The sequence below is a fragment of the Roseivirga seohaensis subsp. aquiponti genome, assembly GCF_001267955.1.
Classification (GTDB): domain Bacteria; phylum Bacteroidota; class Bacteroidia; order Cytophagales; family Cyclobacteriaceae; genus Roseivirga; species Roseivirga seohaensis.
Map to the genome: position 1 here is coordinate 115343 of NZ_JSVA01000010.1, position 57671 is coordinate 173013.

At 39.3% G+C, this 57671-nt stretch carries 49 protein-coding genes (1 of these 49 cut by a window edge); 33 read left to right on the top strand and 16 right to left on the bottom strand.

Annotated features, from left to right (window positions below):
- The 5 genes from OB69_RS10045 to OB69_RS10065 all read right to left on the bottom strand — a co-directional run.
- Positions 1 to 617 carry the 5' portion of a KilA-N domain-containing protein gene (locus OB69_RS10045; RefSeq protein WP_053223595.1) on the bottom strand. Its footprint begins 208 nt before the window's first position, so 617 of the gene's 825 nt are visible here — the first part of the coding sequence; its start codon is at positions 615 to 617; the stop codon falls past the left edge of the window.
- A 122-nt stretch (positions 618 to 739) separates the two neighbouring features.
- Entirely contained in the window at positions 740 to 2941 is a 2202-nt protein-coding gene (locus tag OB69_RS10050) for a PepSY domain-containing protein (RefSeq protein ID WP_053223596.1), read from the bottom strand.
- A gap of 15 nt (positions 2942 to 2956) precedes the next feature.
- Positions 2957 to 3451 (bottom strand): DUF2271 domain-containing protein, encoded by a 495-nt coding sequence (locus tag OB69_RS10055; protein ID WP_053223597.1) that lies wholly within the window; start codon positions 3449 to 3451, stop codon positions 2957 to 2959.
- Position 3452: 1 nt separating this feature from the next.
- Positions 3453 to 4958 carry an ankyrin repeat domain-containing protein gene (locus tag OB69_RS10060; protein WP_053223598.1) on the bottom strand — a complete coding sequence of 502 codons (1506 nt, stop codon included), beginning with the start codon at positions 4956 to 4958 and terminating at the stop codon, positions 3453 to 3455.
- A gap of 174 nt (positions 4959 to 5132) precedes the next feature.
- Positions 5133 to 6020, bottom strand: coding sequence for a LysR family transcriptional regulator (locus OB69_RS10065; protein WP_053223599.1), 888 nt, complete (start codon positions 6018 to 6020; stop codon positions 5133 to 5135).
- A 171-nt stretch (positions 6021 to 6191) separates the two neighbouring features.
- On the opposite strand from OB69_RS10065, the gene hutH reads away from it, so the two are divergent.
- The 5 genes from hutH to hutG are packed head-to-tail and all read left to right on the top strand — an operon-like array spanning position 6192 to position 11966.
- A complete protein-coding gene (gene hutH, locus OB69_RS10070) occupies positions 6192 to 7760 on the top strand; it encodes a histidine ammonia-lyase (RefSeq protein ID WP_053223600.1) in 1569 nt (522 codons plus the stop codon).
- Complete coding sequence (gene hutU / locus OB69_RS10075; RefSeq protein ID WP_053223601.1) at positions 7738 to 9408, top strand: urocanate hydratase; 1671 nt, start codon at positions 7738 to 7740, stop codon at positions 9406 to 9408. The genes hutH and hutU overlap by 23 nt, the downstream gene beginning before the upstream one ends.
- A 19-nt stretch (positions 9409 to 9427) precedes the next feature.
- Positions 9428 to 9703, top strand: a complete 276-nt coding sequence (locus tag OB69_RS10080; RefSeq protein ID WP_053223602.1) for a DUF7660 family protein — start codon at positions 9428 to 9430, stop codon at positions 9701 to 9703.
- Positions 9704 to 9751: 48 nt separating this feature from the next.
- Entirely contained in the window at positions 9752 to 10993 is a 1242-nt protein-coding gene (gene hutI / locus OB69_RS10085; protein ID WP_053223603.1) for an imidazolonepropionase, read from the top strand.
- 4 nt (positions 10994 to 10997) lie between these two features.
- Positions 10998 to 11966 (top strand): formimidoylglutamase, encoded by a 969-nt coding sequence (gene hutG / locus OB69_RS10090; protein WP_053223604.1) that lies wholly within the window; start codon positions 10998 to 11000, stop codon positions 11964 to 11966.
- Between the two features lie 3 nt (positions 11967 to 11969).
- Here the strand turns inward: hutG and OB69_RS10095 are convergent, their stop codons facing one another.
- A complete protein-coding gene (locus OB69_RS10095; protein WP_053223605.1) occupies positions 11970 to 13355 on the bottom strand; it encodes an HTTM domain-containing protein in 1386 nt (461 codons plus the stop codon).
- Between the two features lie 148 nt (positions 13356 to 13503).
- Here OB69_RS10095 and OB69_RS10100 point away from each other — a divergent pair, with 148 nt between their 5' ends.
- Positions 13504 to 14418 carry a YihY/virulence factor BrkB family protein gene (locus OB69_RS10100; protein WP_053223606.1) on the top strand — a complete coding sequence of 305 codons (915 nt, stop codon included), beginning with the start codon at positions 13504 to 13506 and terminating at the stop codon, positions 14416 to 14418.
- 4 nt (positions 14419 to 14422) lie between these two features.
- Here OB69_RS10100 and OB69_RS10105 read toward each other — a convergent pair whose 3' ends face one another.
- The gene (locus OB69_RS10105) at positions 14423 to 15196 is read right to left on the bottom strand and encodes an alpha/beta fold hydrolase (RefSeq protein WP_053223607.1); all 774 of its coding nucleotides are present in this window, start codon (positions 15194 to 15196) and stop codon (positions 14423 to 14425) included.
- Positions 15183 to 17120, bottom strand: coding sequence for a 1-deoxy-D-xylulose-5-phosphate synthase (gene dxs / locus OB69_RS10110; RefSeq protein ID WP_053223608.1), 1938 nt, complete (start codon positions 17118 to 17120; stop codon positions 15183 to 15185). Before dxs ends, OB69_RS10105 begins: the two co-directional genes overlap by 14 nt.
- Before the next feature lie 150 nt (positions 17121 to 17270).
- Between dxs and OB69_RS10115 the strand changes: the two genes are divergently transcribed.
- Together OB69_RS10115 and OB69_RS10120 are read left to right on the top strand one after the other, a co-directional pair.
- Entirely contained in the window at positions 17271 to 18023 is a 753-nt protein-coding gene (locus OB69_RS10115; RefSeq protein WP_053223847.1) for a segregation and condensation protein A, read from the top strand.
- A complete protein-coding gene (locus OB69_RS10120; RefSeq protein ID WP_053223609.1) occupies positions 18023 to 19072 on the top strand; it encodes a lysylphosphatidylglycerol synthase transmembrane domain-containing protein in 1050 nt (349 codons plus the stop codon). The genes OB69_RS10115 and OB69_RS10120 overlap by 1 nt, the downstream gene beginning before the upstream one ends.
- Before the next feature lie 49 nt (positions 19073 to 19121).
- Here the strand turns inward: OB69_RS10120 and OB69_RS10125 are convergent, their stop codons facing one another.
- Positions 19122 to 19541: a nucleoside-diphosphate kinase gene (locus tag OB69_RS10125; RefSeq protein ID WP_053223610.1), complete on the bottom strand. Its 420-nt coding sequence runs from the start codon at positions 19539 to 19541 to the stop codon at positions 19122 to 19124.
- A gap of 194 nt (positions 19542 to 19735) precedes the next feature.
- Between OB69_RS10125 and OB69_RS10130 the strand changes: the two genes are divergently transcribed.
- Genes OB69_RS10130 through OB69_RS10140 form a run of 3 tightly spaced genes read left to right on the top strand, consistent with a single transcriptional unit; the run spans position 19736 to position 22208 of the window.
- Entirely contained in the window at positions 19736 to 20758 is a 1023-nt protein-coding gene (locus tag OB69_RS10130; RefSeq protein WP_053223611.1) for a DHH family phosphoesterase, read from the top strand.
- Positions 20759 to 20805: 47 nt separating this feature from the next.
- Positions 20806 to 21705: an FKBP-type peptidyl-prolyl cis-trans isomerase gene (locus OB69_RS10135; protein WP_053223612.1), complete on the top strand. Its 900-nt coding sequence runs from the start codon at positions 20806 to 20808 to the stop codon at positions 21703 to 21705.
- 11 nt (positions 21706 to 21716) lie between these two features.
- A complete protein-coding gene (locus OB69_RS10140; protein ID WP_053223613.1) occupies positions 21717 to 22208 on the top strand; it encodes an FKBP-type peptidyl-prolyl cis-trans isomerase in 492 nt (163 codons plus the stop codon).
- A 71-nt stretch (positions 22209 to 22279) separates the two neighbouring features.
- Here OB69_RS10140 and OB69_RS10145 read toward each other — a convergent pair whose 3' ends face one another.
- Positions 22280 to 23026, bottom strand: coding sequence for a hypothetical protein (locus OB69_RS10145; RefSeq protein WP_053223614.1), 747 nt, complete (start codon positions 23024 to 23026; stop codon positions 22280 to 22282).
- Positions 23027 to 23137: 111 nt separating this feature from the next.
- Between OB69_RS10145 and OB69_RS10150 the strand changes: the two genes are divergently transcribed.
- Positions 23138 to 24790, top strand: coding sequence for a M28 family metallopeptidase (locus OB69_RS10150; RefSeq protein WP_053223615.1), 1653 nt, complete (start codon positions 23138 to 23140; stop codon positions 24788 to 24790).
- A 60-nt stretch (positions 24791 to 24850) separates the two neighbouring features.
- On the opposite strand, the gene OB69_RS10155 is transcribed toward OB69_RS10150, so the two are convergent.
- Together OB69_RS10155 and OB69_RS10160 are read right to left on the bottom strand one after the other, a co-directional pair.
- On the bottom strand, positions 24851 to 25381 hold the full coding sequence (locus OB69_RS10155; protein ID WP_053223616.1) for an FKBP-type peptidyl-prolyl cis-trans isomerase: 531 nt from the start codon (positions 25379 to 25381) through the stop codon (positions 24851 to 24853).
- Between the two features lie 141 nt (positions 25382 to 25522).
- Complete coding sequence (locus tag OB69_RS10160; RefSeq protein WP_053223617.1) at positions 25523 to 28642, bottom strand: efflux RND transporter permease subunit; 3120 nt, start codon at positions 28640 to 28642, stop codon at positions 25523 to 25525.
- A 237-nt stretch (positions 28643 to 28879) separates the two neighbouring features.
- Here OB69_RS10160 and OB69_RS10165 point away from each other — a divergent pair, with 237 nt between their 5' ends.
- From OB69_RS10165 to OB69_RS10210, 10 genes are all read left to right on the top strand, one after another.
- Entirely contained in the window at positions 28880 to 29953 is a 1074-nt protein-coding gene (locus OB69_RS10165; protein WP_185096896.1) for a 6-bladed beta-propeller, read from the top strand.
- The gene (locus OB69_RS10170) at positions 29953 to 30399 is read left to right on the top strand and encodes a hypothetical protein (protein WP_053223619.1); all 447 of its coding nucleotides are present in this window, start codon (positions 29953 to 29955) and stop codon (positions 30397 to 30399) included. The genes OB69_RS10165 and OB69_RS10170 overlap by 1 nt, the downstream gene beginning before the upstream one ends.
- Positions 30400 to 30549: 150 nt before the next feature.
- Positions 30550 to 31614 carry an efflux RND transporter periplasmic adaptor subunit gene (locus OB69_RS10175; protein WP_071387059.1) on the top strand — a complete coding sequence of 355 codons (1065 nt, stop codon included), beginning with the start codon at positions 30550 to 30552 and terminating at the stop codon, positions 31612 to 31614.
- A gap of 3 nt (positions 31615 to 31617) precedes the next feature.
- Positions 31618 to 34665, top strand: a complete 3048-nt coding sequence (locus tag OB69_RS10180) for an efflux RND transporter permease subunit (protein WP_053223621.1) — start codon at positions 31618 to 31620, stop codon at positions 34663 to 34665.
- 462 nt (positions 34666 to 35127) lie between these two features.
- On the top strand, positions 35128 to 35832 hold the full coding sequence (locus tag OB69_RS10185) for a hypothetical protein (protein ID WP_053223622.1): 705 nt from the start codon (positions 35128 to 35130) through the stop codon (positions 35830 to 35832).
- A complete protein-coding gene (locus OB69_RS10190; protein ID WP_053223623.1) occupies positions 35829 to 38621 on the top strand; it encodes a carboxypeptidase-like regulatory domain-containing protein in 2793 nt (930 codons plus the stop codon). The genes OB69_RS10185 and OB69_RS10190 overlap by 4 nt, the downstream gene beginning before the upstream one ends.
- Positions 38622 to 38626: 5 nt before the next feature.
- A complete protein-coding gene (locus OB69_RS10195) occupies positions 38627 to 40849 on the top strand; it encodes a hypothetical protein (RefSeq protein WP_157608541.1) in 2223 nt (740 codons plus the stop codon).
- On the top strand, positions 40836 to 42086 hold the full coding sequence (locus OB69_RS10200) for a DUF4249 domain-containing protein (protein ID WP_053223625.1): 1251 nt from the start codon (positions 40836 to 40838) through the stop codon (positions 42084 to 42086). The genes OB69_RS10195 and OB69_RS10200 overlap by 14 nt, the downstream gene beginning before the upstream one ends.
- Positions 42087 to 42183: 97 nt before the next feature.
- Entirely contained in the window at positions 42184 to 43428 is a 1245-nt protein-coding gene (locus OB69_RS10205) for a DUF4249 domain-containing protein (RefSeq protein WP_185096897.1), read from the top strand.
- A gap of 26 nt (positions 43429 to 43454) precedes the next feature.
- A complete protein-coding gene (locus tag OB69_RS10210; protein ID WP_053223627.1) occupies positions 43455 to 44696 on the top strand; it encodes a DUF4249 domain-containing protein in 1242 nt (413 codons plus the stop codon).
- 17 nt (positions 44697 to 44713) lie between these two features.
- Here the strand turns inward: OB69_RS10210 and OB69_RS10215 are convergent, their stop codons facing one another.
- A complete protein-coding gene (locus OB69_RS10215; RefSeq protein ID WP_053223628.1) occupies positions 44714 to 45214 on the bottom strand; it encodes a DUF4293 domain-containing protein in 501 nt (166 codons plus the stop codon).
- Between the two features lie 190 nt (positions 45215 to 45404).
- Between OB69_RS10215 and OB69_RS10220 the strand changes: the two genes are divergently transcribed.
- The 4 genes from OB69_RS10220 to OB69_RS10235 are packed head-to-tail and all read left to right on the top strand — an operon-like array spanning position 45405 to position 49703.
- Positions 45405 to 46604: an acetyl-CoA C-acyltransferase gene (locus OB69_RS10220; protein WP_053223629.1), complete on the top strand. Its 1200-nt coding sequence runs from the start codon at positions 45405 to 45407 to the stop codon at positions 46602 to 46604.
- A 42-nt stretch (positions 46605 to 46646) separates the two neighbouring features.
- Positions 46647 to 47393, top strand: coding sequence for a tRNA pseudouridine(38-40) synthase TruA (gene truA / locus OB69_RS10225; protein ID WP_053223630.1), 747 nt, complete (start codon positions 46647 to 46649; stop codon positions 47391 to 47393).
- A 4-nt stretch (positions 47394 to 47397) separates the two neighbouring features.
- A complete protein-coding gene (locus tag OB69_RS10230; RefSeq protein WP_053223631.1) occupies positions 47398 to 49170 on the top strand; it encodes an ABC transporter ATP-binding protein in 1773 nt (590 codons plus the stop codon).
- 2 nt (positions 49171 to 49172) lie between these two features.
- Positions 49173 to 49703, top strand: a complete 531-nt coding sequence (locus tag OB69_RS10235) for a hypothetical protein (protein ID WP_157608542.1) — start codon at positions 49173 to 49175, stop codon at positions 49701 to 49703.
- A 14-nt stretch (positions 49704 to 49717) separates the two neighbouring features.
- Here OB69_RS10235 and OB69_RS10240 read toward each other — a convergent pair whose 3' ends face one another.
- Complete coding sequence (locus OB69_RS10240) at positions 49718 to 51502, bottom strand: ABC transporter ATP-binding protein (protein WP_053223633.1); 1785 nt, start codon at positions 51500 to 51502, stop codon at positions 49718 to 49720.
- A 152-nt stretch (positions 51503 to 51654) separates the two neighbouring features.
- On the opposite strand from OB69_RS10240, the gene OB69_RS10245 reads away from it, so the two are divergent.
- From OB69_RS10245 to coaE, 7 genes are all read left to right on the top strand, one after another.
- Positions 51655 to 52758, top strand: a complete 1104-nt coding sequence (locus OB69_RS10245) for a Glu/Leu/Phe/Val dehydrogenase dimerization domain-containing protein (protein WP_053223848.1) — start codon at positions 51655 to 51657, stop codon at positions 52756 to 52758.
- 67 nt (positions 52759 to 52825) lie between these two features.
- Complete coding sequence (nusB, locus tag OB69_RS10250) at positions 52826 to 54004, top strand: transcription antitermination factor NusB (protein ID WP_071387060.1); 1179 nt, start codon at positions 52826 to 52828, stop codon at positions 54002 to 54004.
- A gap of 6 nt (positions 54005 to 54010) precedes the next feature.
- Entirely contained in the window at positions 54011 to 54316 is a 306-nt protein-coding gene (locus tag OB69_RS10255; protein WP_053223635.1) for a YtxH domain-containing protein, read from the top strand.
- A gap of 10 nt (positions 54317 to 54326) precedes the next feature.
- On the top strand, positions 54327 to 54848 hold the full coding sequence (locus OB69_RS10260) for a DUF1573 domain-containing protein (RefSeq protein WP_062300692.1): 522 nt from the start codon (positions 54327 to 54329) through the stop codon (positions 54846 to 54848).
- Between the two features lie 15 nt (positions 54849 to 54863).
- The gene (gene yajC / locus OB69_RS10265; protein WP_053223637.1) at positions 54864 to 55184 is read left to right on the top strand and encodes a preprotein translocase subunit YajC; all 321 of its coding nucleotides are present in this window, start codon (positions 54864 to 54866) and stop codon (positions 55182 to 55184) included.
- A gap of 6 nt (positions 55185 to 55190) precedes the next feature.
- On the top strand, positions 55191 to 56168 hold the full coding sequence (locus OB69_RS10270; RefSeq protein ID WP_053223638.1) for a YbbR-like domain-containing protein: 978 nt from the start codon (positions 55191 to 55193) through the stop codon (positions 56166 to 56168).
- A complete protein-coding gene (gene coaE / locus OB69_RS10275) occupies positions 56161 to 56763 on the top strand; it encodes a dephospho-CoA kinase (RefSeq protein WP_053223639.1) in 603 nt (200 codons plus the stop codon). The genes OB69_RS10270 and coaE overlap by 8 nt, the downstream gene beginning before the upstream one ends.
- On the opposite strand, the gene OB69_RS10280 is transcribed toward coaE, so the two are convergent.
- The gene (locus OB69_RS10280) at positions 56753 to 57013 is read right to left on the bottom strand and encodes a hypothetical protein (protein ID WP_053223640.1); all 261 of its coding nucleotides are present in this window, start codon (positions 57011 to 57013) and stop codon (positions 56753 to 56755) included. The genes coaE and OB69_RS10280 overlap by 11 nt on opposite strands.
- Positions 57014 to 57049: 36 nt before the next feature.
- On the bottom strand, positions 57050 to 57424 hold the full coding sequence (locus OB69_RS10285) for a hypothetical protein (RefSeq protein WP_053223641.1): 375 nt from the start codon (positions 57422 to 57424) through the stop codon (positions 57050 to 57052).
- Between the last annotated feature and the right edge of the window lie 247 nt (positions 57425 to 57671).

Here is a 57671-nt window from a genome sequence, read left to right on the forward strand (position 1 = left end):
TCGGTTCGCCACTGCTTAGCTGTTTTGCCGAAGAGTGCCATGTTTAAAATATCGGCTTCATTGGCATACACCAAGCTAATTTGGGTTTTGGTTAACTCTGTTGGTAATAAGTTCGCCTTTATCGCATCGGTATGAATTACATAATTAATCTTGGCTAAGGTGCGCTGTAAGTTCCAATCAAGCTTTAGTAGGTTATTTTCATCGGCCTTTAAGCGTTGAAACTCTTTTATTAAGTATATCTTGAATTCTGCAGAAATCCACATTCCAAATTCAAAAGCAATATCTGAATGTGCAAATGAGCCACCATATCTTCCAGCAGTTGCCTTTAAGCCAATTGCATTGGTTTTTTCAACCCATTCTTTTACGCTTAATCTATAGCTATTTAAACCTGCTTTACTTTTAATTATGTCGAATTCGCCATAATTAAAATTGGGGTTGTAAACACTCTCCCAAACGCCTAAAAATTCTATCGTATTTCTGTTTCGTAGCCAGTCGGAAATAAAGTAATCCCCATCCTTGGCTTTTAACATGTCTGTGAGCGAAATGTATTTATGACCATTCTGGTCTAATATATTGATTGCTATCCCCTTTACTTCTAGAGTTCTTTTCTTGCTCATCTCTCCTTATTGGTTTTATGAATACCAGTATAAGTTAAATAGACTTCAAGTTTAATTCAATTCCTCCTCTGTGTTTCTAAAGGTAAATAGAAGGCTTAGGTTTTCGTCAGAGCGAAGTGAAACTAATAACAATCTAACTTAATCTGCTTTCGGTTTTGGTAAAAGCTTAGGCTTTGGTTATTATGCTTTTGGCAAATTTGATCAAGTACTTGTGTCACTCCTTTTTGCATGGTAATGGAGCCGCAAATCATAATTGTACCATTTTCTTTCAACGTTTCGGTAATAAATGGAGCATCTTTTTCTATGAGGCTTTGCACGTAAATTTTATCACAGCAACGGGAGTAAGCAGGCTTGAATGTTGTCAACTGATTGTCGGCCAAGGCGCCTTCAATGGTTTCTTTATAAATGTCGAATGAGTTGCCTGTTCGCCCACCCCAATACAGGTGAATTTCGTGTGCTCTGCCGTTACGGTTGATCATGCCCAAGAAAGGTGCAATGCCAGTTCCATTACTGATCATAATGGTGCGTTTTGCTTTTTTAGGGAAATGAAAAGCTTTATTCTCAAGCAGAAAACCTTCGAGTGAATCGCCAATTTTTAATTCGTGCAAAAGTGTAGAGCATAAACCGAGTTCATGCTTTTTTACACTGAGTAGGAGATTACCGTCTTTTGATTTTCCCAATGAATACAGACGCTCACGAGTACTGTTTTCAGGGTAAATGGCCAATAGATCTCCTGACTCAAATTTCTTATTTCCTTCTTGCTTTAGCTCTATAAGTGCAGTGTTATCTTCCACATTAGAAGAAATGGCACGGTTGACGACTGTGAATTTCTGTGTCTTTTTTCGGGCAATAAGGTTGTCTGGTTTGGGCAATTCAATGGTTAGCCCTACTTTTTCGGCCCAAGGATTCACCCATTCACTAAAAGCTTCAAAGGACTGATTATTGACCGTATGTACTTCCAGCAATTGAGTGCTTAAAGGGTGTTTTCTTAGCAAATCATCAGTATCAAAAGCAAATTTGCAAAACTCTGGGTAGGCCAATGACCCAAAACCCACTACGGAAAAAGTGAAGTCATTTTTTGGTCTAAAATCTTTAATAAAAAGTTTCTTGAACTTATCCGCATTGCTTGGTGCTTCGCCTTGGCCATAAGTTGCTGTAATCACCACCAAATGCTCCATTTTCTTGAAATGGCTCAGTTTGTTCATGTCGGTGAGGTAAGAAGTTTGTTTGGCAGCTAGTAGTTGATCGTGCAGTAACTTGGCATACTTGCGCGTGGTCCCTCCTTCGGAACCTACTAGAATTACATACTTACACTGATCTTTGGGATAAGGGTTTTTGATTTTGGCGGCCCTTCTTTTTAGGGTAATGGCAAAGCCAGAATAAATAAAGAATGGCAATGTTAAGCTAGCCAAACCAAGAACAACAGACCATAGAATTGTTCCTTGACCAGTGTGAAGCATCATTGCCAATTCAGAAAACAAGGCCACAAAAGGGTAGGGCTGCTCACTTAACGCTTCACCCGTGAATTGATTTACAATGACTTCTTTTTTCTTCAGCTTTAAGAGGAAGTAATCTTCAACATCATCACTAAACGGAAATTCAATTGACCTGAAATTCTCTAAGGTGTTTTGATTGAAAACCTTAAAGTCGGCTGTGCTAATTTTTGGGCTGGCTTCAATGGCGTCATAATCTACAGCATGACTAATGTTTTCTTCGGGAATAATAGAAAACCTAAGCAGCGAAAGGTAAGTGCCCGAAAGCGAAATAACGATTAATGGAATAAGCGCCAGCCTACCTAAAATTGTATGATAATCATGGAGAAAACTGGTTTTTACCAGCTTGTTAAAGAACTGTTTAATTCCGCCTTGGCGTCTTAAAATTAGGGCTACGCCTGAGGTGGCCATTAAGAATAATAGAAAAGAAGCTAGTCCAATAAAAAACCTACCAATGGTACCTAGAAAAAGCGAACGGTGTAGGCTGGTAGCAAAGTTGAAAATGGCTGCTTTTTCCTTTAGCTCACCAATTTTTTCTCCGGTAAAAGGGTCGATGTAGAAATTCTCACTTCCGTTTTTACCAATCACAGAGGCTGTGATAAAACCATTTTTATCTGACGAAATGCTGAGCACTTCTTCGTATTTCCCATCTATATTACTGAGCAATTCGGCAATAGTAAGCTCAGAAGCCCCGCTGGGTTGGTAAGGTTGCGCCTTTTCAATAATGGGTTCGAAGGCCAAAATTACCCCGGTAATGGAAGCGATAAGAAGGAATAAAGATGAAGATATAGCCAAAACAAGGTGGCTATATCTCCAAAAAGAAATGGTCATAAAGACTTGTGGATATTAATTTGGGATGATACGTACGTAACGGATGTACCCTTTTCCCTCGATTTTACTGTTTACGCTTTCTGCATTTAAGCTCAGTTCTGCATCGGTGACATGATAATCCTGGTTTTCCACAGCCGACTCAAACCTGATTTTATAGCCTGCATCAATTTTTGTTTCGTCAATTTCGAAAGCCAAAACTTGACGCTCTCCATTGCCAATACTGGCGCCAGTAATGCCGTCTAGCTTTTCGTTTTTCCCTGAAGAAAAAGCCCACCAGTTTTTAATGTCGCTGTACCATTCGCTATCATCGCCTTGAACGTATAAAGTGCGTTCGTACTCGCCTTCTGGGTTCATTAATGAAATCGCTACATAAGCGTCTTCTCCAGTGTAGTTAATCATTTGAACCAAGCATTTGTATTTCACGCTGCCAATGTCAGAGGTGAAAGCCATAGCTAAAACTGACCCTGCAATCAATAATATCTTTGTTCCGAATTGCTGTATGTTCAACATCTTATTTCGCTTTTAAGAATTCTAAATCCACCTTGTTGTTGGCTAGCTTTTCGTTTTCCTGAGCTAAATCAAAAGCTGTTTCTTCAAACTCGGTAGTGCTGCTTTTGTCTGCTCCGATTGAGATTAGGTATTTCAAAATTTCATCGTCAGCAGCTTTCATTGCAGCAAGGTGTAAAACAGTTGCTCCTTCGTTGTTTTTAGCGTTGACATCGATTTTCAAAGCATGTACCTTTTTCAGTAAAGCCAAGTCGTTTTTGTCAATCGCTAAATGGAAAAGTGTGCTTTTATCGCCTTGCTTTTTGCTAAGGTCAAGTCCCTTTGCTTGAAGTGATTTCAATTTTTTGTCGAAGTCAGCACTGTTGTTTTTGCTGTATGCACCAATCAAGTATTGGCCTAAGCTGTTGCCTTTCTCATCGGTTACTTTCACATCAGCACCATTAGCAAGTAGGTAATCTACCACTTCAGCATTATTGCGCATTACCGCCATTGTCAAAGCTGATTGACCTTCTTTATTCACATGGTTAATGTCTTTAGTTTTTTCTGCCAAGAAAGTTACCATTTCTAAGCTGTTTCTGCCTGCCGCGTTGATTAAAGGCGTGTTTCCGTTTGAGTCAGCATCATTCACGTTCAAACCTTTACTTAAGAAGTAATTGTAAACGTCTAGGTTGGTATTTAAAGCAGCGATTCTGTGTAAAGCAGAAACGCCTTCGTTTGTTTTTACTGCGGGGTTTAAGCCTAAGCTTTCAAGGTATTTGTAGTATTCCACCGTGTTTTCTCGGTTACTGCTCGCTATCAAAATGGCGTTTTCGCCTGTCACTTTGTTCTCACCGTATTTTACACCACGATCAACCAATTCTTCCAATAAATCGATGTTTCCGCTACGGGCTGCATAGTTGAACAAGCCGTTTCCATTTTTATCTAGCTCGTTCAGATCAAAACCTCTCAATTGGAAATAATCCAACATACCATAGTTGGTCAAACGAGGGATAAGAATGTGAAGGATGTTCTTTCCTTCGGCTGTCTTCTGGTTTTTTAAATCCACTCCATTGGCCTCAAAGAAATCGTAGATTTCTGGTGACTGCTGGCCCCCCGCAGCAGCAAACTGAGCTACAGTGTAATCATGTGAATCTCGAAGGTCGGTTTTTGCACCTTGGCTCATCAGGTATTCCATTACCTCGATGTTGGCGCGAGAAGCTGCCCAGAAAATGTAGGTTCTTGAATCGTGCGTTCTCTTGTTTACGGAGTTGCCTTGCTCCACCAAAAACTGCACTGTTGAAAGTGGGTTGTTGTTCAGAATAGCATAAGTGGTGGCATCAAAACCACCGCTATTGGCTTGAAGTACGGAGTGACCTTTGGCCATATCAGCTTTAATGGCTTCTATGCTTGGTTTGGCCGCCCAGTATTTCGATTGAATAAATGGATTGTCGCCTTGCGCAGCGGCAAAGTTTAAACTTACCATAAACAGCATGGCTAAGGCAAAGGCTTTTGTTTTATTAAGGATTCTCATGGGGCTATTATATGTTGTAGTAGAAGAAAGCGGGCTTTCTCCTCTCAGTTCTTATTTAGACTTATTACAAATAGAATGCAAATATAGAGTCCAGAGTTTATGAACCAAGGGGGAAATGCAGCATAATTAAAATTTCACTAGTACTAGTGATTGAAGGTGTTGAGTCTTAAGAAATCACTCCCCAAACCACAATTCCTTCGCTTTCCACATGGCGGGGTTGCGGTTTTCCTTTTTCCAGATTACGGACAGCGTAGTGCGTTGCGGAATGTTCTTCAACTCTATAAACTTTACATTTAAATCGAAGCCATATTGTAATGAAGTAGGTATTATAGCCACACCAAGCCCACGTTCTACCAATTTAAAAATGGTTTGGGCATGCACTGATTTATGCGATACGGTAGGAGTAAAACCTTGATCTTCGCAAATACTCATAATCATATCATAATAAAGCGGACTGTATTCGCTGGAGAAAAGAATGAAATGCTCGTCTGCCAATTGAGCTACATTCTTAAATTGCTTTTCGTTCATAAGGTGTTTTTTGGGCAGTACGATAGAAAAAGTATCTTCTAAAACGGGGTGCATATGAAACTCTTCAGGCACTCTGGAGAGCCGTACAAAACCGAAATCAAGTTCACCCTTTTCCAGTTTTTCTACCTGAAGCTTATTCGACATTTCTTCCAAATTCACCTTTACTTCAGGCAATTGGGCATTCATTTTCACCATTAAGTCGGGCACTAAGTTCTGCATGGCCGAGCCAATAAATCCGATTCTAATTTCGCCTTGTTCGCCTGAATCAATTTGCTTTAACTCCTTTTTAACCCGTGCTAAATGGTTGTTTATAAATAGAGTTTCGTTCATTAAATGTTCGCCAGCAGTGGTTAAGCTAACCTTTCGTTTTGTGCGTTCAAATAACTTCACACCCAAAACTTTTTCCATTTGGCTAATCTGCCTGCTCAAACCGGGCTGAGAGATGAACAGTCTTTCTGCCGCCTTTCTGTAATTAAGCTCTTCGGCTACCGCCATAAAATACTTAAGGTGCCTAAATTCCAACTGATAATTCATAGTTATTAAGTGTTGATAAAATTGGTATTTATAATTATTAAAAGTAAGACTTACTTTCGTATTAGAAAACAGGTTTCTGATACGCCCCTAAGGATCTCCTATTTTACATTGCTCTAAACTACTAGCTGTGTAGATTCCTTAGCGGGTTTTTTTGTTTAACACACATCATTCATGGAAAGAGGAATATTTTTATACGGTAAAGAACACTTGACCGTAGGCAAGGCGCTTGCCATTTGTGCTGGAGAAATTGCTGGAGATTTGAGTGCAGAAACCAGGGCCAAGGTGGTAAAAAGTCAGCAGACCGTTGAAGAAATTGTAGCCAAGGGAAAGGCCGTTTATGGAATCAATACTGGGTTTGGCCCGCTTTGTACCACCCTTATTTCCGAAGAGAAAACAAGGTTGTTGCAAGAAAATATTCTCAAAAGCCACAGTGTGGGCGTTGGCGAATCGGTGCCAGATGACATCTCAAAACTGATGCTCATTCTTAAAATGAATTCCCTAGCACAAGGTTATTCTGGTATAGCCGAAACTACCTTGGATCGCATCAAATGGCATATCGATAATGATATTATTCCTGTAGTGCCTAGCCAAGGTTCTGTAGGAGCTTCTGGAGATTTGGCTCCATTGTCTCACCTCTTCCTTCCCTTAATTGGTTTGGGGGAAGTTATGGAGAACGGAAAAAAGTATGATACACTTAGTGTATTGCAAAAGCACGGTTTAGCACCATTAGAATTGGGTCCGAAAGAAGGTTTGGCACTGATTAATGGCACGCAATTTATTTTGGCCTATGCGGTGAAAGTCGTAGACAGACTTCATAATTGTCTTGACCATGCCGATTTGATTGGCGCCATGATGGTAGAAGCGCTGCTTGGTTCTTCGAAACCATTCAGGCCAGAATTGCATGAGTTACGTCCGTTTAGAGGAAACCAACATGTGGCCGCTCGAATGACTGCTTTGCTTAGCGATTCCGAAGTAATGACTTCACACGCTAACTGCTCCAGGGTGCAAGACCCTTATTCTTTGCGCTGTATTCCACAGGTACATGGGGCTTCGCGAAATGCTTGGTTGCATTTGAAAGAGTTAGTTGAAATAGAACTCAATTCTGTTACCGACAACCCCGTAATTTTAGATGCAGATTTGACAATCAGTGGAGGTAATTTCCACGGTCAGCCTTTGGCCATGGCTTTAGATTACGCCTGTTTGGCCGCTTCGGAAATCGGTAATATTTCCGACCGAAGGATTTACCTTTCCCTTGAAGGGACAGTAGATAATGTGCCGAAATTGCTGATGAAGGAAACAGGAATCAATTCAGGTTTTATGATTCCGCAGTACACCACAGCCGCTTTGGCGAGTGAAAACAAAGGCTTGTGTTTCCCTGCCAGTGCTGATAGTATTCCAACTTCTTTGGGTCAAGAAGATCATGTCAGTATGGGGTCTATTGGAGGAAGAAAGGCTTATCGGGTAATCGAAAATGTAGAAAAAATATTGGGCATCGAATTGCTTTGTGCAGCACAAGCACTTGACTTTCATCGTCCGCTAAAATCAAGTAAAATTATTGGCGAAATGCACAGCTTGGTAAGAAAGCAAGTAACGCATGCCACAGTAGACAGGGTTTTCGCTCTAGACATAGAAAAAACCATCAACATAGTGAAAGAGGGAGCATTACTTTCTGTCGTTCGCCAAGAAGAAAATTATAGTACACTCAAAACTAACCATCATGAATTATTCGAAGTTTATTGAGCAATACGCCAACCATCCGCATTATAAAGCACCAACTGGCAATCAGCTTCATGCTAAATCGTGGCAAACTGAAGCGCCATTGCGTATGCTTTTGAATAACTTAGATGCTGATGTGGCTGAAGACCCTTCAAAATTGGTGGTCTATGGTGGAAATGGCCAAGCAGCAAGAAATCCAGAAGCACTTAAGAAAATTATTGAATGCCTTTTGAAACTAGAAGACGACCAAAGTCTTTTGGTGCAGTCGGGAAAGGCGGTTGGAATTATTCCAACCCATCCTCAAGCGCCTCGCGTGCTGATTGCAAACAGTAATTTGGTTCCAGAATGGGCCAATTGGGAGCATTTCAATGAATTGAAAGAACGCGGCCTGATGATGTATGGTCAAATGACGGCCGGAAGCTGGATTTATATCGGTAGCCAAGGAATTCTTCAAGGAACCTATGAAACATTTGTGGCTTGCGGGCAAAAGCATTTTCAAGGCGACTTGAAACATAAACTGGTGGTGACTGGTGGTCTAGGTGGAATGGGAGGCGCTCAGCCTTTGGCGGCTACTTTGGCCGGAGCCACTTTCTTGGGGGTTGACAAAGACCCTGTTCGAATCAAGAAACGTTTGGATACACGCTACATCGATAAAATGACCTATTCCTATGAAGAAGCCAGAGATTGGGCTTTGGATGCTAAGGAAAAAGGAGAAGCGATTTCCATCGGTTTGGTAGGCGATATTGGCGATGTGCTCGAAAAGCTTTTGGCTGATAATGTGATTCCTGAGATTCTTACGGATCAAACATCTGCTCACGACCCAATCAACGGTTATGTTCCGAATGGTTATAGCTTGGAAGAAGCGGATCAGCTAAGAGTTGAAGATTCTAAAACCTACAAAGCCAAGTCGCTGAAGAGTATGGCAAGGCATGTTGGGTTTATGCTTGAAATGCAGAAACGAGGCTCAATTACCTTTGATTACGGCAACAATTTGCGGGAATTTGCCCGTCAGGGTGGAGAGGCCAATGCCTTCGATTTCCCGGGTTTTGTCCCAGCTTATATTCGTCCTTTGTTCTGTGAAGGAAAAGGCCCTTTCCGTTGGGCTGCGCTTTCTGGCGACCCGGAAGATATTTATACCACCGACCAAGCGTTGATGGAAGCATTTCCAGAAAATCATCATTTGATCAATTGGTTGAAGCAAGCTAGAGAACGAGTAGCCTTCCAAGGTTTGCCATGCAGAATTTGCTGGTTGGGCTTGGGCGAGCGTAAAAAAGCAGGACTTATTTTCAATGAATTGGTAAGAACAGGAAAAGTAAAAGCGCCAATCGTTATAGGTCGCGATCACTTGGATTGTGGCTCTGTGGCTTCGCCTAACCGTGAAACCGAAGGCATGTTAGATGGTAGTGATGCAGTATCGGATTGGACATTGTTGAACCTGATGGGCAACACCAGTGGAGGTGCTACTTGGGTATCTTTCCATCATGGTGGAGGCGTTGGAATGGGCTATTCGCAACATGCGGGTATGGTAGTTTTGGCCGATGGCACCGAGCGTGCAGAGAAATGTTTGGAGCGCGTGCTTCACATTGATCCAGCAATGGGCGTTATTCGTCATGCAGATGCTGGCTATAATCTCGCTCAAGAAAAAAGCGATGAGTTTGGTTTGACACTTTGATCCCTTCAACTTGGAAACTATGGATTTATATGACTTATTGGAAAAGGTCGATTCGAAAGAATCTTTTCTTCAATTCTTAAAAGCCTTGAAGGAGGATAAAATGGATGAGGATAAAAAGGAAGTTGAGCAACCATCTCCACCTTATGGGTCTGGAGCGAATGGGTGGGAGAATGGAAGTATAGTGAATTTTTTGGATGCTATAGAAGCTTTTGGTGTTTCAAGTAAATTGATTCCACAAGAGCCAAGTTGGAAGAACTTTGCTCTATTAATATATGCGGGAAAATTTTATGAATAGCAGCTTGGGCCTGTATTCATTACCCAAAATTCTTACTAAAATAAACATATGAACACCTACAAACTAATCGGTCCATTTAAGCAGGTTTTGCCCATGACGGGCTTGCCATTGAATGGTGCTTTAAAAGACGAACAACTCAATGTTTTAGAAGGTAAGGTGGGAATTCTTCTGCAAGGAGAAACCATTGCCAAAACAGGAGATTTTGATACGCTTTTAAACGAATCCAAAATTATTGGTGCCGAAGTGGTGGAACTCGATGGTGATTTTGTGGCCTTGCCGGGCTTTATCGATTCGCATACCCACATCTGCTCTTCGGGCAGCCGAGCACGTGATTATGCTTTTCGAAACTCAGGAAAAACCTATTTAGAAATGGCCGAGCTTGGTGGTGGAATTTGGTACACCGTAACCCAAACGCGAAATGCTTCGCAAAAAGAATTGGAGGCTGGAATTGCCGAACGAGCCAGTCGCCATTTGTCGGAAGGAGTTACCACCATTGAAACCAAAAGCGGCTATGGACTTACTGTGGATGAAGAGCTGAAAATGCTTCGCGCTATTCAAGCTGTCAATGAAAAGCACGCTGCCGATTTAGTATCTACATGCTTGGCGGCCCATATGCATCCGAAGGGTTTTGAAGGGTCTAAAGCAGAATATTTAGAACAGATTGGTTCTAAATTATTTCCAATTCTCAAGGAAGAAAACTTGGCGAGCCGCATTGATATCTTTGTGGAATCGGGCGCTTTTTCGCCCCAAGAAGCAAAACCTTATTTAGAAAAAGCCAAAGCAATGGGCTTTTCGATCACCATTCATGCCGATCAGTTTTCAACGGGTGGAAGCCAATTGGCGGTAGAAGTAGGGGCAGTAAGTGCTGATCATTTAGAGGCCAGTACAGATAAAGAAGTTGAAATATTAGCCAAGAGCAACACGATTGCCACCGCACTTCCTGGTGCTACTTTGGGTTTGGGTTGTGCCTATACGCCTGCCCGTAAATTATTGAATGCCGGTGCCTGTTTAGCCATTGCCAGCGATTGGAACCCCGGTTCGGCTCCTATGGGCGATCTGCTTATGCAAGCTGCGGTATTGGGTTCAGCAGAAAAACTATCCAATGCTGAAGTGTTGGCAGGTATTACTGTTCGCGCGGCAGCGGCTTTAGAATTAACTGATCGAGGAACTTTAGCGGAAGGAGCTTTGGCTGATTTGGCGATTTTTCCTTGTAATAATTATCAAGAAATTCTTTACCAACAAGGCAAGCTAAAACCTGCAATGGTTTATAAAAAAGGTCAAAAAATCTGAACCCATGAACGCACTGAAGCCCGCAGACCTGTCGCTTTGGAAAGGCCGAAAAGATGAAAATCTTGGACGACCTAACTATTGGTATGAAATGGTGAAAGCGTCCGCGTTGGAGAAGTTAAAACCTTCTGCCAATAAGCAATTGGCCATTTTAGGCTATGCGGTAGATGAAGGGGTAAAACGGAATCAGGGAAGGGTTGGAGCGATAGATGGGCCTGATGCCATCCGTAAAATGCTTGCCATTCTTCCAAACCATTTTCAAAGCCAAACTGAGATTCTAGACTTCGGAAATGTAATCTGTGTTGATGAAGATTTGGACGCAACTCACAGCAACTTTAGTAAGACCGTAAGTCAGTTGTTGAGCCAAGGTGTATTTTCAATTTTATTGGGCGGGGGCCATGATATTGCTTATGCGCATTATACCGGAATTCGTCAGTTTTTAGATGGGCAGGAGAAGAGCCAAACCATCGGAATTATAAATCTCGATGCACATTTCGACCTAAGAAATAATAAAAACGGCAATACTTCTGGAACGCCCTTTTTTCAAATCTCACAAGATTGTAAGACCAAAAATCAGGCATTCGAATATTGCTGTTTAGGTATTCAGCGGTCTGCGAATACGCAAACGCTTTTCAATACGGCAGATGAATTGGGAGTTACCTATTTAGAGAATACAGAATACACCATCGAACATTGGGCTGAAGTAAAAAACTGCTTGAATAGCTTTCTTCAAAAGGTAGATAAGGTCTATTTGACAATCGACTTGGATGGTTTTTCATCGGCTTATGCGCCCGGAGTAAGTGCCCCTTCACCAATGGGCTTTGCGCCCGATATTGTACTGAAAACACTCGATGTATTGATTGAATCTCAAAAACTGATCAGTGTAGATTTAGCCGAATTGAGTCCAAAGTATGACCAAGATAACGCAACTGCAAGATTGGCAGCTAGGTTGGTGCATTATTTGGTTTCTCGTTGAGACTTAACGCTGATTTTCTAAAGGAATCTCCAAGGGTAAAATCCATTTAGCGTTACCGAAAAATGGTTTTTCCTGCGCTGCTAAATCTACATTCGGATCGATAATGTACTGGTATGCTCTTCCGTTAAGCGAAGCCAAAGCTTGTGCGTAAACCTCAACATCTACACCCATTCGGCCATACTCTTCTTTCAAAAACTTAGCAAACTTCCAGATCATTTGTGGGTTTCCGTCCATTTTTCGTTCCTGCCAATCTTGTAGGTAACCTCCAACATTGACTTCAATGAGCTCATCAGTGGCTTTGTTTTTTACCATAAACTCGGTACTCCCTTCTTTACTTCTCAATTTCATGTGCCAAGCATATTTATGGCCTTCTTCCGTCCAATGTACATTTCCCTTAATAAGCAAATGGCGCATGGGTAGAAAAACCTGAATAGCGAAGAAAATTCCCAACCCATATAAAATTACCTTCGGGTATTTTGGGTTAGGTTTGAAGTCATTGGTTTCCTGAGTTTTATCGCCTTTGAACCCGATTTTCTGAACAAGCTTTCTTGGCCAATTGGGGCTAAAGTATAAGCTTGTAGCGGCAATCATAAACCAAGGAAAAATACCAATTTCGAATAGTTCTACATTCATTAAATGGAAGAGGCAAATGGCAATAAAGCCAATTAATCGGGTGCGTTTAAATAGTAGAACAGGTACAACTGCTAAGTCTAGTAACAAGCCAGAGTACGACATAATCATGACCATCCAATGTTCTGTAAAATATTGGCCAATGATGGGGAAATTGAGATCACCTAAAAGCCAATCTTTGAGGGGGTAGCCTCTGAGCCAGTCAGCGTTAATCTTGGCAATACCACCAAAAAAGTACGGAATACCTACCGTAAGTCGGATCAACCATAAATTCCAGCTAGAGTTGTAAGGACTTTTTACGCTTTTGAATATTTTAGAATCAATAGAAAAGCTACGGTGGGCAGGAATAAAAATGAGAATAAAACTGACGATAATAACTAAATAGAAATGGTTGAGGTAACGTGCCTGCTCTAAAAGAAAAGTATAAGTGAAGAGCAAGAAGAACAGAACGGTGCTGATTCTATACAGAAAGCCTATGGTGATGAAAATGGCCAATGCACCCAAAACATACCAAAGTATATACATTCCATTTTCAGACAATGGACTTAGGTTGAATGGTGTGTAAGCGAAATTGAAATAAGGAGTGACCCAATAGCGTTCAATCCAATTGTACTTGAAATAACGAGTTACCTCCCAAAACATAATGCCTCCAAACATTATTCTGAAAAGCACAATCGAAGCATTGTCAATGGGCGAGAAAAGGTTTTTTAATTTCCCTTTCCCAAGTATTTCAGATATTTCTCCTTTACAAATTTGCATTGAATAAGATTGGATTGTACTCGCAGAGCAAATCCTAGCATATGTTTTGGGACTCTAAAATACAGAAGCTTTTCTAATTCACCCATTTAACCATCGCTTTCTAACATTATGGACTGAAACGTGTTTCTATTACATTATCTGATTTTTTATGATGGGAATAAAAACATGGTGGAAATTACTGAAGCAGGCATTTAAAGGCTGGAACGAGGACGAAGCTTTTCGTCAAAGTGCAATTGTGGCTTACTACTCAATTTTTTCTCTGCCGGGGCTCCTGATATTGCTAATCTCCATTGGAGGTGCTGTGTATGGTCAGGAGGCTGTTCAGGGCCGTTTGGTGAATGAAATTTCTGGAATGATTGGTTATGAAGCTGCACAGAGCATTGAAAATATGGTCGTCAGTTCTTACAGGAGCGACTCAGGTTTTATTATGCGAGCTGTGGGAATTGGTATTTTACTATTTGGTGCTACTACGGTTTTCTTTCAATTACAAAAGTCGCTCAATAATATTTGGCGTGTTGAACAAAAGCCTGGGAGTGGAATTAAGAGGCTTATTTTCGATCGTGCCTATTCCTTAGGACTTATTTTGGCCATTGGTTTCTTACTGTTAATATCGCTAGTGATCTCTGCTGTATTGGCTGCCATTAGCGAATGGATGAGCCGTCAATTTCCGGAATACTTACTTGTGTTGGTGAAAGTGACAGACTTTGCCATTACACTGGGGATGGCCACCATACTTTTTGCCTTGGTGTTTAAGGTATTGCCTGATGTGAGTGTGAACTGGAAAAGTGTTTGGTCTGGTGCGTTTTTTACGGCCATATTATTCATTATTGGTAAGTTTGTTTTGAGCTTTTATTTTGGTCAGGCCGAACCAGCCTCATCTTATGGAGCAGCAGGGAGTGTCGTTCTTATCATGCTTTGGATTAACTATACTTGCTTAATTATGTTTTTTGGAGCCGAGTTTACTCAAGCTTTTGCCGAGCACAAAGGTTATAGGTTTAAACCTGCAGAGCATGCCAGATGGAAAGCGCGGTACGAGAAAGATAAAGAGAAGTCTGGCGATTAAAAGTTTAGACCACTTTTAATAAGTAGTCCTGAATCATTTGGAGCGTTTCCGTTTTACGCTCATGCATAGCCATATGAGCGGTTTCTGGTAAAATGTAACCATCAACATTCGCTCGTTCTTCAATATGCTTTTCGGCTATTTTTAAAGGAACACGATCATCGTTGGCCCCACCAATAAATAAAGTTTGAAACGGAAGGCTATTCCAAAGCTCAAACCTGTCTTTTCGGATTTTCATGGCTTCGGTGTAAGCGATAATGGTGTCTAAGGAACTTTGTAGACCGATTGAGGTGGCTAGATCGATTTCTTCCTTTAGCTCTTCTTTTCTTTTTGAATAAAAAAGTGACGGAATAAAGGGGCCAATGAATTTTGAAACCGGATGTTTTTTTAGAAATAAAATCGATTTATTTCTTCTGTGCTTCGCTTCTTCATCATCGGCCAGAGCGGTTGAGTTGAACAAGCCTAGTCCTTGAATAAGGTTAGGATGTCTTTCAGCCATAGCCAAGGCCACATATCCACCCAATGAATGACCAATAACTACGCATTTCTCCACCTTGATTTCAGATAGAAAACCAGCTAATTCATCAGCGACTTCCTCTAAAGTAATGTCTTTGTTCGGTAATGGAGATTCTCCAAAACCGGGTAAATCGGGGCAAATGATTTGAAAGTGTTCTGTTAGCTTATTGGCATAAGGAAACCACATGGATTTGTTTTCACAAAAACCATGAATGAGAATAACCGGAAAACCTTCGCCTTGAATTGTTGCCTTAATTGCTGGCATGAACTGTTTTAGCAAGCTTAACACCCATCATTTCGCGCACAGCATTGGCAATTCCTGCCTCATCAAAATCACATTCGGCATGTAATTGCTCTTGAGTTCCATGTTCTACTATGGCATCTGGAATACCCAAACGCTTAATTTGAGCACTGTAGTTATTGTCGGCCATAAACTCTAAAATGGCACTGCCAAAACCACCAACCAAACAACCATCTTCTACAGTCACTACTTTCTTGAAGTTTCTGAAAATGTCGTGAAGTAATTCTTCGTCTAAAGGTTTTACAAAACGCATGTCGTAATGTGCTGGGTCTAAACCTTCTTTGCACAACATTTCTCTTACCTTATATACGTAGTTGCCAATGTGGCCAATTGTAAGTATCGCTATATCTTTGCCATCGGCTATTTTTCTGCCTGTACCAATGGTGATTTTCTCCATTTTGGTACGCCATTCAGGCATTACGCCTTGGCCTCGCGGATAACGAATAGTAAAAGCTTCACCTTCTCTAGGAAGTTGAGAAGTGTACATTAAGTTTCTTAATTCTGCCTCATTCATTGGGGCAGCCACAATCATATTCGGAATGCAGCGCATGTAGGCGATGTCATAAGCGCCATGGTGAGTTGGGCCATCGGCACCCGCAAAACCAGCCCTGTCTAGAAAGAAATTTACAGGCAAGTTCTGAATACAAACATCATGGATTACCTGATCGTAAGCGCGCTGCATAAACGAGCTGTAAATATTACAGAAAGGAATAAGCCCTTGAGTGGCTAGCCCTGCTGAAAAAGTAACCGCATGTTGCTCTGCAATTCCTACATCAAAAGCCCTGTCTGGCATGGCTTTCATCATAATATTCATCGAAGAACCAGAAGGCATGGCAGGCGTAATGCCCATGATTTTGTCGTTCTTTTCAGCGAGTTCTACCAAAGTATGACCGAAAACATCTTGATATTTAGGTGCTTCGGGCTTATCGCTAACTTTTTTGAAAACTTCGCCTGTTACTTTGTCAAACTTGCCCGGTGCATGCCAGGTAGTTGCATTACCTTCTTCGGCAGGCTTGTAGCCTTTTCCTTTTACGGTTACACAATGTAAAATTTTTGGACCTGGAATTTTCATCAGGTCGGTCATAACACTGGTTAGGTGATGAACATCGTGGCCATCTACTGGGCCAAAATATCTGAGGTTGAGCGACTCAAAAAGATTACTTTGCTTTAAAAGCATGCTCTTCATGGAGTTTTCAACCTTAGAAATAATCTCTTGTGCACTTTTTCCGAATTTGGAGAACTTACTTAGTAGCCTCCAAACGTCATCTTTTACCTTATTATAAGTTTGAGAAGTCGTTACATCCGTCAAGTAATCTTTTAAAGCCCCAACATTTGGGTCTATAGACATGCAGTTATCATTGAGGATAATAAGCAGGTTGCTATTAGAAACCCCAGCGTGGTTCATGGCTTCAAAGGCAAGGCCTCCTGTCATGGCGCCATCGCCAATTACAGCAATATGATGACGGTTATCTTTTTTGTATTGGTTGGCCATGGCCATACCCAAAGCGGCAGAAATAGAAGTAGAAGAGTGGCCTACTCCAAAAGCATCATACTCACTTTCTTTTCTTTTTGGGAAGCCCGAAAGGCCTTTATAAATTCGGTTTGATTGGAAAGAATCTCTTCTTCCAGTTAATATTTTATGTCCGTATGCTTGGTGCCCAACATCCCAAATGAGCTGGTCTGTAGGCGTGTTAAACACATAATGAAGTGCTACTGTTAGCTCTACTACACCCAATGAAGCACCAAAATGGCCTCCGTAAACAGATACGTTGTCAATAATAAATTGTCTTAATTCATCACAAACCTGAACAAGGTCAGCTTGATCTAATTTTTTAAGATCATCAGGTGAATCAATTTTACTAAGCAGCTTTCCCGGTTGTATCAGCATTTGATTTTGGACTAAATGAATTGAGAACTTAAATACGCACGAATTGTTTGAGCCGGATTTTTTTGAAGGAACAAAATTAGAAAATATTTTGAGTTAGTCGGCTTCATTCTCCTAATCCTTATATATTTGGTTCATAACAATTCAGAATCTTTGAGTTTCGAAATCAAACTACCGCTTTTTGAGGGTCCATTCGATCTTTTACTCTTCTTTATTCAGAGGGATGAGTTGGATATTAATGACATCCCGATCAACAAGATAACCAAAGATTTTTTGGATTACCTCCATCACTTAGAACAATTGAATGTGGAGGTGGCGAGCGAGTTTATTTTAGTGGCGGCTACTTTAATGCGTATTAAAGTGAAAATGCTTTTACCACGCCCTGTATTAGATGAAGAAGGGAATGAGGTTGACCCTAGAGATGAATTGGTTCGGCATTTACTTGAGTACAAAAAGTATAAGTCTGTGGTGGAAAGTCTGGCCCAAATGGAGAATGACCGCATGCAGATGGAATCGCGAGGTAATGTTTTGCGTGAGCTCAAAAAGTTATCGGAAGGCAATAATGTTGAATCCGAAATGCAAGACTTGGACCTCTATAAACTACTTAAGGTTTTCCAGAAAGTAGTGAGCCGCTATGAGGTAGAGCAAAACAAACCAAAGCATGAGGTAATTCAATATCCATATACCATTTCATCGCAGCGAGACTTTATCATGGCTAAGCTTAGCGAAACTCCTCGAATTTCATTTGTCGAACTCATTCAGCTAGAACCTAACAAAATCGCAGTAATTTTTAACTTCCTCTCCATCTTAGATCTACTCCAAATGAGAGAAATCACTATGCATTTGGGTGAAGGCTTCAACAATTTTTGGATTGAAAAGGTTGAAGAAGAGTTGGTAGAAAAATAATGGAAGTAGACTCAAAAAAAGCGCTTCGTACTTTAAATCCTAAAAATGTCTGGCTTCCAGTAATTATAGGTTTGGCTATTGTGGTTTTTATCGCACTGCGCGATGATAAACTCAATGACGAATCTTTGCAGTCCATGTTAAGAATATCTGTTTTGGCCATTGTTTTGGCTTTTCTTTTTCTAATTTCTAAAGACCTTTTAAATACAGCCCGAGTAAAGCTAGTAGGGGGAGAATCGTTTACAGCAAAGGATGCACTTCGTATTGTTTTTCTCTGGGAATTTGCCGTGGCAGTTGTTCCTCCACTTATCGGGCCCATTGCTGTGGTGGTTTATATCATTCATAAACATGGTGTAGATGTAGGTAGAGCTTTGGCTTTTGCCTTGCTCTTGGCTATGATGGATAACGTCTTTTTTCTTACCGCTTCTCCTATTGCCTTACTCTTAACCAATGGTGCTGCCTTGCCGCAATCCGAATTGATTCAAAATGAATTGGGCGGAAGTCTGTCGTATTTCTTTTACCTAAGTTATGGCCTCATTGCTTTTTATATTTCGTTTAAAATTTCGGCTTTGCTTCTATTTCCTTCGGTAGTAAAAAATCTTTTACAGCGAATTTCCAGGTGGTCATTTTTAAAAAAGTGGGGGGAACGCTTATCGAATAGAGCCGATGAGCTTTATGAAGTATCAAAGGAATTAAGGGGTAAGTCTGTTGCCTTTTGGCTAAAATTAATTGGACTCACTTATGCCATTTGGATTGTTAAGTTTGGAGTATTAAATATGCTTGTAGTCGGCTTTGTTCCTATTAGTATAGATGAACATCTTATGCTTCTGAGCCGACATCTGATCATGTGGTTGGTGATGCTTGTTTCGCCAACGCCTGGCAGCGCAGGAACAGCCGAATACATTTTCCCTGCTTTTTTCGAGGATTTTTTAGGTGAATACACCTTTGTGGCTAGCTTGATTTGGCGCCTGATCAGTTTTTATCCTTATCTAATTATTGGTGCTTTGATTTTGCCTGGCTGGATTAAGAAGTTGGTGGTAAAAACGAAATAAAAAAAGCGGCCATTAGCCGCTTTCTTATTCTTTATAAGGAAGGTAATCCTTAGAATCTTTCGAATTGAGAGAAGAAGAAGCTTCCTTCAATTGCTGCGTTTTCATCAGAGTCTGAACCGTGTACTGCGTTAGCAGAAATTGATGTTGCATATTTTTTTCTGATAGTACCCTCTTCTGCATCGGCAGGGTTGGTTGCGCCTATTAGCTTTCTGAAATCGGCAACAGCATTGTCTTTTTCAAGAATAGCAGCTACGATTGGCCCAGAAGACATGTATTCGCAAAGCTCACCATAGAAAGGTCTTTCACTGTGTACTTCGTAAAATTTACCAGCGATTTCAGCGCTTAATTTTACATATTTCATTGCTACGATTTTGAAGCCAGCTTCTTCAATCATATTCAAAATTCCACCAATGTTACCTGCTTCTACAGCGTCAGGCTTAACCATTGTAAACGTTCTGTTTGTTGCCATTCTAATTATGTGCTTGTTGTATTTTCTTAATTTGGCTGCAAAAATAGAAGATTAATTCGGATGCTCTAACCTGATTCTTAATATTTTAACTTATTTAACAATAGGTTAATCACTGTTAAATCATTGTTTTAGAAGCTTATTCTTATCAACTTTGCCGGCTGACTGATATACTGCTTTGGCAGTATTTGTTGTTAATGGGAGATATAAATTCTTTAATCAAACAGCTGAATACCCCGAATAAAATTGTGATTACTACACATCACAAGCCTGATGCCGATGCTTTAGGTTCTTCTTTGGGGATGGCTAACTACCTTATTAAAAAGGGACACAACGTTAAGGTGATCACGCCAAGTGACTACCCGGGATTCTTGAATTGGATGAAAGGGAACGATAACGTTTTGGTTTATTCTGATGAGAATTCAGAGCAAGTTCAACGCTTTATTAACGAGGCTGATACTATAATCACACTCGATTTTTCTGTTTTACACAGAATTAACGAAATGGGTGAAATGGTGAGGAATGCTAAAGCCTTTAAAGTAAACGTAGATCACCACCTAGAGCCAGAAGATTTTGCAGACTACAGACTGTGGAACACTAAAGCGGCTTCGACCTGCGAACTTTGTTTTGAGTTAATTGTGATGTTGGGCGATAAGGCCTTGATTGATAAGGATATTGCAGAGTGTCTTTATGCGGGAATAATGACTGATACTGGCGGTTTTCGTCACCCAAATACCACGCAAAATGTTCATGAAGTGGTGGCTGAATTGATAGGCATTGGAGCCGATAACGCCAAAATTGCTAAAGAAATTTATGACACCAACTCTCTTAACAGACTTAAATTTTTAGGTTTCGCACTAAGTCAAAAACTTGAGATTCTCCCTGAATTTCATACGGCCTACTTTGCCATTACAAATGATGAACTCAACCGGTTTGAATCGAAAACTGGAGATACTGAAGGTTTAGTGAATTATGCCCTTTCTCTTGAAGGAATTGTTTTGGCGGTTTTGTTTAAAGATAGTGGTGACGGCATAAAAATGTCATTCCGATCAATAGGTGAGTTTCCTGCCAACGAAATTGCTTCTAAATATTTTAATGGAGGAGGCCATAGAAATGCAGCTGGAGGTAAAACCGAAGGAACACTTGAAGAAACGGTAGATAAATTCAAGTCGATTTTGAAAGATTACAAACCTTTGCTAGATAGCGAAAGGAAAAAATAACCACTTAATTGAGGTAAAACACAAGGATAAAATTAGATATGAATAGGATGAATAAATACATTGTGGTAATGATTGCCCTTATTGGGCTCTCTGGCTGTAAGCCTGAGGTGAAGTTTATTGAGTCAGAGCCGGGTGTTCAGTACAGGTTAGTTGACGAACGAGATGGGAAAAAATTGGGTCCCAATCAAGCCATGTTGTTAGACCTTAATAGTGTTTATAAAGATTCTGTAGTAATTAACCCTAAACCAGTTGGAGGCTTCTTTATCAACCCAGTTACGGGTGTCCCTCCTATGTTGGGTAAAATTCTTCAGCCTTTGGGCGAAGGAGATAGTGTGCAAATCAAGTTTGATTTAGCACAATACTCAATGTTAACAGGAATGCCTATTACTCCAGATTTAGATACTGCCGAATCTGTCTTCATGAATATTAGAGTTCTTGAAATTAATGATGAACAAGCTTTTGTTGAGCGAGCGCAGACCGAAATTGAAAGAGAAAGTGCAAAACAGTTAGAGAAAGACAAAGCAATAATTGAAGAGTACCTAGCAGAAAATAACTTGACAGCCGAAAGTACTGAAGAAGGCCTTTACTATATTATTAAAAAGGAGGGTAACGGACCTAAACCACAAGCGGGTCAAACGGTTTCGATTGACTATGTAGTTCAATTATTGGATGGAACGTATATTGATACAAGCCATAAATCCGTTGCAGAAGAGCATGATTTTTACAACCCTCAAAGAGAGCCTTACGAGCCATATACATTTCCTTTAGGGCAAAAAGCCGTAATTGCGGGATGGGATGTAGGTATTCCTTATTTGAATAAAGGTGCAAGTGCCATTTTCTTTGTTCCTTCGGGATTGGCCTATGGTCCAGAATCAAGACCTGGTAGCCCAATTCCTCCAAATGGAATTTTAATGTTTGAGGTTGAGTTGGTTGACATTAAGAACTAAAAAATAAACTGATGAAAACGATTAGAATTTTCTTGGTGTTGGGCATTGTAGCCTTGGCTTTTAGCGCGTGTAAGCCAGAAGAGGTTTTCGATACAGAAGAGCAATTTGTTAGAGATACTGTTTTAATTGAGCAGTATTTAGCTGATAATAATCTTGAGGCAGAAGTAGATGAAAGCGGTATTCGCTATATAATTACCGAACAAGGAACAGGTGAGAATGCCAAATTTGGATCAACTGTATTGGTAAAGTATACAGGTTACTTATTGGATGGTACCACCTTTGATACCAATGTTGGTGGTGCAGATTCTTTTGATTTTGTGATTGGTCAAGGAGCTGTGGTACAAGGCTGGGATATTGCTTTTAAGCTATTTAATAAAGGAACTGAAGCTACTATATTTATTCCATCAAAATATGGTTATGGTAATGTTGGAAACTTGTTCATTCCTGCCAATTCAGTATTAATCTTTGAGGTACGTGTAGTAGATATATTGGGCAACGATTAAGGCTTTGTTGCCGAAGAATTTGTAAACGGGGTCGCTTTTTAAAAAGGTGCCCCGTTTTTTATTTGTAGTGCTTAACTCTTCTTGAAATAGAGTTTCATAAGTTCATTATTCATTGGGCGTTTCCAGCGCATTTCGCTATTACTAACTTCTATTTCCCAATTTGTACGGGTGCTCTTTTCATCGCTGATTAATGTAAGGGTAGGTGAGTGAGCATCTATTTGCCAAATGCCTGTTTCTACTAAGGCTCCTTCTTTATCAAGCTTTTTGTAGCGTCTGTCCCAACCGAAGCTGTAAGTAGTTTTCTCAAGCAAATATTCAGAAATTACTTTGCCAGTAGTTGGGTCTATGCCATTGGCAATTGTAATCTCCCAACTACCAACAACCATGTCCCAAGGCGCCATTGGTTTTTTACTCACTTTTACCAAGCTTATGTTCACTTTATTTTCTTCTTCAATTCTCTGCAAAGTCATTTTTTCACCCTGAAATGAAATATTAAAAGGACCGTAAGGGTCAATTCCCGCTTCGGTTGATTGTAGTAAAGTGTTCTGCTGGTCATCGTAAACCCAGCTGCCCAAATCGTTTTGAAGCCAGCCATTTCCTGAGGTATAGGTACCATCTGCTGCAAACAGAATCCATTTGGCGGTTGGGCTTAGGTTTTTGTCGTTCACCAAAACCTTTTCAATTACCCATAATCCTGTAATAGGCGGAGGTGTGAATGAAATGTTACCTGTTTTCTCATTTACAATTTGTGAGACATTTTGTGCATTGCATGGCCTAATAAGAACAACAGATAGAAGCAGAATCAATAAATATTTCATTAGTGCCAAGAGTAAATAGATGTATAAGTGAAATTAGAGGATTTGCCTTGTCCTTCAAAATCCATTTCATGCCTTTAAATTTTCTTATCTTCGTTTTCAAATTAAAAGAATATGAAAAGAAAGAATATAGCACTTTTCGCTTTGTTGGTCATGGGCTTTTGGGCTTGTCAATCGGGAGAAAATGTAACTGAAGAAAAAGTATTTATTGATACGCTGACCATTGATCGGCATTTGAGTGTATTGGCTTCGGATGATTTTATGGGCAGAAAACCGTTCACCGAAGGAGAAGAAAAAACGATTCACTACTTAGAGTCAGAGCTAAAAGCGATGGGCTTGAAACCGGGGAATGGCAATAGTTATTTTCAGGAAGTGCCTTTGGTGGAGATTACAGGTACACAATCGCCAACCATGACCGTAACAGGGCAAGGAAAAACGATGAGTTTCGAAACTGGTAACGATGTAGTAATCTATACCGAAAGGGTAGAGGAAGAAGTTTCTGTTAAGGATTCTGAACTGGTATACGCAGGTTTTGGTATTGTGGCACCTGAATATGGATGGAATGATTATGAAGGGATAGACGTAAAAGGGAAAACGGTAGTCGTTTTGGTAAATGACCCTGGCTTTGGGTCGGGCGATAGCACCTTCTTTAAAGGGGACCAAATGACTTACTATGGCCGATGGACATACAAATATGAAGAGGCAGCCCGACAAGGAGCGGCTGGTGTTCTGATTGTGCACGAAACCGTTCCGGCTGGTTATCCATGGTTGGTGGTTCAAAGTTCTTGGACAGGTGCAAAGCTAAATTTAGACGATGCCAATCCGCCCTATAAATGTGCCATTCAAGGATGGATTACTAGAAATACAGCAGTTCAATTGTTTCAAGCCGCTGGAATTAAAGATTACTCAGGAATTGCGAAAACAAAAGGTTTCAAACCACTGGCCTTGGGTTTGAAAGCCTCAATGAGTGTTCAGAATGAAATTAAAAGAGATATGTCGCACAATGTGGTGGCCATGCTTGAAGGAACAAAACGCCCTGATGAATATGTGATTTATTCTGCCCACTGGGATCATTTGGGGGTAGGGGAGCCAGTAGATGGCGATTCTATTTATAATGGCGCCCACGATAATGCCAGTGGAACTGTAGGCTTGCTTACTATAGCCGAAACTTTTGCTAAAATGGAAACTAAGCCTGAACGATCTGTGGTGTTTTTATTTGTAACGGCAGAAGAACAAGGTTTACTGGGTTCAGCGTATTATGCTCAGAACCCGCTTTTCCCAGCCAATCAAAGTGTAGCAAACATTAATATTGATGGACTTCCGGCCTATGGCGAAATGAAGGATTTGACTATAACAGGCTATGGACAATCGGAACTAGATAATTACGCAAAGGCCGAAGCTGACAAGCAGGGGCGTTATGTAATCCCCGATCCTGACCCAGCAAAAGGTTATTTCTTCCGTTCCGATCATTTTAATTTTGCAAAAATTGGTATTCCGGCATTGTATGCTTCGGGTTCTTATGAGTCGAAAGAAAAGGGAGTGGAGTTTATTGAAGGGAAAACGCAAGAGTATTTAGATATTCGATACCACCAGCAAGCCGACAATTATTTGCCTGAAGAGTGGGATTTGAAAGGAATTGCCCAAGATGCTGTGCTACTGTTTAATGTTGGCAATAAGTTGGCGAATGAGACTTACTTTCCTAAGTGGAATGAAGGGTCGGAGTTTAAAGCGAAACGAGATGAGGATATGAGTTTGAAAAAGAAGTAATTCCTTTTTCACAGTAAAAGCAAAGGCCGATTGATTATTCAGTCGGCCTTTGTTTTTGCTTTACTTTTTCACTTCCAGCAGTTCAATTTTAAATTTTAAGTTGGAGTTAGGAGGAATTCGAGTTGATCCTATATTTTGATAACCATAAACAGAAGGAATAAAGAAAGTGCCACTGCCGCCCTCTGTTAGTATTTGGGTAGAAATATCGAAACCTAAAATAACCATGCCTCGGCCAGCTATAAAGCCAAAACGTTCATAAGTTCTGTTTGGGTTAAAAATACCATTGTTTGTGGCTACTTGTTCGAGGTTGGTGTCTACAAGGGTGCCATCTAAAAGGTAGAGTTCATAATTAACATAAACAGTATCTTCTAAGGCTACTGTTTTTCCATTTCCCTCTGTATCGATAATATACCTAATGTCCGTTTCGTGAATTTGTACTGTTAAATTGTTGGTAGTAATATAGCTATCGATTGTAGCAAGATCAATCGGTAATTGTACATTGGGGTCGTATGAGGGGCCAAAATCATCTGAACAAGATTGCGTTATGGCCATAATAGCGAGTACTCCCAGCAAAATTTTTATTCCTTTCATAATTCGGTTATTTGCTCAATTCGAGCGGTCATTAATTTCTTGTGTTCTCTAAGGCTATTAGACCCCGAATTGAAATCAGAGGTTGGAATAGCACTTGTTAAAAACGCACAAATATATTGGAAGCAAACAAATAAGAGGAGCTTATACTGTTTTAACTTTTTTAGTAAGAAAAACTGGTAAGCATACAAATACCGCTATGGTAGAAAACATAAGTCCACCGATGGTGCCAATGGCCAATGAAAACCAAAATGCCTCATTTTCTCCTTCAAGTAAAAAAGGAATTAACCCAAAACAAGTAGAAAGTATAGTGAGCATAATGGGCTGTGCTTTACCCATTACTGCCCTTAATACTGCTCTGTTGTATTTTTTCAACTTGGTGTTATTAAGGTCATTTACAATGAAAATGGCCGCATTTACTACCAAGCCCCCAAGCATTACGAAAGATGCAAAACCACCTTGGTCGAAAGGGAAATCGAATAAGGAGAAAATGAGAAATAGACCAATAAAGGAAATAGGGATAGTGACAATAATGTAGAAAGGCTGTTTCAGGTTTTCGAACAAAATGGCACAAATCACAAAAATACCAATAATCAAATAGCCTAATAAACCATATTGCTTTGCTTCTTTGTCGAATCTGTAAAAACGATCTTGGGTGTCGATTTGATACCCCAGAGGAAGAGCCAATTTCATTTCTTCAATCATTTTGTCGCGGTATTCAGCACCAAATTTTGCCGACCCTAAATACTTAAACCCTAATTGTCTTAAGTATTGTCGGTCTTCTTTATGGATTTCATTAGCCCTTTCTTCAAAAACCATTGTAGCATAATTGTTGATTTTCACTAAACGACTGGTGTCAATAGGTAGCGCTTCTTCCATTAAATCATATTTGGAAAAGGCTTTGGCATTCATGGCCTTCACAAAAACTGGGGTGAGTTCGTTGTTTAAGTTGGCAAATGCCTCTGATCTGTCTGGTAATGTAAAGTCAGTAAGTACATTGGTAACAGCCCCTCTATTAATACCTGCCTTGGCCATTCTGTCTACATCAAAATAGAGCACATATTCATTTCCTTTTACGGCACTGCTATAGCCATAGCTAATTTGCTCATTGGTTTTTACTTCCTGTATCCTCTTATGGTTTTCAAGTTTTTCGGCTAAAATGTCTGCTTGTCTACTTAGTTGGTCGTAATTATAGCCTCTCATTCGAATGGAAAACTCTTGATTCTCTCCATTTTCTCCACCTATACCAAAATATCGGCCTACACCAGAAATAACCCACCTTACCCCTGTTAAATCAACTGATCGGGCTTGTAATCGCCCCTTGAGTTGATAAGGCAATGCAGAAAACTCATATTCTGGTTTAAAGGTAATTCGTACTGTGCCTGTTAAGTTATTGACACTGGTAATGTATTTGTCGATACCCTTTACTCCATCAATGTATTCCTCTACCTTTTTGATGACATCGTTTGCGTCTTCCAGTGTGGTGCCCATAGGGAGTGTGGCCTGTACTATTATTTGGGTTTGGCTATTTTCTCTATAACCTGATCTTCCGTATACTTCAGTTTTAAATTTGCGGTAGGCACCACCTAAAATTTTATCGGTAATTGGGCGAATATCATCTTGGTATTTATCGCTACCAATGGTTTTGTTATACCATTCATGTCCTTCCCATTGCAAGGGCAGTTGGAAAACGGGTAGTCCAAAACCTAGAATTACAATTACGATAAAAGCCTTTCTGTACCGAACCATAAAGCCTATGGATTTAGAATAGCCTCTAAACCATTTTACTTTTCTGCGGAGTTGACGGATACTGAATAATCTGCTTTTCTCCATATCTTTTTTAAACAAAAGCTGATAAAGGGCAGGAGTGAAAAATAAAGCAATGAGTAGAGAGACGGCCAAATTGATAGCTACCACTATCGAAAAATCAGAAAGGTTTCTTCGGTCTTCTTCTGGTAAAAGCAGTACCATTAAAAGGGCCATAATTGTAGTAAGCGAAGCCGCCAAAAGTGCTACAAAAATGCCTCGGTTTTTCTTGCGGTACATATGATCCATCATTACAATGGCATTATCTACTATCAACCCAAAAGAAATGGTGAGCCCGGCAATTGAATACATATGTAGCTCAACATCAAGTATGTATATAATTATGGCTGTAATACATAGGTTGACGGTAATGCCCATAAAAAGGGTAACTAAGTATCTTGGGTTACGATTAATGAGGAAAATGAACAACAATAGAATAATAATTGAAAGAGAGGTTCTTTTATAAATTTTATCCATCTCTTCATTTAAAAACTCGGTTTCGTCTTGCTCTAGAAAAATAGAAATGTCCGATTGCAGGGTAGCTTGTAACTCCTCAATTCGATCACGGATTTGTTTAGCGAGTACAATTTTATTTACGCCTTCCCGAGCATAAATGCGTAAATTAATGGCGTTACGGCCATTAATTCTGCTATACCTTGTCGGTTCCTGTTCTTCAATGTAAACCTTGGCTACATCTTTTAAGTAAAGTTCTTTGCCTTCAATATTGCTGATAACGGCTTGTTCCAAATCTTCTAAACTAGAAAGTTCAGACGAGCTTCTGAAGTAGAACTGCTGACCTGCTGGGTTTTTGATCATTCCAGGGTAATTTCTGTCTTGAAAAAGCCTTAAGCTGTTTACAATATCGCTTTTCGAAAGACCGTACCTCATTAATAGCAGGGGGTCAAAATCAACTGTTATTTGTAATTCGTTCGCACCTGTTAACTCGGTACTTTTAATCTCATTAATGTACGATAGCGGTTTTAAGATGTATTCATCTACATCCTTTTTGATTTTGTAAGAGGCATATGGGCCGTTGATGGAATAGAGCAATATCGGAGACTCAGTTTTGTTCTGTGTTTCTCCACCTCGCTGTTCCACCCTAGGGTAACTCATGGTTTCAGGTAACTTCTTGTAGAGGTTCCGAATCAGTGAATTGATCTCAAACTTACGGAACTCCATATCTTCTCCTTTGTCAAAAGATAATTCGATGCTTCCGCTATTGTCTCTAGAAACACTGGTGACTTTGTTTACCCCTTCAATTTGAGAAATGGCGTTTTCAAGTGGTGAAGTAGCCAAACGTTCTACGATGTCTGGTGATGAATTTGGCAAACTATAAGAGATAGTAATAGCCGGCTTTGTATAGCGTGGTGTGAAATTAACATTCAGCTTTGGGATAAAAGCGATGCCGATCATCGCTAGAACCACAAATACTATTACCATTCGAAAAGGTCGCTTCATCTTGAAAAATAATAAGCTCTTAGATATTCAACTTTAAATAAGTCTTTATTGGGTTGAAATGAAAATAAAAAACATGATAAATTTAATAAATTTTTAATTAAGGCAAATACAGCCTACTATAAAATTAGGTGTATGACTTTTATTTTAGTTATAACTACTATATTTGGTTTGAACCAATAGTAGTACTGTATGATGCTGAAACTTATATCAAAATTATTGGCAACTAGTTTTATGCTAATGTGCATACTATCCTGTAATTCGGTTAAAGATGAAAGCATCATTGTTTTTGGTGAATTAGAACAAGAAGAGTTTAGTGCTTTTTTATCGAGTACAGAACTCGAAGTTATTCCTTTGGCTACTGATGAGATGGTGATTGGTGATTTCAGCATGGCGAGAAGTACCGATAATGAATACTTTGTCTTTTCTGGTCAAGAAGGTAAAGTACACCGTTTTGGTAGTTCAGGTAATTTTATAAATACCATTGGCCAAATAGGAGATGGCCCCACAGAATACAGAAGTCCAGCTGGTTTTGTGCTCTCTAACGATAGTTTGGTGATACTTACATATAAGAAAGGTTCATCCTTATTTTATTATTCAAAACAAGGCGATTTTCTTAAATCCATGGATTTTGAAGAAAGCAGTTATGTGTCTTTTGAGTTAACCGACTACGGTTACGTGTTTTCTACAGGAGCCAATAAAGTGTTTGAGAATAAGCACAACTTACATAGCCGGAATTTTAAAGGCGAATTGATCAGTAAGTTCTATCCTATTGTTGACAGAGCCATGTTTTCTACAGGAGCTAATAATTTCGGTAGAGGAGAAAATGGCAGTCTTTACTTCGAGCCATTTAATAATCAGGTATATAAAGTTGAAAAGGATAGCTTGATGCCTACCTATGAATTCGATTTTGGTGATTTCAACCTAAAAGAGAATGCCTTTGATAGCGAGGATCCTTTTGAGAATTTTGAAAGAATTATGAATAATGGTATGGCCTTTATTTTGGCCTATTCTGAATCAGCAAACTATGCCTACTTCAATATAATGCTTCAGAAAAACCCTGATAAGCCTAAAGCATTTCATTTGTTGTTGAATAAGAAAACAGGCAAATCTAAGCTAATCAAGAGTTTGGAAGAAACTGCTCCGGCCTTTCAGTTTATGGATGGAGATCGTTTGCTTTTTCTTTTTCATGCGGGTGACATACTAAATTTAGAGAAGGAAAATCCTGGGCTTTTTGGAAAACATCAACAGGTGATCGACAATATTCGACTAGACGACAATCCAATAATCGTAATTGCTAAAATTGATTTCTGATGAAAAAAAACACGCTCTTATTTTTCGTAATTGTTGCCTTGATCTTGTCCTGCTCTACAGGTCCAAGAAAGCTTGTGCTCCCAAAACTGCCTGTGGTTTCTATTCAACCCGAGGCCGAAAATGAAAAGTCTCCTTTCGAGCTCACTCGAAATACATATGTGGCTTACATTTATAAGAAGTGGCAAAAAGATAGACTTTATCAAATCGAGTTGGCCGTGGCTGATTGCATTAAGAAGAATATGGATTACCTCATTTATGTAGAAGCTGACACAGAAACTGAGGTAAAACAGTGGTTGACAGAGTTAGACTACAAATATTCGGTAATTGTAGATAAGGAATCTCTTTTTAGAGAAGCCAATGGAGAATCTGTAGAAGGATATAATGGCTATATTATAAATAAGGACAGAGATATATTGGGGAGTCCGAGAATTCAATATCGCCAATAAGATTATGGTTAGTTTGAGTAAATACTAAGTAGAATTTTGTAGGTAATTAGGCTTAAGTCGATCTCTATTTGGAATTAATTTTTACCAGAAACTTAAATAACTAGTCAATTAGTTTTTTGAAATCATATTTTAGCATTATTTTGGACTATTATGAAAAGATTTTTTTTGATATCGACCTGTTTTCTATTGTGTTTAGCTTGTAAAGACCAAACCGTAAAGGTTGAAGAGGTAGACCAAGAAGCCTTAAGAAAACAAGTGCAACCTACTGAGGTAAAAGTAGCAACAGCAGAATACAGACCTTTCGAATTTTTAGTAAGTGCTACTGGTACTATCGAGTCCGACTATGAACTGGAAATTATTTTTGAAACCAGCGGATATTTAAAAGAGCTCAATATTGAAAACGGACAAAGGGTTAAAAAAGGGCAGGTCATTGGTCAATTGCAAAACGATAAAGAAAAATTTGCCCTAGAAAAAGCTCAGGTAGCCTTTGATAAAGCGTATCTAAATTACCGTAATGACTCGATTGCAAGAGGTAGCAATATTAACAAGGATGTTACCAATACTTTTGAATTGAACTCTGGAATGAAGGGAGCTAGAATTGATCTACGAGAAGCCCAAATCAATTTAGAGAACACCATTATTAAGGCACCTTCTGACGGTGTGATTGTTGATTTAGAAACAAAGGAGGGAAGTCTTGTTTCGGCAGGAAAAGTACTTTGTTCAATTTACAATGATAAAAGCCTTACACTTACCGCCAAGGTTTTAGAGCCCGACTTTGGTTATATAAAACGTGGCCTTGTAGCAGACGTTTATCCGCTAGCACGAAGAGATCAATCTTTTTTGGCTACTGTAAATGAGATCAACCCAAGGGTGAATGAAGAAGGAATGGTTCAGATAGAATTAAAATTGAACCAATCAGAAGGCCTTTTGCCAGGCATGAGTGCTAGCGCAATTATACGTGTGCCTCAAGAATTGCACATTATTGTACCGAGAGAAGCGGTAGTGATTAAGCAAGGGAAGCCAGTTATTTTTACTGTAGTAAATGGAATGTCTCAGTGGAAATATGTAGAGATAGGACTTGATAACGGAACGGATGTAGAAGTGCTAGACGGCCTAAAAGAAGGAGACCAAGTGGTACTGACCAACAATATTCAATTAGCGCACGATGCTAAAGTTAGCATTGCCGAAGAAGACCTCACCAACTCTAACCAGTAAGCAATGGTTAAATTTCTGATCAATCGACCTGTTGCGGTATTCCTCAGCTTTATAGGTATTTTATTTTTTAGCTTTTTAGCTTTACAAAGGTTGCCGGTTTCTTTATTGCCCAATATAGAGGTGCCTGCTATTATAGTTAAGGTAAACTACCCTAATAACCCGCCTAGCATTATTGAGAATAGCATCCTCAGTCCAATCCGCACTTCGCTAAACACGCTAAATAACCTAAAGTCGGTTGAAAGTATTGCTAATAGTGAAACTGGAATGCTCAAATTACAATTTGAGTTTGGCACTAGAATGGACTTGGCCTACATCGAGATCAATGAAAAGATTGATAGGCTTCAGGAAAATCTGCCGCGTGATATGGATAGGCCGCAAGTGGTACGAATCAATACTTCAGACATTCCAATTGCTAGAATTCAGGTAATTCCTAAAGAAGGAAGTGACTACACACAAACATCAGAACTAACCGACCGAGTTTTAAAGAAAAGAATAGAACAAATCAGTGGAGTTTCTATTGTAGACGTAAATGGTTTTCAAGGTCAGTTTATAAGCATTACCCCAGATTTAGATAAGATTAGAGCTCTTGGTCTTTCCGAACAACAAATTGATCAGGTTTTACAGGGAGCCAATCGCGATTTAGGTAGACTTTCGGTAAAGGATGGTCAGTATCGATATTTTGTGCGAATTGCCAACCGCTTAGATAATATTGATGAGATTGAACAACTTCCAATTATTAATAGAGAAGGTGATGTAATTAAGTTAAGTGCAATTGCTGAAGTTAAGTTTCAGTCCGATAAAAGGCAGGGCTATCACTTAAGTAATCAAGAAGAGGGCTTGGTGGTAACGGTTCATAAGCAGGCCAAGGCCAAAATGACAGAATTGACACCATTGCTTTATGAAGCAGTGGAGGAGTTTAAAAAGGATTATCCTCAAACAAATTTTGAGCTTACTCAAGATCAATCAATTTTGCTTAATGCTGGAATCGATAACTTAAAAACCAGCCTTATCTATGGGGGCATCTTCGCCTTCGCGGTACTTTTTCTTTTTATGGGAAATGTGCGAATGCCTATTATGATGGGAATTACACTTCCTATTTCACTTCTGATAAGCTTTTTATTCTTCTATGCTTTTGGTCTTTCTGTAAATATTATTTCACTAAGTGGCTTAGCGCTTGGTTTAGGAATGCTGATCGATAACTCAATTATTGTGATCGACAACATTACTAGAAAAAGGAAAGATGGACTGGATATAGTGGAAGCCTGTGTGCAAGGGGTAAATGAAGTAATGACCCCACTTATTAGCTCTGTATTGACCACATTGGCAGTATTCGTTCCCTTAGTTTTCCTTAATGGGCTATCGGGTGCATTGTTTTATGATCAAGCGCTTTCCGTAGCTATCATTCTAGGTACATCATTAATGGTAGCTTTCGTGCTATTGCCTTTGCTTTATCGTAAGTTTTTTGAAAACCTGAAAAGGCCAATAAAGGAAGATAGTCTTATTTTTAAAGGGATTTTGAAATTGTACAAAGCCATTTTTAGTGTGGTTTGGCGATTTAAAACCATAAGCCTTATTCTACTGATTGCCTTAATTCCTCTGGCTTATTTTATGATTATTGGCGCTCATAAAAAGGGCTTGCCGGCCATTGAGAAAACAGAGACTTTGGTAACCATTCAATGGAACGAACCCCTTGATGCTGAAGAAAATAAAAGAAGAGTGTTAGACCTCATAGCTAAAACAGCTGGTTCTACTCAAAGCGAATCTGATATTGGGTTGAAGCAATTTTTATTGGCCGAACAGAGTAATTCTATTGAAAGTGCTGAAATGTATTTCAAGTCCGAGTCTACTGAAGCTAAATTAGATTTAGAGCAAAAGCTGACGGCTTTTTTAACGAATAATTATAGAAATGCTTCATTTCAGGTAGAGGATGCTCCAAACGCTTTCGATCAAATTTTTAGCTCAGACCAAAAATTCTTTATCGTAAAGTGGAAACAGCTTTCTGGTAATGAACGCCTTGACGAAGAAATGCTTGCTAAGCTTGAAAACGATGTGGCAGAAATTGTAAATGAGCCACCGCGCCCAGGAAATGGTTTTCAGTTTGGTGAGTCTATGGAAGCCGTGATTGACAATAAAGCTTTGTCTTTTTATGGTATTTCAGAAAACGCCATGAAAGATGCGCTTTCAAAAGCTTTGGATGGTTATATGGTTACTGAAATCAGACGTTTTGGTGAGGTGACACCAATTTGGATTCAACGCGGATCAGAGGATTTTAGAAGTAAGCTAAATGGCATATCCGTACAAGGAAGAAGAAATCAATCGTATCCGCTTTCGAGCTTTGTTAAATTCGAATACATTAAAGACATCAAAGCTGTAACCGCTGATAAAACGGGGATTTATCAGAGTTTAGAATGGGAGAACCTTGATGACGCTTCTATTGAAAAACTACAAGCGCAATTGCCAGCAAAGGCAGCTCAATACGGTCTGTCTGTCGATTTTGATGGAGCATATTTTCAAGGACGAGAAAACCTTCAGCAGTTGATTTTCATTTTAATGATTTCTGTACTCCTGCTCTATTTCATTTTAGCTGCTCAGTTCGAATCATTAGTTCAGCCTTTAATTGTAATTTTCACTTTACCACTTGGTATATCGGGTGCGCTTTTGGTATTAATGATTTGTGGAGGAACGCTCAATGTAATGTCGGCCATTGGTATAATTGTAATGCTAGGAATTATGGTGAACGATGCCATTCTAAAAATTGATACCATAAACAGGTTAAGGGAAGAATTTTCGTTGAGCGATTCTACAAATACCAAACGCCAAATATTACAGAATGCCATAGCAAAAACTGGTCAAATAAGGCTCAAGCCTATATTAATGACCTCGATTACAACCATTTTAGCATTATTGCCAGTTGTCTTTTCAAGCGGAATTGGTGCAGACTTGCAAAGACCGCTAGTTTACACGGTTATAGGCGGTTTGACCATAGGTACTTTTACCGCCCTGTTTTTTGTTCCGTTGTCTTACTGGGTAATTAGTAAGAAAAGGGATTGAATTTTCGGTAAAAGCAGATGGGCATTGAACAGCGTTTTTATTACAAATGCTTGAATGCTACCCACTTTTATTCGGTACTAATTTTTGAGTTAGAACATTACTTTCCAGCTCCTTCAATCCATGACCATCAATTGCAGGGTAAAACATTGCTAATTTTAAGTTGTAACCTATCCAATATTTAGCGTTTTGCTTTTATCTATCTAGGAATTCAAAGTTTGTAAAAAGACAGATATGGCCGATCATGGAAAATTGTACCCACCTAACACAACCTATTCAGGGTCAGGGGTGTCTTGATTGTTGAACAACAGATACCAGTAAGTAATTAATTAATAGAGCCCTCATAAATATACTTGCAATTGATCTTATATCTTTTATATATTTGGCGGCACTATTCTAAATTTTGATTATTTGAACTATAAATGTTAAAATACAAATAGCTGTCATTTCTTTTTTTCTTACATTATGATTCGACTTTCTCTTATAACCCTCCTTATACTTATTCAAATTAAGGTGTATGGACAACAATACAACCTAAAGGATTTTAATCTAGAGGGAGATATTAACACGTGGTACAGTGCACGTTTCGATTCGGTAAATATTAAACCGATGACAGGAGTGCTCGCAAGCTTGGCTTCACAAAGGCCAAAGGTCAATGCTTTTTTTACAGAGAATACGCTGGACTGGATGAAGGCCAGCATTATGTATGATAATCAGCGCTACGATAATGTTCGCATTAAGTATGATATAGAGCAGCAGCTTGCTTACATCTCGCACCCTTTGAATAAGCAAACCATTACCCTAGATCAACAACTGGTTAATTGGTTTAGAACTCCTGCCGGAATATTCAAACCAAAGAATGAAGCAACAGGCTACTACCTGATAATCTTTGAGGGAGAACAGCTTTCACTAGTTAAAGAAAGCTCCAAACGGCTGGTTATCCAAAATCGTGAGTTTGACTATGCACGTACGGATGAACTCTTTTTATTGACAAATAATGAGAAGGTGCGCATTAAGAATAGAAAGTCTTATCTAAAACAATTCCCAACACACAAAAAGGAAATAAAAAAGTTTATGCGATCTCAAGAATCTCGTGAAATAAATAGAACGGGTAAGGAAAGTTTCCTGATCCACTTGGCTAAGTACTGTGATAACCTTTCTATCCAATGAGAAAAGTAATCGCAATTAGCTTATTGGTTCTAAGCCTCAATGGCTTTGCCCAGCAAAATCAACCAACCTTTTCTGGAACATATGAAAGCGCTCCGTTCGAAAAGGTTGTTTTAGATATGGAAGCCAGCTTGGCTTATACTTTTTTCTATAAAAAGGAGTGGATTGATTCACTACAGTTTACGGGTGTATTTAATCAAACACCTTTAGAGGCTGCACTAAACAAGCTTGTTGAAAACACTCCTTTAAGGTTTTACCTAGATGGGAAAAAAGTGTATTTAACTAACGGAATTACCATTATTACTACTCCTGAAATTGTAAGTAATGTGTTAGCTCAAGCGAATAAACGTAAAGAAGAACCGAAGGTAGACGAAGCGAAAGAGCTTCTTTTTACCAAAGAGTTTAAGGGCGAAACGCAGAACAGCAAAGACCTAGAAAATTATGTTTTTGAAGTGGGAAGTAGAGCGCAGTTTAAAGCGGGAAGTAATTCAACGCTGGTGGGGTATATTAAAGACAATATGACTGGAGAGCCAGTAGAGGGAGCTCTTGTATATACATCCGATGGTAATAAGGGATCTATTTCTGGTAAAGATGGCTTTTATTCTTTGAATATCCCGAATGGAAAACATGAGCTGCAAGTGCAGTTCACTGGAATGAAGCGAGCCAGAAGAAATATTATTCTCTTTTCAGATGGCCAGCTGAATATCGGGATGGATGTAGATGTAATTGCTTTAAATGAGGTAGTTGTAGAAGCCAATAGAGGAGCCAATATTGAGCGATTAACTACAGGGGTTGAACGACTCAATGTTGAACAATCTAGAACAGTACCAGTGGTTTTGGGTGAAAAAGACATTTTAAAAGTTGCCACTACTTTTGCAGGTATTCAAACCGTAGGAGAAGGCGCTGCAGGGTTTAATGTTAGGGGAGGAAAATCTGATCAGAACCTATTCCTTTTCGAAGGCGCTACAGTATATAATGCATCACACTTTATGGGCTTCTTTTCAGTATTCAACTCTGACGCCCTTCAGGGAATGGAAATATTCAAAAGTGGTATTCCTGCCAGTCGTGGAGGAAGGTTGTCATCAGTTTTTGAAATCACAGCCAAAACAGCCAATAAAGAAAAACTTGTTGTGGAAGGCGGGGTGTCACCAATTACCTCTAGAGTAACGGCTGAAATTCCCATAATAGAAGGTAAATCGTCTCTTTTGGCCAGTGGAAGGGTTACCTATTCTGATTGGATTCTTCAGAGTGTGGCTCATTCGGATTTCAAAGGCAACAAGGTTTCTTTTAGTGATTTTATTGTTAAATACGATCATGAAATCAATCAAGAAAACAAATTGTCACTTTCGGCTTACCTGAGTAAGGATGACTTCCGATTAAGTTCTGATACACTGTTTTCATTCTCTGATTTCTCTTATATCAATGAAATGGCTTCCGCTAAATGGCTACACAGAGTAAACGAAACTATGGATGCTTCTCTAATAGCTACATACAGCAAATATGAGTATGACTTCGAGTCAACCCAGCTGGTGAAAAATGCTTTTGGTCAAGATTTTGGAATAAAAGAGTATGGAGCAAAACTTGATATTAATAAGGATTTGCAGGCTGCTCACCAGCTCAATTTTGGATTGGAAGCAAAAAGATATGACATCAATCCAGGCACTAAGTCCCCCATTGGCCAAGAGTCTATTGCCGCTACCGTTAAACTAAGTCCAGAACAAGGAATTGAAGGAGGGCTCTATGTTTCTGATAAGCACGAAATCAATGAAAAACTCAGTTTTAATTATGGTCTTCGATATAGCTTTTTCACATATTTAGGTCCAGGAGTTACCAGCCTTTATTTAGAAAATGCTCCAAAGAATGCCGATACTCAGACAGGTCAGGCAATCCATGGAAAAGGTGATTTTATAAAAACTTATCAAGGTCCTGAATTACGATTGGCCGCAAGGTATATGTTAGGCGATAGTCGTTCTGTAAAGCTCAGTTACGATAAAAGCAGACAGTACCTGCATGCGCTATCTAACAGCTCATCTTTGTCGCCAACTGATATTTGGAGGCTTTCAAACAGCTACATAAAACCTCAAACTGGCGATCAAATATCGCTCGGCTATTATGAAGACTTTTTAAATAGTGAACTAGAAACTTCACTTGAATTATATGCGAAGAAATTAGATAACCTGCTCGATTTTAAAACAGGAGCTGATTTTCTGCTAAATGACAGAATTGAATCTATTGCGCTTCAAGGTCCTGGAAAATCATACGGTTTAGAATTGTCTTTGAAGAAATCAACAGGTCGATTGAACGGTTGGTTTAACTATTCATATGCACGTACTTTTATAAAGCTAGATGGAGAGTTTGATGAGGAAACGGTCAATAACGGAAAGTTCTTCCCTACCAATTACGATAAACCACACACTATCAATTTGGTGAGTAACTATGAAATTACATCAAGGTTTACTGTATCGTATAACCTTGCTTACAGCACAGGCCGACCTATTACTTTCCCTACAGGACTTTATAAACTGAACGGGGTTGAAATTTTAAACTATTCCAATAGGAATGAATACCGAATTCCAGACTATTTCAGAATGGATTTGGGCTTTACCTTAAAATGGGGGCATAGAATAACTAAAGGGGCTCACTCTTTCTGGTCTGTCTCAATTTATAATCTCGTTGGTAGGAAAAACCCATTCTCTCTTTACTTCGATTTAGAAGATGGGGTAGTAAAAGGATACAAACTATCTGTATTTGGCTCGCCAATCCCGACCATCTCTTACAACTTTAAATTCTGATGGGGATGAAAATAACTCACATAAGAACAAACCGATTTTTGGCTATAATTACGCTGTTTTTTGTAGCAATTATAAATGCTTTAGCTCAAACCGAAAATGTAAGAGAGCGAGTGTTTATCGATGTTAATACTCACGATTTACTTGTAGGAGAAACCCTTCAGTATTCAACTTTCTGTTTAAGTAATACAACAAACAAACCTTCGGCTCTTAGTAAATACCTTTATGTTGAATTAATAGGTGAAGGAGGAGTTGTTTTTCAACGAAAACACCAGCTAGAAAATGGAAAAGCCAGCGGGGAATTTTTCATTCCATCTAATATAGAAACCGGTAAATACTACCTTGTGGCTTACACTCGCTGGATGCGAAACTTCGATGATGTAACCCAAGCTCCACTTATATTCATAAACCCATATAAAGGGCATACAAATGCAGATGTTTTAACTGAAGACGTAACGGTAGAATTTAATACGGTTTCGGGTGTTTTAATAGCAAATACTGCCAATAATGTGGTTTTTAAAGTGAGCCAAGGCAATAAACCGTTGATAAGGAAAGGCCGAGTAATTAGCGAAGATGGAAAGCAAATAGTAGATATTAATAGCGATGCCAATGGCTTTGGTGCTTTTGAAATTACCCCTGAAAAGGGAAAGTCCTACCAAATGCTTATTGAAAACCCTGAAGGAGGTTTTAAATTCTTTAACCTACCTTCTGCTACGGACACAGGTGTGGGGCTAAATATTTTGCATACCAATGCTGAAATTGAATTGAAGCCGTATGGTGATGTGAAAGGTGGTAGGCTTTACATTGAGCATCAAGGAAACGTAGTTTTAGAGCGCGATGTACAGAGCACCTACCCAATTAGAATAAAAAGAACAGAATTACCTTATGATGTTTTAAGGGTTTCTTTTAAAGATAACCAAGGAAGGTTAAGTTATGTGGTTCCTTTGTTCAATACAAAACTTGGTTTAGAAACATCACCAACTATTCTTGAAACCCGATCGCCAGCCGTAATTGAGCAGCAGCTTGCCAAAGGAAATTATAGTGTTTCTATTCGTAAATCATTTGGCAACCAAACACCGCAAATGCATGCGGCTTTCTCTAAAGAAGGTCTGAGTTTACCAGAAAATCTTGATTACACTGAACTACAAAATGCAGCAAGTTTTTATCGAATAGAGGAAAAAGAATTACCTACCAGCATTTCATTTTTACCAGAGTACCGTTATCAATTGCTTGAAGGTGTATTGAAAGCAGAAAGTGGTTTAGCTTCTGTGGAAAATAAAAATGTTATACTTAGCCTGACCGGTGAAAAAATTCTGAATATGTCTGTAGCAAGAACAGACAGTGAGGGGCGATTTTTGCTCGAGTACCAAACAATGAATAGAGGAGAGCAAACTGACGCTCACCTTGCCATGCCTGAGTTTGAAAGCGAATATTCCTTTGAGATCAGCGATAACTTTAAGAAGCAACATCAGCTGGATTTCTCTCCAGTAATTATTGATACAGCCCAACTTGCAGAAATTAGAGAGCGTAGTATCATCAGTCAGCTAGAAAACGCCTACTTCACACCGCTTATCGATTCTTCAGAAATTGAAAATAATATTTTACCAACAATGAATGCCTTTAATGCTCATTACGAATTCGATGATTATGTAAGGTTCCGTACTTTAAAAGAGCATTTAGTAGAGTACATTTCTGTGGCGGGAGTAAGAGAGAGACGTGGCGTGAAACGTTTTGTGGTTTACGATTTAGATTCAAACTTTGATTTTGAGCTGGAGTCATTGGTGTTGCTAGATGGTGTGCCTGTTCACGCCCCCGATTTATTAGAATTCAGCCCATACAGAATAAAAAGTGTAGATATAGCCAATAAACGCTATTTTTTAGGCTCTTATATCGCAGATGGAGTACTAAGTTTTAAAACTATAGAAGGCAACCTTGGAGGCTTTGAAATAAAAAACAATCACATGGCCTTCAGTTTGTTAACTCCTGAAGCAGAATCAAAAACTGCAGGAGGAAACCCCTTAGAAGACCTGAGAACTCCAGACGCTAGAATTCAATTGTTGTGGGCTCCTGAATATGAGGTAGCCGAAGACGGAGTAGAACAAATTCAATTCAATACTTCAGATGTAGAAGGGGATTTTGAATTGGTGATTGAAGGTTTTACAGAAGAAGGAATACCAGTTTCAATAATTAAAAAAATCAAGGTAAAAGAGCGTACGAATGAAAAAGGTTAATTACAAGACATTAGCCAAACTATGGCTGTTAATGTTGGTGGTGTTTGCTACTACTTCTTGTATTGAAGAGATAGAAACAGCTTCTTTTACTTATGATAAACTTTTGGTGGTAGATGCCAATATATCTGACCAAGCCAAAGCTCATGAAGTCCGTTTGTCTTATACTACTCCAGTAGATGGAGATGTTGATGATGCTTTTAATGCAGTTATAGGAGCAGAGGTTTGGATAGAAGATGACCTTGGCAATCGTGTTGATTTTTATGAACAAAGTGCGGGTGCTTATTTTACTGCTGACACTTATGCTGGCGAGGCAGGCAGAAGCTATTCGCTGTTTATTACCACCAATGACGGAAAGCGATATCAATCTTCATTCGAAAAATTGGTGGCAGCACCAGAGGTGAGTGACATCTACAATCGTTTTGCAATTGAATCAACTGACCAAGAGGGGGGCGCTACACCTGGAGTTCAGTTTTTTATCGATGTGAAAGAGGCAGACCAAAGCACTCAATTTTATAGATATGAATGGACTGATGCTCATCAAGTAATGGTTCCCTTTGTCAAAAAGTGGGAAGCCACGCCTTATTATGTGGGTTTAGCAATGTTCTATAGAATTACCCCTTTTAATGAAGATGTGCAGGAGTGTTACAGAGAAAACCAATTCAACGAACTGATTCTGGCCACCTCAGCAACAAATATTAACGGTGAGTTAAGTGAAATACCAATTAGCTTTTCTCCAGCTACTGATTTCGATGTCACCACCATGTATTCTATTGAAATTACACAGCGAGCTATTAGCCCGCAGGCTTATAGCTACTACCGAAAAATTAAACTCTTCAACGAATCAAACGGTTCGCTGTTCGATAAGCAGCAAGGAATAATTGTAGGGAATATTCGGTCTATCGACTCTCCTGATGAGCAAGTGTTGGGTTATTTCGAAGTGGCTGGCGCAAGTAGCAAAAGGGTTTTTTTAGCTCCTTTTGAGCTAGACCCTGAAGTTTATGAATATGTAACCAAGCCTTGTGAAACATATTCAGCTATGGCTTTTGATGGATCATTAAATACTTTTTATGAAGCTACCGACCTTCCTGAAGATTTGAGAGGCTCTGTAATTCCTATACGTGAACTTTATGAGCTTTACGATTACGATCAGTATACTGGCACTAAATTCTTGGCACATCGCCTTTGTGCAGACTGTAGAAAGAAGGGTAGTATAGGAAAACCAGAATGGTGGCAATAATATGAATTGAAAGAAATGTAGTTCTTCAATGTAGAGTTATTTCAATATGACTCTTCCAATCTTACATGATTTAAAGAAAATGGAAAAGAGGATCAGAATGAAAAGGATAACAGAAGGAGCATTGACTCAAGTTTACTTAATACTCTTGGTCTTGTTCGCAACTTCCTGCATTGAAGAGATAGATACAACCTCTTTTACATATGAAAAACTACTGGTGGTAGATGCCAATATTTCTGATCAGGCAAAAGCCCATGAAGTACGTTTGTTTTACACCTCGCCCATCGATGGAGATGTAGATGATACATTCAATGCTGCAACTGGCGCCACAGTTTGGGTAGAAGATAATCTGGGGATTCGCACATACTTTACAGAACAAAGTTCAGGTAATTACCTTTCTTCAGCTTCTTTTGCAGGAGAAGCGGGAAAAAGCTACACGCTTTTTATTACTACTCGTGAAGGAAAAAAATATCAGTCATCTGTTGAGAAATTGGTGCCTGCACCAGAAATAAGTGAGATTTATAATCGATTTGCTATTAAACCGATTGGCCAAAAAGCTAACCCTACACCAGGAATTCAGTTTTTTATCGATGTAGAAGATGCTGGTCAAAGCACCCAATTTTATCGTTATGAATGGACTGATGCGCACCAGGTGATAGTCCCTTATCTGAAAAAATATGAAGCAACCCCTATATATGGTATAGGGGATCCCATTTGGGTGATTGCTCCTTTCGATATTGATGTTACTGAGTGCTATAGAGAAAGTCGGTTCGATGAAGTAGTGCTTGCCACCTCGGCTAGTAGTAATGGCGAGTTACGTGAAATACCGATTAGGTTTTCAAAGGCCTCTGAATTCGATGTAACCACCATGTATTCTATTGAAGTAACTCAGCGAGCAATCAGTGCTCAAGCGTATAGCTACTATCGTAAGATAGAACTATTCAATGAATCAAACGGCTCATTATTCGATAAACAGCATGGTGCAATTGTGGGTAATATTTCATCAATGGATTCGCCAGACGAAAAAGTATTGGGTTATTTTGAAGTTTCTGGAGAGAGCAGCAAAAGAGTCTTTCTAGAACCTTCTCAGTTAGATGAAAAAGTAATGGACTATGTAGTCAGAACCTGCGAAGAATATTATGCCCTGGAGTTTGAAGGAGATCTAAATTTATTTTATAAAGCTAATGGCGTTCCGGAGGATTTATTGGGGGATGAATTAGTTAGACGCGCTTTTTATGAGGTCTATGATTATGATTCATTTACTGATACAAAGTTCCTAGCTCATCGCCTTTGTATAGACTGTAGAACAAGAGGAAGTCTTGGAAAACCAGAGTGGTGGCCATAGCAAATTTTAGAAAATAATTAATAACAATGGGAAACACTACCTACAAAATAACAGCGAAGTTTTGCTTCATATGTTTAGTGCTCTCGCTCCCTACTGCATGCATCGAAGAAATAGATACAGCTTCTTTTACCTATGAGAAGTTATTGGTGGTAGATGCCAATATTTCTGATCAGGCAAAAGCCCATGAAGTACGTTTGTTTTACACCTCGCCTATCGATGGAGATGTAGATGATACATTCAATGCTGCAACTGGCGCCACAGTTTGGGTAGAAGATAATCTGGGGATTCGCACATACTTTACAGAACAAAGTTCAGGTAATTACCTTTCTTCAGCTTCTTTTGCAGGAGAAGCGGGAAAAAGCTACACGCTTTTTATTACTACTCGTGAAGGAAAAAGATATCAGTCATCTGTTGAGAAATTGGTTCCTGCGCCAGAAATCACAGAAATTTATAATCGTTTTGTTGTTGAACCTGTTGGTCAAGAAGCTATTTCCACCCCAGGGATTCAGTTTTTTATTGATGTAGAAGATGACAGTCAAAGTACCCAGTTTTATCGTTATGAATGGACTGATGCTTATCAGATTATTGTCCCTTTTCCTAAAAAATGGGAGGCGGTATACGATAACGATGTATGGTATTTTTTTGAGGTTAATGAAGACATTAGTGAATGTTATAGAGAAAGTAGATTTGATGAAGTAGTACTAGGCACTTCAATTAATAATATTAATAGAGAGTTGCTGGAAGTACCCATAAAGTTTTCAGCAGCATCCGAATTTGATATAACTACCATGTACTCTATTGAAGTGACACAACGGGCCATAAGTGCTGAGGCCTATAGCTACTATCGAAAAATTGAATTGTTCAATGAATCGAATGGCTCATTGTTTGACAAGCAACAAGGCGTAATTGTAGGTAATATTTCTTCCATCGATTCTCCTCCTGACGAAAAAGTACTTGGTTATTTTGAGGCTTCCGGAGAAAGTAGTAAAAGGGTCTTTCTAGAACTCTCCGATTTAGATCAAGAGGTTTTTGAATATGTTTATCAACCTTGTGTAGGGAGCTCCATTATAGAATATGAGTACAGTATGAAAACCTTTTATGAAGCTGGGGATCTTCCTTCAGAAGTCAGGCCAGTAGAAATTCCAGTACGCGAACGATATGAACTTTTCGATTATAGACCTTGGAGCGGAGTTAAATATTTCGCCTACAAGCAGTGCGTTGATTGCAGAAAAAGAGGTAGTCTTCAAAAACCAGAATGGTGGCAATAGGCTTTTGCCGTTTTCTGCTACCTAATTCTATCTACCGACTTTACCAGTTGCTCGTCTTTACGAATAAAACGGTTGGCCAATGCATTTAAAATTAAGGCTCCAGCAGGCAACATAAAGCCAAGGTGAAAACCGCCCTGCACTTGTGGCATTACTATTTCTTCAAATTGGTTTACTTTAAAAAAGCATACGCCCAAATAACTAACCATTAAAAGCGAGTTAAGTGCGCCCAATTTCATTTGGTTTAATCTGTTCTTAAACTGGAAAATAGAAAACAAAGCCACTAAAGAAGCCGCAACAGCCAATGCTGCCAAATACCAAGTACTTTCAGTTTGCGTGATTACATCGTCAGAAGAATCTTGAGGCATTTCTCCCATATCAATCACCTTCATTTCCATAGGTGAAAATAAAATTCCCGTTGAAGTTTCTGGGTTTACTTCGCTCCAAATGTAGAAGGCTAAAACCATACCCATACAAATAGAAACGCCTAATAAAAGAATGCTCTGAATTCGCTGTATCATGTCTTTTTTGAATTATGCTGCAAATATAACCAAATCACTTTGAGTTGGAAGTCATTTAATTCATCAAGAATTAGGCTAATGATCTTCATCTAAAAGAATGTAGTTGATTTGTCTATTCTGGTAAATCTTTTCCTTGCTATTTAATTTGAGTTAAATTCGTGTCTCGAAAATCACAAACCCAAATTTGTTTATGGAAACTGCTTATATCGTTGATATCGTAAGAACCCCAGTCGGAAAATTCGGAGGCACATTGGCATCAGTTCGCCCTGATGATTTAGCGGCTCATGTCATTAAAGCTTTGATGGCGCGAAACCCTTCTTTCGATCCTAAATTTGTGGAAGATGTGATTTTTGGAGCAGCTAATCAAGCCGGAGAAGACAACCGTAACGTGGCTAGAATGGCGCTGCTTTTGGCTGGCTTACCTATTGAAACAGGTGGAGTTACCGTGAACCGTCTATGCGCTTCTGGGCTTCAGTCAATTATGGATGCCTCGCGTGCGTTGATGTTGGGCGAAGCGGGTGCGTATATCGCTGGCGGTGTAGAAAGTATGACGCGCGCCCCTTTCGTTTTGGGCAAATCTGAAACCGCATTTGGTAGGGCTACCGAAATGTATGATACTACAATTGGCTGGAGATTTATTAACCCTAAACTTTCAGAATTACACTATCCATACGGTATGGGCGAAACAGCCGAGAACGTAGCTGAAAAATGGAAAGTGAGCCGTGAAGCACAAGATGAATTTGCGCACCATACACAGTTGAAATATCAGGCGGCTCATGAGGCTGGAAAATTTAAAAATGAATTAGCACCAGTAGAAATTCCGCAACGAAAAGGTGATGCTATCATCTTTGATAAGGATGAACATCCTAGACTTTCTTCTGTAGAAAAACTAGGTACTTTAGCGCCAGCTTTTAGAAAAGGGGGCTCTGTTACAGCGGGTAATTCTTCAGGAATTAATGATGGAGCTGCCGCAAGTTTAATTGTGAATGAAGCCACTTTAAAGCAATTCAATTTAAAACCAATGGCGCGAGTAGTTTCTATGGCCATTGCAGGTGTTTCTCCTGACTGCATGGGGGTAGGGCCAATTCCGGCTACTCAAAAAGCATTAAAAAGAGCAGGACTTACTGCAAGCGATATTGATTTGGCCGAGGTAAATGAAGCGTTTGCGGCACAAGCCATTCCTTGTGTTCAAGAACTCGGGTTGAATCCTGACATTGTGAATGTAAACGGTGGGTCAATTGCCATCGGTCACCCACTGGGCGGAAGTGGAACTCGAATTTCGGCTACTTTGCTACACGAAATGCAGAAACGTGAAAACGTGAAATACGGCTTAGCAACCATGTGTATTGGCGTAGGTCAAGGAGCGGCCATTATTTACGAGAAACTGTAATTTAGAACTACTTCTGACTTCGGTCTTCCGACTTCGTGCTCAATGAGATACTTCATCGACATCAGCTACAAAGGAACCAGCTACCATGGTTGGCAAATCCAAAAGAATGCTCATACGCTTCAGGCCGAGATTGAGAACGCACTTTTCAGATTATTAGGCGTCCAAACCCCCATTATGGCAAGTGGTAGAACCGATGCTGGCGTGCATGCTAAACAGCAAATTGCTCATTTCGATACCGCAGAAGCAATTGATGTTGAGCAATTGAAATTTAGGCTAAATCGTTTTTTTGCTCGCGATATTGTGATTAACAGCATTTTGGAAGTCAAACCCGATGCGCATGCAAGATTTAATGCTACCGAACGGGCTTATGAATACTATGTAAACCAAAACAAGAATCCTTTTTTACAAGAGCTGAGTTATTATTTTCCCAAACCATTGAATATAGATTTAATGAACCAAGCGGCCTCTAAGTTATTGGGAGTTCAAGATTTTGAAAGCTTTAGCAAAGTAAAAACCGATGTGAATAACTTTATTTGTAACATAACCAGAGCGGAATGGCAAATCGAGAACGATTCTTTGGTTTTTCACGTTACTGCCAACAGGTTTCTCAGGGGTATGGTGCGGGCCTTGGTCGGTACTTTGCTCGAAGTAGGCCTCGAAAAAATAACAGTAGAAGATTTTAAAAAAATTATAGAGCAAAAAGATCGAACTGCCGCAGGTGATGCAGCTCCACCAAAAGGCCTGTTTTTGTCGAAAGTTACGTATCCTAGTTCTCTATATAGCAACTAATCCTTTGGAAAAAGAACAAGTTAAAAGCGGTAATATTGTTGATTTTAAAGTGCTTAAGCGACTTTTTCGCTTTGCTAAGCCTTATCTCAAGCAATTTTATTTACTCGTATTTCTTACCGTTTTGCTCGCTGTTTTGGTGCCTATCAGGCCATACATCGTGCAACTTTCCATCGATACTTATGTGCCGCAAGGCGATTACGCAGGCCTAATGACCATGCTGATTATTTTGGTCATCCATCTGGTTGTTTTGGCCATTGTGCAATACGCCCATACCTATCTTTCGGGCTGGGTGGGGCAAACCATTATTAAAGACATACGCATAAAACTTTACGAGCACCTTCTAAAACTGAAGTTGAAGTTTTTCGATAAAACTCCAATCGGTAGGTTGGTAACTCGAAATGTTTCGGATATTGAAACACTTTCAAATGTATTTAGCGAGGGCATTGCAGCCTTGATTGGCGACCTGCTTCAGCTCGTTTTCATCATGGGCTTTATGTTCTACCTCGATTGGCGATTAACGCTGATCAGTTTAGCCACTTTGCCGCTGCTTATTTTCAGTACCTACATTTTCAAAGAGAAAATCAAAGTCACTTTTAACGATGTTCGGAACGCAGTTTCTAACCTAAATTCTTATGTGCAAGAGCATGTAACAGGAATGAACATTGTTCAGATTTTTAATGCTGAAGAACGCGAATACGATAAATTCAAAAAGATAAATAAGGAGCATGAAAAGGCACATATTAAGTCAGTGCTATATTATGCTATCTATTTTCCTGTGGCAGAAATTATTCAAGCAGCGGCCATTGGTATGGTGGTTTGGTACGGTGCAAGGGGTATTTTGAATGACTCTGGCATTGGGCCTGGCCTTATCATTTCCTTCATTATGTACCTTCAAATGTTCTTCCGCCCAATAAGGATGATTGCTGATAGGTTTAACACCCTACAAATGGGGATTGTAAGTTCGAACCGGATTTTCACCCTTTTAGATAGCAATGAAAACATTGCCGATGAAGGCACTTATATGCCTGAAAAATTCAAAGGAGATGTAAAATTCAAGAATGTTTGGTTTGCTTATAATGATGAAGAATACGTACTAAAAGATATTTCTTTCGAAGTTAAAGAAGGAGAAACTATTGCTTTGGTGGGAGCAACGGGAGCTGGAAAATCTTCCATCATCAATCTTTTGAGCCGCTTTTATGAAATCAATAAAGGCACCATTGAAATTGACGGTCATGATTTGAAAGAATATGACCTTTCTGCTTTGCGTGAAAAAATAGGAGTGGTTTTGCAAGATGTTTTCTTGTTTTCAGATACCATTCGCTATAACATTACCATGGGTAACCCTGATATTTCTGATGAGAAAATTCAGGAAGCTGCAGCACTTGTTGGGGCAAAAAAGTTTATTGAACGACTGCCAGGTGGCTACGATTATAATGTAATGGAACGTGGTGCTACGCTCTCGGTAGGGCAACGCCAATTGATTTCCTTTGTGCGCGCCATGGTGTACGATCCTCAAATTATAGTGCTCGATGAAGCCACTTCTTCTGTAGATTCAGAAACAGAGGAAATGATTCAACATGCCATTGAAAAACTGATGACAGGAAGAACAGCCATTGTGATTGCCCATAGGCTTTCTACCATTCAGAATGCGGATAAAATAATCGTGCTCGATAAAGGTGAAATCAAGGAAATTGGTAGCCACCAAGAACTTTTAGATAAAGGTGGATTCTACGCCAACTTGTATAAAATGCAGTACAAAGAAGTGAAAACAGTATAGATATGAAAAAGTATGTCATAATCGCTTTAGCGGTGGTGGTAATGGGTTTGGGTGCATTGTATGTGTATTTAGGTGGACTCAACAGTATTGAATACACAGTTGAAAATGTGAACAATTACCACCTAGTGGGCAGAATGTTTCAAGGAAAGGCAGATGCCAAAGAAATTGAAGATTACTTTTTTGAAGCTAAAGATTTTGCCATTGGAGGCACTATTGATGGTGAATTGACCATTCTACATTACAACGATACCACTTTAGCGAAAAAGGAAATCAAACTTTTTATTGGGGTTTTACTCAATAACGCAGCCGATACACTTGACTTACCTGCTGGTTATGCTTTAGTAAAAGTGCCTGCACAAAAAGCAATTCGCGCCACTATTCTTGCGAACAATGCGGTAATTCCTGGTCCGGAAACCATTGAGGCTAAATTGAAAGAAAAGGCAGAAGAAACTGGCTTGATACCTCAAACATTCACCATCGAAAAATACCTTTCAGAAACAGAAATGGTGATTGATATGCCAGTGAAAAATTAAGCTTCCCGCAGCTTTTAATCCACCTCTTCCTGCTGTAGTTGCTTATCGTAAAGCTCTTTATAAACTCCGTTTTTAGCAAGTAGGGTTTCGTTGGTGCCTTGTTCTATGATTTCACCATCATCTAACACAATGATTTTATCAGCGAGTTTGGCGGAAGAAACACGGTGAGAAATAATGACCGAAGTTCTTCCTTTCATAATGCGTTGAAGGCTATTAAGAATCGTGTTTTCGGTATTTGTATCTACAGCAGAAAGTGCATCATCCATAATCAAGATTTTAGGATTTCGTACAATAGCTCTGGCAATGGATGCCCTTTGTTTTTGTCCACCAGAAAGTGTGATTCCACGTTCGCCTAGCATGGTTTCAAAACCTTTCGGGAAATCCATTATGTTTTCATACAAATCGGCATCTTTAGCAGCCTGAATAATATCTTCTTTAGAAATACCGTCAGCACCAAAAGCAATGTTACTTCCAATAGAATCACTAAAAAGGAAAACATCTTGTGGTACATAGCCCGTTTGAGACCTTAATTTCGACAGTCGGTAATCTTTAATACTGCGGCCGTCAATAGATATTTCGCCACCGGTGGCATCGTACATTCTTCCAATCAAATTGGCGATGGTGCTTTTACCTGAACCCGTAGTGCCAATAATAGCAATCGATTCTCCGGCATTCACCTCAAAGCTAATATTCTTCAAAGCCTTGGTGCCAGAATCTGGATAGGTAAAGCTTACATTTTCAAATTTGATATTCCCGTTCAGCTCTACATCTAAGTTCTTTTCAGAAACAATGTCATTTTTCTCTTTCAAGAATTCGTTGATTCTTTTTTGCGAAGCAGCGGCCATTTGAATAATACTGGTAATCCATCCCAAGGCGGTTACGGGCCATGTGAGCATGTTTACGTAAATCACAAACTCGGCAATGTTACCGTAGCTGATCTTTCCATCGATAACCTGATTACCGCCTATGTAAATGGTAAGGATTACGCTCAGACCAATCAAAGCCATAATTAAGGGGTGGAAAAGCGAGTTTACGAAAACCAATCGGAGCGATTTGTGCTTGTAGTTTTCGCTTTCTTTCAAGAAGTTTTTAACGGAATCTTTCTCACGCACAAAGGCCTTGATTACGCGTATTCCAGAGAATGCCTCTTGCGTAAAGGTAGACATACTCGAAAGGCTCTGTTGAATTTCCTCCGATCGTTTGTTGATCACATTATTTACGAAGTAAATACTTACAGAAAGTAAAGGAAGTGGCAAAAGTGCATAAAAAGTGAGCTCTGCATTTACTTTCAGCATTTCGTAAATTACCATTGGAAAAAGAACGAGCAGGTTGATACCGTACATAATTCCAGGTCCTAAATACATGCGCACACGGCTTACATCTTCCGAAATTCGGTTCATTAAGTCGCCAGTATTGTTCTTTCTGTAAAAGCTAAGGGGGAGGTTCTGGTATTGAACATAGACTTCATTCTTCAAGTCGTATTCAATTTTTCTAGACATTACAATAATGGTTTGCCGAACCAAAAAGAGAAAGAAACCTCTAAGTAAGGCCATTACAAGAATTAAGATACCGAGAATAACAACCCCAACTTCAAGCTTATTGAAAAGAGTACCTCCCAAGTTGCCACCTTCAAAAACATGATAAAGCGCAAAACTCTCTGTTACATAATCAATTGCGTAGCGCACCACCTTGGCAGGCCAAATGGCGAAATAGTTAGATACGATCAAAAAGATGATTCCTAAAACAAGAAGCAGCTTATACTTGAGAAGGTATTTATTAAGGTGGCTTAGTTCTTTCACGTTTTGCTTAACAGAACAGGTTGCAATAAGGTTGCCTGTCGTCAGTTATTCTTTAGAATTCTTCACTTTTTCGCTTACTTTTGCCCACCAGTAGAAAAGGCCAAATCAGCGAAGGATGTGGCAAATATAACTTAAACTACAAATTGACAATAATGGTAGAGGTAAACGGAACAGAAAAAGTGGGGAGCATCTCAATTTTCGAACAAGCTGCCAAGCTAGGCCATGAGCAAGTGGTTTTTTGCCACGATGAACCAACTGGTTTAAAAGCAATCATCGGTATTCATAACACAGTATTGGGGCCAGCCCTAGGCGGAACCCGTATGTGGAACTACGCAACTGAAGAAGAGGCAGCCATAGATGTTTTAAGACTTTCAAGAGGAATGACCTACAAGGCGGCCATATCTGGGCTTAATCTTGGTGGAGGAAAGGCTGTAATCATTGGCGATCCTGCTAAATTAAAGAATGAAGCGTTTCTTCGCAGATTCGGTAAGTTTGTAGACAGCCTAAATGGTAAATACATTACTGCTGAAGACATGAATATGAAAACCAGCGATATGGAACATATCGGTATGGAAACACAACATGTAACTGGTTTACCTGTTGAAATGGGCGGTAGTGGAGACCCTTCTCCGGTTACAGCTTATGGTGTTTATGTTGGTATGAAGGCCGCGGCAAAAAAAGCATACGGCTCTGATTCGCTTGCTGGTAAGAAAATATCTGTTCAAGGTGTTGGTCAAGTAGGAATGTACTTGGTTGAGCATTTAACAAAAGAAGGTGCTCAAGTTTTTATGACCGATATCAACCAAGACAGGTTGAAAATGGTTTCTGAGAAAACAGGTGCAACCGTAGTAGGAATGGACGAAATTTACGGTTTAGATGTAGATATTTATGCGCCTTGTGCTATGGGAGCAACCATTAATGACGACACTCTTTCGAAGCTTAAATGCTCAGTAATCGCTGGAGCAGCTAACAACCAGTTGAAAGATGAGGCACGTCATGGCAACATGCTCATCGAAAAGGGTATCGTGTATGCTCCTGATTTTGTAATAAATGCGGGCGGTATTATTAATATTACTGGCGAACTTAGAGGTTCGTATAGTAAAGACTTGGCCTATATGTGGACCGAGAAGATTTACGATACATGTACAAATATTTTAGCGAAAGCTGATCAAGACGGAATTCCTTCTCAGAAAGCAGCCATGCTATTGGCCGAAAAGAGAATCGAAGACGTAGGTAGAGTTAAACTTTCATTTTAATATAATGCAAGGGGGTTGTTAAAACTCCCTTCTACTTTTTATTTTTACCGTTCTTTAAAATTTTGAAATGCTTAACAGGAGATCACTAAGAGTAAAAGCGATGCAGTCATTATTCGCTTATGGTCAATGCAAAGAAGCTAACTATAACCTAGGTTTGGCTGAAATTGATGAGGCTTTCCTACCCGATTTAAACTCGATGGAAGTTCAAGACCGTGATTTACTAAAAACACAAAGACAGCAATGTAAGCGTGTTTATGCCAATAAAATCAATGGTACGGCATTAGATCCATCTGAGGTAATAGCAGAGGTAGCCCAGAAGGAGGCAAATAATGCTTATAAAAGCTACTTGGCAAGCCAAAAAAAGGATTTCGATCATATGCTGTCTTCTATGATTCTCGATGCAGAATCTTTGGTAGATCGATTCTTAGAAGTAGTGAGCTTGCTAATTGCATGGTCTGACTACTCAAAGGTAGAAGCAGATAAAAAATCTAAACTTTCTCCTGAAAAGCTCATTGTGGGCGATTATAACTTTTCTAAAAACAAGGTGATTGAGTTTTTTAGAAACTCTTCTAAGGTTCAGGTAGCTTTGGTGAAAAGGAACATCGGGTGGGAAGACGAAGAAGAGAATGTAAAGAACTGGTACAAAGAAGTTCTGAAGAAGGATGAGGTATACAACGAATACCGTAGAACGGCCAATCCTTCATTCGAAGAGGATAAAGCAATTGTAGACCACATTGTTAAGCAGGAGGTTTTTAAAATTGACATGATTTTATCCTTCTTCGAAGAAAGAGATATTTTCTGGCAAGAGAACAAGGCAATTGCTCGTAGTTTGGTGAGTCGCTCCATACGCGACCTCGAAGAAACCAGCTCGCCAAAAGAGTTTGACCTGCCAGATTTCTCTAACAACTGGGAAGAGGACAAGTCCTTTTTCGAGAAAATATTTAGATCAGTTGTTGAGAACGATGAAGAATACAGCAAAATTATTGGTGCAAAAACAAAGAATTGGGAAGTTGACAGGCTGGCAATTACCGACCAAATCATACTGAAAATGGCAATTGCCGAAATGCTGAATTTCCAAAGTATACCTGTAAAGGTTACTATAAATGAGTATATTGAGCTTTCGAAAAACTACAGTACTCCAAAGAGTAAACAATTCATAAACGGAATACTTGATGTGATCAGTGTAGAGCTAAAAACATCAGGAATGTTGAAAAAGAGTGGTAGAGGTTTAATGGATAATAAATAAACGTTAATGAGTAAAGGATCAAGCAACGTATTAGCATTTGTAATTGGCGCAGCCACGGGTGCTATTTTGGGTATTTTGTATGCCCCAGATAAAGGATCGAACACAAGAGACAAACTTTCGTATCAGCTAGATAAGTATAAGAAACAGCTAGAGGATTTATTGGAAGATCTTATCAACGGAAAACATGAAATAGCCTCTGAAGCAAAAGCTGAAGGAGAAAAAGTGGTTTCTGAAGCACGTTTGAAAGCAGAACAATTATTAACGGATGTAGACAATCTGATTGGTCAGATTAAGTCTGGAGACAAACACTAAATATAGAATTATGAAAACTAAATTATCTCTATTGAGTTTAGTAGCGTTGCTTTTTATCGCATCTTCTTGCGGTAATGCCGACATGGAAAAGAGACTTGCTACTTTGGAAAGAAGAGTCAATCAACTTGAGAATGGCGGTGTAGTAAGAAATAACGGCACGCTACCAGCTCAAACTGTAGTGAATAACCCAGAACAAAACCTTAGTGCTAATGCAGCCTTTAAGTGGGATCAAACACTTTATAACTTCGGCACAATTCAGCAAGGAGAAGTGGTGAATCATACATTTAAATTCACAAACTCTGGAACGGAGCCATTGTCTATTCAAAGCGCGTCTGCTTCATGTGGTTGTACAGTGCCTAGCTACTCTAGAGAGCCAATTGCACCAGGAGGAACAGGTGAGATTGTTGTTAGATTTGACAGCAAAGGAAAAACTGGTCAGCAAAGCCCTGTGATTACCATTGTAGCCAATACCAATCCTAAACAAACTAGATTAAGCTTAAGAGGTTTTGTTCAAACATCTACAGCTCCATAATTTTTAAATAACACAATGTTAGAAGGTATTTTATTACAAGCCAACGCACCTGCTGGTGGAGGTTGGATGCAGCAGTTGCTTCTTTTTGGAGGTATTGCTTTAGTGTTCTATTTCTTTATGATTAGACCACAACAGAAAAAACAAAAAGACCAGAAGAACTTTATTAACGACATTAAAAAGGGTGATCGAATTGTTACCATTGGCGGTGTTCATGGAAGAATAGCCGAAATGGATGAAGACACTATTACCTTGGATGTTGAGAAAGGGGCTAAAATCAAGTTTGAAAAAAGTGCCATTTCTTTAGAAGCAAGTAAAAAAGTGGCCGGTAAAGCTTAAGTGTGATTGAAAAGTGCTGAAGAAATAATTGAAATTCTAAAAAGATCTTTCAATACGCCCAGTACAAAGGACGAAAAATTGAAGGTGGTAGTATTATGCATAATAATATCTACCACCTTTTGGTTTTTTAGCGCCCTAAATAAATCCGATTACGTTACCCAAATCAACTACCCGATTAAGGTAGTTTACAACGACTCTCTTTACGTAGCCTTGTCAGAAATTCCAGATAAGCTTCCCCTTGAAGTTACTGGCGGAGGTTGGGACTTAATGACTCGTTCTTTTGGTTTTAGTATGAGTCCATTGGTTATAGAGTTAGACAATCCCGTTCGAGATAATTATCGGTTGGCCAGCAACCTGAGGCAAGACATTGCCCCTCAATTGGATCCAGTTTCGATTAATTATATTCTTAAAGACTCGCTAATATTTAACCTTGATGAGCGCGCTACTATCGATGTGGAAGTGGTATTCGACTCCACCCAGATTAAGCTAGCTCCAAACAGGAAAGTCACTTCTTCCATTTTAGTGGAGCCAAATCGTTTAATAATTAGTGGCCCCAAAAGTATGCTAGACACAATTAAACGACCTATCATAATCAGTGCTGGAGATTCAGAGTTTAGTAAAAACGTAGATCAAAAATTCAGTATAGAAAACTTTGGCACAGACTTAATTTCTACCAATATAGAGGAAATAACGGTGAAGTTTGAGGTTACTGAACTTGTCAGAAGAGAAGTGGAGCTTCCTATAAACCCAATTAATTTTAAGAACACAAACAATTCATTTGAACCCAATCGGGTGGTTGTTTCATATGATATATTGGTCAATGAAACGCGTAGCGTGGATTCACTCAATCTGGTTTTATCAGCAGATTATGCCAAGCTAAAAAAGGGCGACAATACAATACCTATTAGAATAGCAAAACAGCCCTCTTTTATAGAGAATCTTGAGTTATCTGCTATTGAAGTTAATTTGAAAGATAATGACTGACCCATTAATCGTTGGAATAACAGGGGGGATAGGCTCTGGCAAAACCACGGTTTGTAAAATTTTTCATCAGCTAGGTGTCCCCATTTATTTCGCAGATGATCGTGGAAAATACCTGTTAAGCAATGATAAATTACTTAAGAATCAGGTGATGAATTTGTTTGGTGCAGAAAGCTATTTGCCTGATGGTTTGCTTAATAGGAGCTTTTTGGCAAATAAGGTTTTTTCAAATACAGAAGAGTTGAATAAGTTAAATGGCTTAGTTCATCCGGCCGTGGCAAAGGATTTTTTACAATGGGAGAATAATCAAAGTGCCAAGGTGCTGATTAAAGAAGCTGCGTTATTTATTGAAAATGACTCATATACTGGATTGGATAAATTGATCACTATACTTGCTCCCGAAGATGTTCGAATTAACCGTGTGCTTATGCGTGATATACAACGAAATAAGGCACAAGTGTTAGACATCATGAGCAATCAAGTTGATGATAAACGCAGAAGAGAAGTGTCGGATTATTTAATTGATAATGGAGGCAGTAAATTGCTAATTCCTCAGGTACTCAAAATTTATAAAGAGCTTCAGAATACTAAGAATTAACAAAAGAAGGTAAGGAAATTTGATCCGCATAGAACTTCATTCTGCTATGCGAAAAGTCGAGTAAGTCTATTTTTTCAATCTTATCTAATTTGTGATTATAGAATACTTCTAGGTAATAATCTTGGAGCAAATAGAGGTTTACCTTATAGCCATAATAGCGAATACCAACAATGAACTTTCCATTTTGGTAAAGCTCTTTCACCTGCTCATGGATGTTCAGTTGTAAGAAATCGAAAAAAGTATTTGCCATAGCCTAATATAATCAATTTGCAGAAATCTAATGGGCTTAGGTATGTAAAGTATGAAACAATCGGCTGTCGTGCGGAATTATGGTCTTGTAGATAAACACATAAGACCCTTTAGAAGCGTAGTCATTGTAGGGTGATTTAATCACGTTTGGTGACTTGTTCAACTTGCGCAAGGTTTCCATGGCATCTTTAAAACTATCATTGTTCCAGTATCGCCAATGCTTGCATGTCATGTCGTGTCGAACAGTAGATTCGATATTTAGTAGGTTTTCGGCATTGGTAACTCCAATATTCCAAATTAGATGCTGTTTTGTATAGAACGTATTGCCGTCAATCCATTCCTTAATTTTTTGAGCACAGTGGAGGCTTTGAGGCGATTGAAAAACGTCCGATATAGTCAGAGCTGTATTCATAGGTTGGGCCTAATTAATGGTACTAATAAAATGAGTCTCTTTGTGTTAATAATTTGGGCAATAACACAACGGGAATTAACGAGTTAAAAAGTTAAATATCAACTATTTATGTGTTTAATTTATAGGTGGTATATGCTTTGAAATTCATTATTGCTTAGCTTGGTTATGTTTTCTGCAAAGATTAGTTTCTGAATAGCATTTAGTTGAGGGTATAAAATTTTTAAAATAGAATGTGTAGAGCTCTTCG

What these genes read in the sequence shown, in the direction of transcription:
- OB69_RS10245 (WP_053223848.1), top strand. Translation starts at nt 51,655, where the DNA reads ATGGTAGAGGTAAACGGAACAGAAAAAGTGGGGAGCATCTCAATTTTC.
- OB69_RS10080 (WP_053223602.1), top strand. Translation starts at nt 9,428, where the DNA reads ATGGATTTATATGACTTATTGGAAAAGGTCGATTCGAAAGAATCTTTT.
- hutI (WP_053223603.1), top strand. Translation starts at nt 9,752, where the DNA reads ATGAACACCTACAAACTAATCGGTCCATTTAAGCAGGTTTTGCCCATG.
- OB69_RS10165 (WP_185096896.1), top strand. Translation starts at nt 28,880, where the DNA reads ATGTGCATACTATCCTGTAATTCGGTTAAAGATGAAAGCATCATTGTT.
- OB69_RS10135 (WP_053223612.1), top strand. Translation starts at nt 20,806, where the DNA reads ATGAATAAATACATTGTGGTAATGATTGCCCTTATTGGGCTCTCTGGC.
- OB69_RS10095 (WP_053223605.1), bottom strand. Translation starts at nt 13,355, where the DNA reads ATGCAAATTTGTAAAGGAGAAATATCTGAAATACTTGGGAAAGGGAAA.
- OB69_RS10205 (WP_185096897.1), top strand. Translation starts at nt 42,184, where the DNA reads ATGAAAAGGATAACAGAAGGAGCATTGACTCAAGTTTACTTAATACTC.
- OB69_RS10180 (WP_053223621.1), top strand. Translation starts at nt 31,618, where the DNA reads ATGGTTAAATTTCTGATCAATCGACCTGTTGCGGTATTCCTCAGCTTT.
- OB69_RS10185 (WP_053223622.1), top strand. Translation starts at nt 35,128, where the DNA reads ATGATTCGACTTTCTCTTATAACCCTCCTTATACTTATTCAAATTAAG.
- OB69_RS10260 (WP_062300692.1), top strand. Translation starts at nt 54,327, where the DNA reads ATGAAAACTAAATTATCTCTATTGAGTTTAGTAGCGTTGCTTTTTATC.
- OB69_RS10105 (WP_053223607.1), bottom strand. Translation starts at nt 15,196, where the DNA reads ATGCCAGCAATTAAGGCAACAATTCAAGGCGAAGGTTTTCCGGTTATT.
- OB69_RS10215 (WP_053223628.1), bottom strand. Translation starts at nt 45,214, where the DNA reads ATGATACAGCGAATTCAGAGCATTCTTTTATTAGGCGTTTCTATTTGT.
- OB69_RS10100 (WP_053223606.1), top strand. Translation starts at nt 13,504, where the DNA reads ATGATGGGAATAAAAACATGGTGGAAATTACTGAAGCAGGCATTTAAA.
- OB69_RS10145 (WP_053223614.1), bottom strand. Translation starts at nt 23,026, where the DNA reads ATGAAATATTTATTGATTCTGCTTCTATCTGTTGTTCTTATTAGGCCA.
- OB69_RS10195 (WP_157608541.1), top strand. Translation starts at nt 38,627, where the DNA reads ATGAAAATAACTCACATAAGAACAAACCGATTTTTGGCTATAATTACG.
- OB69_RS10065 (WP_053223599.1), bottom strand. Translation starts at nt 6,020, where the DNA reads ATGAATTATCAGTTGGAATTTAGGCACCTTAAGTATTTTATGGCGGTA.
- OB69_RS10140 (WP_053223613.1), top strand. Translation starts at nt 21,717, where the DNA reads ATGAAAACGATTAGAATTTTCTTGGTGTTGGGCATTGTAGCCTTGGCT.
- OB69_RS10125 (WP_053223610.1), bottom strand. Translation starts at nt 19,541, where the DNA reads ATGGCAACAAACAGAACGTTTACAATGGTTAAGCCTGACGCTGTAGAA.
- yajC (WP_053223637.1), top strand. Translation starts at nt 54,864, where the DNA reads ATGTTAGAAGGTATTTTATTACAAGCCAACGCACCTGCTGGTGGAGGT.
- dxs (WP_053223608.1), bottom strand. Translation starts at nt 17,120, where the DNA reads ATGCTGATACAACCGGGAAAGCTGCTTAGTAAAATTGATTCACCTGAT.
- OB69_RS10285 (WP_053223641.1), bottom strand. Translation starts at nt 57,424, where the DNA reads ATGAATACAGCTCTGACTATATCGGACGTTTTTCAATCGCCTCAAAGC.
- OB69_RS10055 (WP_053223597.1), bottom strand. Translation starts at nt 3,451, where the DNA reads ATGTTGAACATACAGCAATTCGGAACAAAGATATTATTGATTGCAGGG.
- OB69_RS10160 (WP_053223617.1), bottom strand. Translation starts at nt 28,642, where the DNA reads ATGAAGCGACCTTTTCGAATGGTAATAGTATTTGTGGTTCTAGCGATG.
- coaE (WP_053223639.1), top strand. Translation starts at nt 56,161, where the DNA reads ATGACTGACCCATTAATCGTTGGAATAACAGGGGGGATAGGCTCTGGC.
- OB69_RS10150 (WP_053223615.1), top strand. Translation starts at nt 23,138, where the DNA reads ATGAAAAGAAAGAATATAGCACTTTTCGCTTTGTTGGTCATGGGCTTT.
- OB69_RS10190 (WP_053223623.1), top strand. Translation starts at nt 35,829, where the DNA reads ATGAGAAAAGTAATCGCAATTAGCTTATTGGTTCTAAGCCTCAATGGC.
- OB69_RS10210 (WP_053223627.1), top strand. Translation starts at nt 43,455, where the DNA reads ATGGGAAACACTACCTACAAAATAACAGCGAAGTTTTGCTTCATATGT.
- OB69_RS10155 (WP_053223616.1), bottom strand. Translation starts at nt 25,381, where the DNA reads ATGAAAGGAATAAAAATTTTGCTGGGAGTACTCGCTATTATGGCCATA.
- OB69_RS10130 (WP_053223611.1), top strand. Translation starts at nt 19,736, where the DNA reads ATGGGAGATATAAATTCTTTAATCAAACAGCTGAATACCCCGAATAAA.
- OB69_RS10235 (WP_157608542.1), top strand. Translation starts at nt 49,173, where the DNA reads ATGAAAAAGTATGTCATAATCGCTTTAGCGGTGGTGGTAATGGGTTTG.
- OB69_RS10220 (WP_053223629.1), top strand. Translation starts at nt 45,405, where the DNA reads ATGGAAACTGCTTATATCGTTGATATCGTAAGAACCCCAGTCGGAAAA.
- OB69_RS10200 (WP_053223625.1), top strand. Translation starts at nt 40,836, where the DNA reads ATGAAAAAGGTTAATTACAAGACATTAGCCAAACTATGGCTGTTAATG.
- OB69_RS10175 (WP_071387059.1), top strand. Translation starts at nt 30,550, where the DNA reads ATGAAAAGATTTTTTTTGATATCGACCTGTTTTCTATTGTGTTTAGCT.
- nusB (WP_071387060.1), top strand. Translation starts at nt 52,826, where the DNA reads ATGCTTAACAGGAGATCACTAAGAGTAAAAGCGATGCAGTCATTATTC.
- OB69_RS10280 (WP_053223640.1), bottom strand. Translation starts at nt 57,013, where the DNA reads ATGGCAAATACTTTTTTCGATTTCTTACAACTGAACATCCATGAGCAG.
- OB69_RS10060 (WP_053223598.1), bottom strand. Translation starts at nt 4,958, where the DNA reads ATGAGAATCCTTAATAAAACAAAAGCCTTTGCCTTAGCCATGCTGTTT.
- OB69_RS10050 (WP_053223596.1), bottom strand. Translation starts at nt 2,941, where the DNA reads ATGACCATTTCTTTTTGGAGATATAGCCACCTTGTTTTGGCTATATCT.
- OB69_RS10120 (WP_053223609.1), top strand. Translation starts at nt 18,023, where the DNA reads ATGGAAGTAGACTCAAAAAAAGCGCTTCGTACTTTAAATCCTAAAAAT.
- hutG (WP_053223604.1), top strand. Translation starts at nt 10,998, where the DNA reads ATGAACGCACTGAAGCCCGCAGACCTGTCGCTTTGGAAAGGCCGAAAA.
- truA (WP_053223630.1), top strand. Translation starts at nt 46,647, where the DNA reads ATGAGATACTTCATCGACATCAGCTACAAAGGAACCAGCTACCATGGT.
- hutU (WP_053223601.1), top strand. Translation starts at nt 7,738, where the DNA reads ATGAATTATTCGAAGTTTATTGAGCAATACGCCAACCATCCGCATTAT.
- OB69_RS10170 (WP_053223619.1), top strand. Translation starts at nt 29,953, where the DNA reads ATGAAAAAAAACACGCTCTTATTTTTCGTAATTGTTGCCTTGATCTTG.
- hutH (WP_053223600.1), top strand. Translation starts at nt 6,192, where the DNA reads ATGGAAAGAGGAATATTTTTATACGGTAAAGAACACTTGACCGTAGGC.
- OB69_RS10255 (WP_053223635.1), top strand. Translation starts at nt 54,011, where the DNA reads ATGAGTAAAGGATCAAGCAACGTATTAGCATTTGTAATTGGCGCAGCC.